Source organism: Mesorhizobium sp. IMUNJ 23232 (assembly GCF_044326205.1).
Taxonomy (GTDB): domain Bacteria; phylum Pseudomonadota; class Alphaproteobacteria; order Rhizobiales; family Rhizobiaceae; genus Kumtagia.
In genome coordinates, this window is sequence record NZ_JBIRCY010000061.1 from 1 (window position 1) to 44,477 (window position 44,477).

30 protein-coding genes and 2 pseudogenes are annotated in these 44,477 nt (G+C 65.5%); 6 read left to right on the forward strand and 26 right to left on the reverse strand.

Features of this window, described 5'->3' with window-relative positions; translation table 11 throughout:
* Positions 1–131: 131 nt before the first annotated feature.
* Genes ACH196_RS30425 through ACH196_RS30435 form a run of 3 tightly spaced genes read right to left on the reverse strand, consistent with a single transcriptional unit; the run spans position 132 to position 1,814 of the window.
* Entirely contained in the window at positions 132–698 is a 567-nt protein-coding gene (locus ACH196_RS30425; protein WP_396650598.1) for a hypothetical protein, read from the reverse strand.
* A 2-nt stretch (positions 699–700) separates the two neighbouring features.
* On the reverse strand, positions 701–1,180 hold the full coding sequence (locus ACH196_RS30430; RefSeq protein ID WP_396650599.1) for a hypothetical protein: 480 nt from the start codon (positions 1,178–1,180) through the stop codon (positions 701–703).
* Positions 1,089–1,814, reverse strand: a complete 726-nt coding sequence (locus tag ACH196_RS30435) for a deoxyribodipyrimidine photo-lyase (RefSeq protein WP_396650600.1) — start codon at positions 1,812–1,814, stop codon at positions 1,089–1,091. Before ACH196_RS30435 ends, ACH196_RS30430 begins: the two co-directional genes overlap by 92 nt.
* A 334-nt stretch (positions 1,815–2,148) precedes the next feature.
* On the opposite strand from ACH196_RS30435, the gene ACH196_RS30440 reads away from it, so the two are divergent.
* Positions 2,149–3,483 carry a sigma-54 interaction domain-containing protein gene (locus ACH196_RS30440; protein ID WP_396650601.1) on the forward strand — a complete coding sequence of 445 codons (1,335 nt, stop codon included), beginning with the start codon at positions 2,149–2,151 and terminating at the stop codon, positions 3,481–3,483.
* Between the two features lie 16 nt (positions 3,484–3,499).
* Here ACH196_RS30440 and ACH196_RS30445 read toward each other — a convergent pair whose 3' ends face one another.
* The 20 genes from ACH196_RS30445 to ACH196_RS30540 all read right to left on the reverse strand — a co-directional run bounded on the left by ACH196_RS30445 (position 3,500) and on the right by ACH196_RS30540 (position 32,907).
* Entirely contained in the window at positions 3,500–7,732 is a 4,233-nt protein-coding gene (locus ACH196_RS30445; protein WP_396650602.1) for a DUF4157 domain-containing protein, read from the reverse strand.
* A gap of 4 nt (positions 7,733–7,736) precedes the next feature.
* Positions 7,737–8,975 (reverse strand): PASTA domain-containing protein, encoded by a 1,239-nt coding sequence (locus tag ACH196_RS30450; protein ID WP_396650603.1) that lies wholly within the window; start codon positions 8,973–8,975, stop codon positions 7,737–7,739.
* On the reverse strand, positions 8,957–12,634 hold the full coding sequence (locus tag ACH196_RS30455; protein ID WP_396650604.1) for a DUF6519 domain-containing protein: 3,678 nt from the start codon (positions 12,632–12,634) through the stop codon (positions 8,957–8,959). Before ACH196_RS30455 ends, ACH196_RS30450 begins: the two co-directional genes overlap by 19 nt.
* A gap of 12 nt (positions 12,635–12,646) precedes the next feature.
* Positions 12,647–15,034, reverse strand: a complete 2,388-nt coding sequence (locus ACH196_RS30460) for a hypothetical protein (RefSeq protein ID WP_396650605.1) — start codon at positions 15,032–15,034, stop codon at positions 12,647–12,649.
* A gap of 3 nt (positions 15,035–15,037) precedes the next feature.
* A complete protein-coding gene (locus tag ACH196_RS30465) occupies positions 15,038–17,428 on the reverse strand; it encodes a hypothetical protein (protein ID WP_396650606.1) in 2,391 nt (796 codons plus the stop codon).
* On the reverse strand, positions 17,425–20,010 hold the full coding sequence (locus ACH196_RS30470) for a baseplate J/gp47 family protein (protein WP_396650607.1): 2,586 nt from the start codon (positions 20,008–20,010) through the stop codon (positions 17,425–17,427). The genes ACH196_RS30465 and ACH196_RS30470 overlap by 4 nt, the downstream gene beginning before the upstream one ends.
* The gene (locus ACH196_RS30475) at positions 20,010–20,381 is read right to left on the reverse strand and encodes a GPW/gp25 family protein (RefSeq protein ID WP_396650608.1); all 372 of its coding nucleotides are present in this window, start codon (positions 20,379–20,381) and stop codon (positions 20,010–20,012) included. Before ACH196_RS30475 ends, ACH196_RS30470 begins: the two co-directional genes overlap by 1 nt.
* A 10-nt stretch (positions 20,382–20,391) precedes the next feature.
* Complete coding sequence (locus ACH196_RS30480; protein WP_396650609.1) at positions 20,392–20,700, reverse strand: hypothetical protein; 309 nt, start codon at positions 20,698–20,700, stop codon at positions 20,392–20,394.
* Positions 20,700–21,236 (reverse strand): phage baseplate assembly protein V, encoded by a 537-nt coding sequence (locus ACH196_RS30485; RefSeq protein ID WP_396650610.1) that lies wholly within the window; start codon positions 21,234–21,236, stop codon positions 20,700–20,702. The genes ACH196_RS30480 and ACH196_RS30485 overlap by 1 nt, the downstream gene beginning before the upstream one ends.
* The gene (locus ACH196_RS30490; protein WP_396650611.1) at positions 21,229–22,401 is read right to left on the reverse strand and encodes a hypothetical protein; all 1,173 of its coding nucleotides are present in this window, start codon (positions 22,399–22,401) and stop codon (positions 21,229–21,231) included. Before ACH196_RS30490 ends, ACH196_RS30485 begins: the two co-directional genes overlap by 8 nt.
* On the reverse strand, positions 22,401–22,688 hold the full coding sequence (locus ACH196_RS30495) for a hypothetical protein (protein ID WP_396650612.1): 288 nt from the start codon (positions 22,686–22,688) through the stop codon (positions 22,401–22,403). The genes ACH196_RS30490 and ACH196_RS30495 overlap by 1 nt, the downstream gene beginning before the upstream one ends.
* Positions 22,689–22,692: 4 nt before the next feature.
* Positions 22,693–23,391 (reverse strand): hypothetical protein, encoded by a 699-nt coding sequence (locus tag ACH196_RS30500; RefSeq protein ID WP_396650613.1) that lies wholly within the window; start codon positions 23,389–23,391, stop codon positions 22,693–22,695.
* Positions 23,378–25,333, reverse strand: a complete 1,956-nt coding sequence (locus ACH196_RS30505) for an ATP-binding protein (RefSeq protein WP_396650614.1) — start codon at positions 25,331–25,333, stop codon at positions 23,378–23,380. The genes ACH196_RS30500 and ACH196_RS30505 overlap by 14 nt, the downstream gene beginning before the upstream one ends.
* A gap of 1 nt (position 25,334) precedes the next feature.
* Positions 25,335–26,801 (reverse strand): DUF4255 domain-containing protein, encoded by a 1,467-nt coding sequence (locus ACH196_RS30510; RefSeq protein WP_396650615.1) that lies wholly within the window; start codon positions 26,799–26,801, stop codon positions 25,335–25,337.
* A 4-nt stretch (positions 26,802–26,805) separates the two neighbouring features.
* Positions 26,806–27,768 carry a hypothetical protein gene (locus tag ACH196_RS30515; protein ID WP_396650616.1) on the reverse strand — a complete coding sequence of 321 codons (963 nt, stop codon included), beginning with the start codon at positions 27,766–27,768 and terminating at the stop codon, positions 26,806–26,808.
* Positions 27,765–28,532: a hypothetical protein gene (locus ACH196_RS30520; protein WP_396650617.1), complete on the reverse strand. Its 768-nt coding sequence runs from the start codon at positions 28,530–28,532 to the stop codon at positions 27,765–27,767. Before ACH196_RS30520 ends, ACH196_RS30515 begins: the two co-directional genes overlap by 4 nt.
* A 6-nt stretch (positions 28,533–28,538) precedes the next feature.
* Positions 28,539–29,051 carry a phage tail protein gene (locus ACH196_RS30525; RefSeq protein ID WP_396650618.1) on the reverse strand — a complete coding sequence of 171 codons (513 nt, stop codon included), beginning with the start codon at positions 29,049–29,051 and terminating at the stop codon, positions 28,539–28,541.
* A 29-nt stretch (positions 29,052–29,080) separates the two neighbouring features.
* The gene (locus ACH196_RS30530) at positions 29,081–31,537 is read right to left on the reverse strand and encodes a phage tail sheath family protein (RefSeq protein WP_396650619.1); all 2,457 of its coding nucleotides are present in this window, start codon (positions 31,535–31,537) and stop codon (positions 29,081–29,083) included.
* 5 nt (positions 31,538–31,542) lie between these two features.
* Positions 31,543–31,809: a hypothetical protein gene (locus ACH196_RS30535; protein ID WP_396650620.1), complete on the reverse strand. Its 267-nt coding sequence runs from the start codon at positions 31,807–31,809 to the stop codon at positions 31,543–31,545.
* A gap of 384 nt (positions 31,810–32,193) precedes the next feature.
* Positions 32,194–32,907 (reverse strand): hypothetical protein, encoded by a 714-nt coding sequence (locus ACH196_RS30540; protein ID WP_396650627.1) that lies wholly within the window; start codon positions 32,905–32,907, stop codon positions 32,194–32,196.
* A gap of 35 nt (positions 32,908–32,942) precedes the next feature.
* On the opposite strand from ACH196_RS30540, the pseudogene dnaE2 reads away from it, so the two are divergent.
* The 4 genes and pseudogenes from dnaE2 to ACH196_RS30560 all read left to right on the forward strand — a co-directional run.
* Positions 32,943–34,481, forward strand: a pseudogene (dnaE2, locus tag ACH196_RS30545) (error-prone DNA polymerase); the annotation flags it as partial.
* Between the two features lie 139 nt (positions 34,482–34,620).
* Entirely contained in the window at positions 34,621–35,322 is a 702-nt protein-coding gene (locus ACH196_RS30550) for an IS6 family transposase (RefSeq protein ID WP_396650621.1), read from the forward strand.
* Between the two features lie 643 nt (positions 35,323–35,965).
* Positions 35,966–39,427 (forward strand): beta strand repeat-containing protein, encoded by a 3,462-nt coding sequence (locus ACH196_RS30555; protein WP_396650622.1) that lies wholly within the window; start codon positions 35,966–35,968, stop codon positions 39,425–39,427.
* 25 nt (positions 39,428–39,452) lie between these two features.
* On the forward strand, positions 39,453–40,385 hold the full coding sequence (locus tag ACH196_RS30560) for a hypothetical protein (RefSeq protein ID WP_396650623.1): 933 nt from the start codon (positions 39,453–39,455) through the stop codon (positions 40,383–40,385).
* Between the two features lie 122 nt (positions 40,386–40,507).
* Here the strand turns inward: ACH196_RS30560 and ACH196_RS30565 are convergent, their stop codons facing one another.
* The 3 genes from ACH196_RS30565 to ACH196_RS30575 all read right to left on the reverse strand — a co-directional run bounded on the left by ACH196_RS30565 (position 40,508) and on the right by ACH196_RS30575 (position 43,784).
* Complete coding sequence (locus ACH196_RS30565) at positions 40,508–41,842, reverse strand: calcium-binding protein (protein ID WP_396650624.1); 1,335 nt, start codon at positions 41,840–41,842, stop codon at positions 40,508–40,510.
* A 75-nt stretch (positions 41,843–41,917) separates the two neighbouring features.
* Positions 41,918–43,075 carry a nucleotidyl transferase AbiEii/AbiGii toxin family protein gene (locus ACH196_RS30570; RefSeq protein ID WP_396650625.1) on the reverse strand — a complete coding sequence of 386 codons (1,158 nt, stop codon included), beginning with the start codon at positions 43,073–43,075 and terminating at the stop codon, positions 41,918–41,920.
* On the reverse strand, positions 43,056–43,784 hold the full coding sequence (locus ACH196_RS30575) for a DUF6088 family protein (RefSeq protein WP_396650626.1): 729 nt from the start codon (positions 43,782–43,784) through the stop codon (positions 43,056–43,058). The genes ACH196_RS30570 and ACH196_RS30575 overlap by 20 nt, the downstream gene beginning before the upstream one ends.
* 126 nt (positions 43,785–43,910) lie before the next feature.
* Between ACH196_RS30575 and ACH196_RS30580 the strand changes: the two are divergent.
* A pseudogene (locus ACH196_RS30580) lies at positions 43,911–44,324 on the forward strand (IS5 family transposase); the annotation flags it as partial.
* Between the last annotated feature and the right edge of the window lie 153 nt (positions 44,325–44,477).

A 44,477-nucleotide genomic window follows, 5' to 3' on the forward strand; every position in this document is an offset into this window, starting at 1 on the left:
GGCAGCAAAGGCCCGATCAGTTCCCATTCCTCGTCCGTCAGACCAACACGTTCGCCCAAGGCTGCCTCCAAAAAGAAGCCTTGAATCAAAACCGGATTCTCCAGTCAACCTTTGTCAACGGACGCTAGTGATCAAATATGCGCAGAGGTGGTAAGAAAGACTATGCCAAGCGGTCGCGGTTCCGAGGAGAGCGTCCGCCCGTCCGGCGACAAAGCCCGCCTCGTCGCGGCCCAGATCGCAATCTCAGGAACGAGATAGGGTCGCAGTTCGGCAAGGGGATTCACACGGCGACGAGCCAGCAGCCGAGCGCGACGCTGCTCGAACTCACGCTCGATCTCGTCGACCCGGGCCGGCGCGCTAAGCTCGTCGAGATTTTCGCCCTGGCTCCAGGTGAACGGCGAGCCATGAGCACGTGCTGTCTTCTCGTAGCCTTTGGCGTCATCAAACGCTTGGGGGTGCTCGCGCATCAGGCGTACCCACTCGATCTTCTGCTGGAAGAAGCAGAAGGTGCAGCCCGATCGTGTCCGCCAGCGATAATACTCCGGTTCGCCCTGGCCGGCGCTCTCGAGCGTCTCGATAACCCCGGCCCGATTGATGCCGTCGTCGCGCAGGGGGAAGTGAACCCGCATGTTGGCATGGGTTGCCTGATATCCCTCGCGACTCTGTTCGTCTGCGCGGATCGCCACGTAGGAATGCACGACTAGGCGTGCTCGGCCTTGGTGAGAGCGGTGACGACGCTCACCCCGGGATCAGGCTCACCCTCCAACGTCGACGCGAGGTCGGAAAACAGCAGCGCCTCCGGATCGCTTGCCTTGAGCACGATGTCCCGGACCTTACGGATTTTTTCGGGGAGCGTCTGCGTGCGCTGCGCCCAAAGCGGAAGAGCGTGAAAGCGCTGATAGAGCGCCGACGCGACCGGTAGGGCCTTCGCTTCCACCGGGTTCGTCTTGGTCGAAAGGAGGGCGGCAAGCTGCTGAACGAACGCTTCGTCGCGCTTGGAGCGCGAAATCCGGCGAAACTCGATTGCGGCAGGGTCCTGCAGGATGCGGTCGGCGACGACGTCATCGATGGCAGGCTGGAAGGCGCCATCAACATAGACCGCTACGGCGGGGGATGTCGCGTCCGGTCTCGTAGCCGTCGATCGCCTCGTCGAGGAAGGCGTCGAGCGCTTGGTGAGCACCATGCTCTCCCGGCGACCAGATTGGCTCGAAGGGCTGCCACCAGTTCGGCTTGCTGGGCATCAGGTTCCAGTCATCCAGCCGGTCGGAGGCGACCTTGCCGCCATAGGCGTTCAGGCTGGCTTGCGGGTCGGCCGGCGGGCGCGGCGGGTCTGCCTGCTGCACAACGCGCCAGAAGGCGGAAAACACCTGAAAGGGCTTGCCGGAAGCCGTGGCGACCATGGTCGGATCGTGGAGCAGCGCCCCGTCATGGCTGGACGCCTCGACACCGCCGGCGGCGAGCGCGGCGGCCATAGCGTCATCGGCCGCGGCCTCGCGCGGCTGATAGCGGCGGTTCCAGAACACCGCGCCGGCGCCGGTCTCCGCGACCAGTTGACGAACGACCTCGACCGTTTTGCCGCGCTTCCGGACGAGGCGTGTGCCAAGCGCTTGGAGCGTGTCGGCAAGTGCGGTGAGCGAGCGATGCAGCCACCATTTTTTCGCTGCGCCGAAAGGGCGCACGCCTTCGTTTTCCTCGTCAAGGATGAAGGCCGGCAGCATCGGCCTGCCGGTTTGAGCGGCTGCGGACAGTGCGAGATTGTCGGCGAGGCGGAGGTCGGCACGAAAGAGCAGCAGGACCGGATCGCTTCTCGCCATGCGCTGTGCTTACCCCTTGTTAACCGCGTTTGCATCTACGCGTGAGCGATGGAATTGGATCAGCACTGGCGGGTGAAGTTTTCGCCCACAAAAGGGGCCGAACGGGCCAATCGGGAGTTGCGCGTCAGGCGCGAATTAGGCAAACTCGATATATCTGGCGAACCGCATGAATTCATTCCCGACATGCCCACGCGCCGCTTGCTCGCGTAGCGAGGCCGGTTCGGGCATTTTCTGGGCCTGTGATGGGGCCACATCGCAGTGCATGCGGAGACGCCAGCGACGACAGCAACGGTAAGCATTTCCAGGGGCGCGGGGGACACATCTGGGAACTGCAATGGCGACCGCAGCGCACGCATTCGTCTATGTCCTGCCATCCGGCGCGGCTGACTTCGATCAGGAGGTCATCGCCCATCTTGTCGGCTGCGATCTGAGCGTCGCGGTCATCAGCCCTGAGCGTCTCGCGGCGCCGTCGCGCGAGAACGGCGTGATGGTGGTGCTCATGGACGGAGAGGTCACCGATCCGACGGCCGTCGCGCCACGCGGCTGGGCCGCCGAGCGGCTGATCGCGGTTCAGAGCGCCCGCACGCCGACGCGCGGCGGGCAGCCGCACGGACGGCTGACCTGGCCGAACGACATCCAGCGCCTGGTCACCCTGCTGAAGGCCGGCCAATCGCGCGATGCCGACCTGCCGCGCTGGATCGTCGGGCAGTCCGCCGAGTTCCTGGCCGTGCTGCGCTGTGCCCGCCGCTTCGCGCGCTACGATGTCGGCGTGCTGATCGAAGGCGAGACCGGCACCGGCAAGGATGTGGTCGCGCGCGCCATTCACTATTTCAGCCAGCGTGCGTCAAAACCGTTCCTGCCGATCAATTGCGGGGCGATGCCGGACCATCTGTTCGAGAGCGAGATGTTCGGGCATGCGGCCGGCGCCTTCACCGACGCGCGCACCGCCCAGCCAGGCCTCGCCGCGATGGCGCATGGCGGCACGCTGTTCCTCGACGAGGTCGATGCGCTGTCACCGCATGCGCAGATATCGCTGCTGAGGTTCCTGCAGGACGGCAGCTACCGCAATGTCGGCTCGTCCGAGGTCAAGACGTCGAACACGCGCATCGTCGCGGCGACCAACCGGCCCTTGCAGGAGGCAACCGCGCGCGGCGCCTTTCGCGAGGATCTGTTCTTTCGCCTGAGCCTGGCTACCGTCTCGCTGCCGGCGTTGCGTGAGCGGCCGGACGACATCCTGCCGCTGGCGCGGCATTTCCTGAAGGCGGTGTGCGAACGCTATGGCAGCACGCGCAAATCCTTCTCGCCCGGCATGCTGGCCTGGCTGGTCAGCCAGCGCTGGCCGGGCAACATCCGCCAGCTGCAGCACGCGGTGGAGCGCGGCTACATCTTTTCCGACGGCGACACGGTCGACACGCCGGAACTGACCGAACAGGGGCCCGCCGAGCCGGCGCATCGCGCTGGCGGCGGCGGGCTGGAACCCTTCGCCGCGGCGAAGGCGCGCGTCGTCGCGGCGTTCGAGAAGGATTACCTGACGCAACTGCTGGCCGACCAGCACGGCAACGTCACACGCGCCGCGCGGCTCGCCCACAAGGAGCGCAAGGCGTTCGACCGGCTGCTGCGCAAACACGGCATCGAACGCGCCGCCTTCACAAGCGACGCGCGCGATTGAAGCGGGGCAGCGACCCTCACACCAGCGACAGAAAAGTGTCTTTCATCACCGCGCCGAAATCGACGTCGGGCTTGGTGATCTGGATCTTCTCCGTGTCGAAGTCGAGACCCTTCATCTCCGACCAGGCGATCGGCACCTTGACGCCGACTTCGAGGCCGGGACCGAACGAACCCAACTGCTTTCGCCACGGACCCCATGTGTGCGAGATCTCGGTCAGCAGCAGATCGACCGAGGCGGTGACGCTGGCGTTGACGCCGATGTCGAATTGGGGGCGCGCCTTGGCTTCCGCCTCGGCCGCCAGCGACAGGCCTTCGGCCTGCGTCCAGTGTAGCTTGACGCCGGCCCGCGCCTCGGCCAGCAGGCCGAGCCGGGCGTCGAGGCCGACGCGACCCTCGACCGACGCGATTGCCACGCGTGCCCTGAGGCCGCCGCCGATGTCGAGGGTGAAGCCGGCGCCGGCAGGCACCACGAACTCCGCATTGCCGTCGACCACGGCCTCTTCCGGCTTGTCGAGGTCGAACTGCACCTTGACGGAGGTGTTCTGCAGCGTTCCCGGCCCGACAAAGGCGTCGAATTTCAGATAGGCGTCGATGAAGGCGAAGATGCCGACGCCATAGCCGGCGATCGAGATGCCCCAGATCGGGAATTCCGGCGGCGCGATGTGCAGCAGCGTCTTTTCGTACGCCTTCTTGGCGAACACCTCGTGGGTGGGCGGCAGCGCGATCTCACCGGACACGATCATGCGCGCGTCTGGCGTCAGCTCGATGCCGGCGGTGCCCTTGAGGATGCCGAACTGCACCGCCGCCGAACCCCGGCCGGTAACCGTGAAATTCTCGGCTGTCTGCCCCTCGACCGGCTTGCCGTCGGCGTCGGTCGCCTGGTTGGTCGCGGTGAAATTGATCGAGCCGGAGGCAGGACCCTTGGTGAAGGTCGCCGAGCCGGTGACGGTGAGCGCCGGGCCATTGATGGCGACGCTGAGCGAACCCTGAGCGGGCGGGATGTCGACCGTCGCCGAGCCGGCGCCGCTCAGCTTCCACTCGCCGGTCTCGGGATTGCGCTCGGCCAGCACGGAGGCGCGCGCATCCTTGACGCCGGGAATGCGCGTCAGCGGCAGCGGTATGTCCTGGGCGCCGATCTTCAGGCCGGCTTCGGGCGTGTAGCTCACCGTCAGCTGCGTGCCCTGCAGCGGCGCCATAAGGGTGAGCGAACCGGCCACGCCGACCGTGTCGCGGCTGATGGTGGCGGTGACGCTGCCCGACTCGACGCCGGGCAGCTTGCCCTTCTGCACACCGGCCGTCAGCGTCAGGGTCAAGGAATCGTCCGCCAGCTTGTAGACCATCTTGGCCTGCGCCGGATTGAGGAAATCGAGCGCGAAGTTGAACGTGCCGGTGATGACCGGGCCTTCCTCGTCGAGCCGGCCTTCGATGCGCCCCGAACCGACCTTGTCGATCATCACGTCGGCATAGCCCTCGGCGAAAACGCCGGCCTTGCCGAACCCCAGATTGAGCGCCGCCTCGGTGACGCTGAGCGGACCGAAATGCAGCTTCTCGGTCGGAATCGGGAAGCTGATGAAGATATCGTTGCCGCGGAAGAAGATCGGGATGCGCAGATTGGGGAATAGCGCCTTGGTGGCGATGATCTCGCCGCGCGCGAACAGCGAGCCGTCGGGCGAGACGCCCGCCTCCTGGATCTCGACCGGGCTGGCGCCGACGATCGACAGGCGGCCCATGCGCTCCTTGATGAAGCCGTTCTTGATGTAGCCGCCGAAGCCGAACTGCTTGCTCCAAAAGATCGGAATGTCGAAAGGATCGCCGGTGACCAGGCCCGTCGAGTTGAAGGGAGTGCCGTGAATCTTGCCGATCTCGGTGTCTTCCTCGGGCTTGAAATCCTTCGTCATTTTGTAGGTGATGCTGTCGTAGCTAAAGCCCTTGTAGAACTGCTTGCCCACCGGTCCGGCCGGTCCGCCGCCGCCCTGATCGAGCCCATCAACGGTTTTGGGCGCCGCCGGATTGGAGACATCCAGCCGCCGCCGGAAGCCACCGCCGTCCTTCTGCGGGAAGATGCTGATGGTCGCCGGAACGGCGCCGCCCTCGGTGTAGGCGAGACCTTCCTGCGCGATCTCGCCGGCGGTCAGCGCCTGGAGCTTGTCGAGATGCTTGCCCGTGGTGATGTCCGTGCGGGTCCAGTACTTCTTGGTGCCGGAGACCTCGATAAAGCGGAAGGTGCGGAACTTCAGGGTCCAGGTAGCTTCCGTCTTCTTCTTGAACGCCGAGAAGGAAGGCTTTTTCTCGCCGCCGCGATCCGGCACCCAGAAGCCGGCGGCCTCGGCCGCGACGACTAGATCGCGGACCGCGTTGGTGATCTGTGTGCTGATGTTCGAACCCGAACTGCGGTTCGAGCCCTGATCGAGCAGCCAGAAATTCGCCCAGCCGTCCAGGCCGCCGAGCTGCAGCTCGTGGATGTGGTCGACGTCGAAGAGCGCGTCGTTGCCCGCCGAATCCCAGATCGGAATGAGGATTTCGGCCGCCTTAGAGAGCTGCTCGGGGGTGCCGACCATCAGGAAATGCGCCCCCTTGGCGCTTGCCTGCTTACGTTTGAGATAGCCGACCGTCTGATCGCTCTTCGCGCCGACCTTGACGCCCGAATTGGCTATGCCGGGCATTTTTTCGATCACACCCTGCAGCTGCGACGCGGAGCTTGCCAGATAACCCAGCCATTGCTGGCGCGCCGTGGTGTTGCCGCGCGTGGTCTTGCCCGGATAAATGTACTCGGCGCCGGGGCTGGGGGTCGGCAGACCCGGGCTGCCCAATGTTTCCGCCGCACCGCCCGCGCCGATACCCTTCGGCAGGTTGGTGATCTTGGGGATCGGCAAAGCCGGCAGCTCGACGACGAGGGAACCGGGCGTGGACGCATCGATCTTGCCCAGCTTCTTGTCGTCGAACACCTTTGATGGCGGCTCGTCGGTCTTTGTCGTCGACGCCTTGTCGGCGTTGCCGGCGCGCTGGAGGCGATACGGCTGCGCCTGGCTCGAGCCGCCGCCCTGCTGCACCGTATGGGTGAGTTCGTGGGCCAGAAGCTGCCGGCCGCCATGGGTCTGCGGCTGGTACTGGCCCGATCCGAAAAAGATGTCCTGGCCGACCGTGAAGGCGCGCGCGCCGACATCGCGCGACGCTTGCGCGGCGGCGGAATCCGAATGGACGCGCACGCCCGAAAAATCGCGGCCGAAACGCGGCTCCATGTATTGCTGGACATCAGGCGAGAGCGCCGTGCCGCCGCCGCGCATGCTGTTGACGCTGGCCTCGACGCCCGACGGCGCGGGGAAAGCGCCGCCATGGCCGGCCGCGTCGCGCTGCGCCGGCTGGGTAATGTCTTCCTTGGGTTTTTCCTCCTCGGGCGGCTGGGTGGAGGTGAGCACCGCGTCGGCGGGTACCACGGCGCGCTGCAGCAGCTTGCCCTGCGCGACCGTGGTCTCATCAATGGTGTCGTCCGCGATATCGTCACGCTGCAGGAAAGACGCGCGCTTGGTCTGAGCGACCTCGTCCTGCTTCTCTTCGGGTATCGGCGCGTCCGCCTTGAACTCGCCCGCCGCAGCAGCGCGCTGCAAGCGCTTGCCTTGCGCCACCGTCGTCTCTTCGATGGTGTCGTCGGCGATATCGTCACGCTGCAGCAGGCCGGTGGCGAACTTGGCCTGCGCGGGCTTTTCCTCCTCGCGCTTGGTGATAGCAGGTGCCGGTTTGCGTTGCAGGGCGCGGGCGCCGCGCTTGGCCTGCGCAGGCTTTTCCTCCTCGCGCTCGGTGACGGTTGGCGTGGGAGCACTGCGTTGCACTCTGCCTGCACTTCGCTTTGCCTGGGCTGGCTTGTCCTCCTCGCGCTTCGTCGTGACAGGCGCGGGCTTGCGCTGCATCACGTCCGTCAGGACGTCAAGCTTTTCAGGCTTCTGCTCGCGCGCGGCCACCGGCGCCTGCTCGACCCGCTGCGCGCGCTTCGCAGCCGCCTGTCCCGGCGTGCCGAGCGCCGAGATGCCGGGCGCCGGGCCGCTGGGGCTGGCCGACGCCGACACGACATGCTGGGCGATGCGGTCGGCCTCCTGCTCGAAGCGGTCATTGGCCGGGCCGACCTCGAGCTTCGGCTGCAACGGCATGGCCGGCATGAATGCCTGCGTAGCCTCGCGCTGTGCGCGCGACGCGGCCGGCTTGACCGCCGTTTTGGCCTTTGCGGCGGGCGCCTTTGGCGTTGCGAAACTCGCCATCGGCTCAGCCCGGCTTCGGCGCCTTGCGCAGGATCGCCTGGACGCTCTTCAACCCGGCGCGCACCGCCTTCAGGCGGTCGGCATCCATGATGCCGATGCGGCCGCCGAGATCCTCGTCGTTGGCGCGCGCCAGCCTAGCGAAATCGTCGGTGGTCGTGATGCCGGAGCCGGTCAGGCGTCGTACCAGTTCGCCGCCCTTGATACCGGCCTTGGTCGCCTCGAGATCGAACAGATCGCCGACCAACTCGGCATCCAGCTTGGAGGCGTCGGGAACGCTGATAGTGACATTGACGGCCGTGCCCTCTTTCTGCCGGCTCTCGACCTTGAGGTCCTGGGCCTCGACGCGCGACGGAAATGCGCCCGCGACATAGGTGATCTCGCCGAGCTTCAGGCCTGCCAGTTCCAGCAGGTTGCGCGCCTCGCCGACCGAACGGCCAACCAGCGACGGAACACTGCCCACGGTGATGAACACGCGCATCTGGCTGACAGTCAGTGTCACGCGATCCCCCGGCATGACCTTCATACCAGGCTCGGGCCATTGCCTGAGCACCATGTTGGGGCGTTTGGCGTCAAACTCGATGATCTTGTCACCGACCTGCAGGCCGGCGTTCTTGATGACTTGTTCGGCGTCGCGCACCAATTTGTCGACAAGCGGAGGCATCTCGAATGCCCGATCCGACGGCTTCCTGTCGGGTGGGATGTCGACTGACTTGTCGCGCTTGCCGATTGCGATCTCGACGAAGGCGCGCTTGCCCGGCTCGAAGGCATAGACCTGGTTGTCGGTGTGGGCCTCCTTGCCATCGGGATCGAAGACGACCAGCCGCAAGGCGGTGCCTTCGCCGACCTCGAGGACGAAATGGCCGCGGTCGCCGACGACCGCGCGGCCGACAAGCTTTTCGCCAGCCTCATAGGCGGTGACGACGAACCCCCGCGCGGACTTGCCTTCGCTGGTAACTCGCCCGCTGAAGGTCATGATGCCGGGCTCGACATCGGGAATGGGCACGGATGCCCGCTTCACCTCCTCAAGCACCGCCTGCCGGCGGTTGTGCGCCAAGAACGTCGCGCTATCCAGCGCGTCGACCTGGTAGCTGGCGTTGCCATACTGCTCCGCCGCCCAGGCGGAGTGCTTTTCGTAGAACCGCACGCGCCCGAAGAGCGCGTTGCCGAGGCACAGAAGCGCGCTCTCGCGCAGCGCGAAAAAGTGCTTCAGATCGTCTGGTGAAATCAGGAATTCTTCTTCCATATCGCGGCACTCCTCAGGCCAAGCTGCAAACCGACTATCAGCAGTCCGACGACGGTTCGCTTGCCTTGGTCGCAAAGCTTGTCATCCATCGCGAGGGCGTATGAGCGGTTCGGGTCGACGATCGACATTTGTGCATTGCCCGCCATGGGCAGGATGCAATGTGTTCCGAAGTTCATGGTCGTGATGTTCGCGGTACCGAACGTGACCAGCGACAGGTACACCTTGCGCCGGCTGGCATCGAGAAACGGGCTGAACGGTTCGCTCAGGCGGTTGTGCTGGACATTGACCGTCGGACCGAGCACGGCAGCATGGGTGCACATAACGCCGCGTGCCAGATCGACATCACCCTGATTGTTGCACATCTGCACATCATCGAGACTGCCGAGGAAAATGCCGCTGAACACCATGCTCTCGATATCGATGGTGAGCGCCTCGTAGTGGGTCTGGTTGTCATTGAACATGACCTTGCCGTTGCTGAGATAGATGGCGCCGTCGCTGTCGCCGGAGCTATCGACATCGACGCCGAACGCGAGTCCGATGCCGGGAGGCGAATGGTCGCCCAAAGCGCACAGATTCATCACGAACACGACGGCGCCGCCGAACAGCGCGCCAAGCGGGTTGGATCGCATGATGTCGACCGCGCCAGCGGGCAACTGGGGCTGTAGCCGGCTGGCCAGCGCCAGACCTGCGGCCGCGACCCAGTTCATCGACACCGCGCCGAGACTTTCGAGCTGGTTGCCCGAGATCGACATGCCGCCGAGACCGGTGATGTCGAGCGCGCGACCCTCCGGCGCGGAGATGCGGTTGTTGGCGATCAGGACGGCGTCGGTGCCGCTGCGCATGTATTCGGTCTTGTAACGCTTGCCGTACGAATTCAGCATGTCGGCGATGGGCGTCGTTGGCGGCATGGCGTAGCGGATGACGATGCCGCCGCGCTGGCCGAGCTCGACCTGGTCCTTGGAGCTGTGGATGCGGCGACCGTTGCCGACGATCAGATTACCCTCGAAACGGACTCCCTCGGTCATGGCGCAGAAGAATCCGCAGATCGGTCCCCATCCATCGGCGCCGCAGTCGATGATCTGGTTGTCCTCGACCACCAGCTTCTCGGCATGCGCGAGCACGATGCCGCCGCGCGCCGACCAGGCATAAAGGCCGTCCTGGAGCTTCGGCGCCTCGCGCAGCGCGCAGCCGGTGATGCGATTACCGCGGATGACGGCATCGGAAATGGAGATGAACTGTGGGTCCTTGCAGATGTCGAAGAAGGCGAACACGCCGATGCCGTCACCCCCCATCGACGCGATATCGTTTTCGATGATGCGCAACCTGAGGATGGCCAGGTCCGCGTCGGGCTTGCGCGGATCGTTGGGATCGTCGTCACCCGGGTCGTGGGGATCGGGCGGAAACTTGATGCAACCGTCTTCTTCCACGATGATGCGCCGCATCCACATCATGTAACGGTCGCGCTCCTTACGCGCCTCGGCCGCGAGATAGCCGTCGAAGCGCGTGCTGAAGCCTTTGCCGAGGTCCCTCTTCACCAGGGATATGCTGCCGAGCTGAATGCCGGTTCCGCTGCCGCCGTTGATGGCGTTGCGGCGGATGTCGACATCCTCGCTGCCGCCAAGGACGTGAATGCCGCCCAGCGCCCGCAGCCTGTTCTCGATCTTGTCGCCCGCCGCGATTGCGTTGCGCTCGATCAGGATGTGCGCGCCGATGACGATGACCGCGCTGGCGAGGCCATTTTCCGAGGCGTTTTCGCCAAGGCGCTCCTGTAGCGCGTCGAGCCTCAGCCGGCAGCCTTCCAACGTGAGACCGTCTCCACCGTCGAAAATGACGCACGGCCGGTCGCGCCCGATGAAGCCCATGTCCTTGACCGAAATCGATCGCAGGGCCCGGCCGAAGCCCTTGCCGGAATGCGAGTCCGCCATGTGCAGGCCGATGGTCTCCGGCGCATCGATGACGAAATTGCGCAGGCGGATCGTGTCACAGTCGAAAATGCCGATCACCGCTCGCTTGCGTCCGGGAAGTCCGTGCAGGATCGACAGAGGTCCGCAGCCTTCGATCGTTACGTTGCGGAGTTCCTTGAGCACGACATGGCCGTCATGATGGCCGCGCAGCAGGCAGATCTTGCCGCCATTGGCCGGCAGAAGGTCGATCGCCGCCGCCAAGCTGTCGACGTCGCCATGGCTTTCCGTGCCGTCGCCCACCGTGATCTCGCAGCAGCCATCGGATTCGCACAGCTTGCGTACGGTGCGCCGGCAATCATGCACGCGCGACCGCACGGCCCCGTTGTCGTCCAGGAACCACTCGATCAGCGCGAGCGGCGCGACATACCGCTTGAGACCCGTCGGCGGGACGCCATTGGCGATGCGCATCTCCCACGGGACGATGATGTCGGGCGTATGCGGGCGCACCGAGAACGTCCAGAAATCGCCGACCGGCCCATCGCCCGTGAAGGTGACCGTGACGCCGGTGTTGCCGAGCGCGACCGCAGTGCCGTTGACGAAGGCGATGCCGTGGTCGGCGCTGGGCACCGCCTGACCGCGCCATACCCGGGCATAGTAGTACTCGGGCTGCAGCTGGAAATCGGCGGGCAGTTCAGGCGCCAAAAGCGCCGCCAGCGCCTGGGTGCGGGCATGATTGCTGAAGGCGGCGGGCACCTGAGTTCCCGGCTGCGACGGCGTGGCGATCTCGACACGCCGCGTCTGCGGATCGTAGGCGGTGGTCGCGACCGTCATCAGGCCGTGATGCTCGGCCGCCAGTTCGCCATTCGACAGCAGCGAGCCGCAGCGGATCAGCTCGATGATGTCGCCGGCGCGGGGCCTCAGCGACTGATCGCGCGGCGGCGGGAAAATCTCCACCGCGTCGCGGCCAGCCGCGACGTTGCGGATGAGCTTCACCTTGTAAACCGGCGACGCGTTGCCAAAACTCCAGACGAAGCGGCCGGGCGCGATGACGCGCACCTGGATCGTCTCGTTTTCGGCCCCGAGATAGCCGCTCTTGTTGCGCGGCGAACACGGATCGGGCGGAATGTTCAACGGCTGGAAGCCGACGCTTAGCCGGCGATTGGAGACGAGTTCGCATGACTGCCGATTGAACGTGCCGCCAAGGCTGGCAAGCACGGCGTCGAACGCATCCGGACAATTGTCTGGCGTGGCGGTCAAAACGCGGACCCGCCGCATGCGCCGCATGCGAGCCGACGGCTGCGGGCCGCCGAGCGCCGCCTCGACGATCTCGCCGTCCTCGGAGCCGCTGACCGGCTGCTCGTGGCCCTCGCCAAACACCGCATCGAAACGCGACCCCGCGGCAAGATCGGCATCGGTCGGCGCCGTCGGCAGCGGCGCGCCCTGCTGCAGCCAGTCGCTCTGCAGCAGGAAGGTCTCGTCGTGCTCCATGTCGAAGCGCATGCCGCCGAGATAGAGGGAGCCAGACTTGATCGTGAAGTCGTATGGGGCGTCGGTGACGGCGTCGATCTTGAAGCCGTCATCGGGCGAGGCGCGCGAGCAGACGAAGTCCGTCAGCAGGCGGCGCATGGCGTGATCCTGCAGCCGGTCGCGTTCGTTCAGCTCGGCGTCGAGGATGACGGAGCCCTGCAGCTGGACGAGCCCGGAATAGTGCTTGGCCGGCTGATGCAGATTGCGGGTAATGTCGATCGCGGACATCGTATCGCCTCCTCACGTCTCGAAAATGAACTGGCTGACGAGGTTCAGCGGGGCGTATTCCTCGAATTTCAGTCTAAGGTCGTCTGCAAGGATTGGCGCCAAGGTCCGGTTGAAAACGCCGATCTCCGACGTGTTTTCGCCGCCGCGCCTGAGAGCCCGCGGCGCGTCATCGCTGAGCTGGGCCAGGCCGGCGTCGCCAAAACGACGCGACACGAAGAAGCCGTTCGGTATGCCGCCGGGGTAAAGGTGCGACTCGAACTGTTTCGGCAGGCGGTACGGTCCGTCGCTGGCAGCCGCGCTGAAGCGGAAGCAGCCGCTTTGGTTGTCCGTCACCGTCACCCGGCCCTGGACCAGCGTCTCGTTGGCGTCGATGCGATTGACTTCGACGTCGCCGAACACGGTGGAGCGCTCGATCGCCAGGCGACCGATCGGCAAATCGATGGCCGGCGTGTTGGGCACCGCGTTCAGCACGATGGAGTCGCGGATGATCACCTTGCCGACCGAGCATGGGTCGGCGGCGGCGCGCTCCTCGATGATGGCGCCGACGATCGAACGGTCGATTACCAGCTGGTCGACCTGGCCCCGCACGATGATGGAAACGGCGGGGATCACCGACGCCATCAGGGGTGCGCCACGTGCCCGCTCGCCGCCGGGGTCGATGCTGACATTGCTGAGCTCGACGCGATGGAAATTGCCGTCCAGCACCAGGCTGCGGGGCACGGGCGCGACGGGATCGGGCGCGTTGACCAGCGCCTGGGTGTGCGGCGTCGCATTGTCGATGCCAAGCCAAAGCCCCTCTAGGATCAGTGTGCGGCGGTTGGCGGGATCGTCCGCGCCGAGCGCCGCGTTCTGGGGTTTTGCGGAGATGACGAACTCATCGTCGCCATCCGGCAGTACGAGGCGGACATAGGGGCGCTGGAAGTCGTTGGCCTGCAGGTTCAGAGTTTCGACATTGGCGATGCCGGTGGCTGCCATTGTGTAGGACCTGCTGTCTTGGAAGGTGAACACGCCGGTCGCGGCGAGCGGCGCGAGCACGATCGGGCCGCGGTCGGCCTGGGCCGATGCGATCGGTGTGCCGTTGGCCGACACCCGGCTGCGACGCTCATGGCCGCCCGCGCCGACATGGTCGAACTGTCCGTAATGCCAGGTCTGCGGCATCAGCGACTCGTTGGAGCGCAGGATGACACGACCGCGCGCGGGGTCCACGACCGCGTCGACGCCGACGGTGAGCGGCGAGCCAAGCGGCGGGGCATCCCATGCCGAGAGGTCGGCGGCGCTGATCTGCTCCGGGACAAGCGCCGTCGCGGTGGTGAGGTCCAGCCCCGTGCGCAGCAGGAGCGCATAGGTGAGGTAATCGAGCTTGGCCGACGTCGCCTCGACTGTCGCGGCCTGGAGGGCAAGGAAATTCGCAGCCGTGGGCGGCGCGCCGGTGACGCGCACCACCAGTTCGAGCAGCTTGCGCGCGCCATAGATTCGCGCATCGGCGAGCGGCGCCAGCGTCGCGCCGAACGCCAGCGGGATGGCGCCGGGCATCAGCCTGAACCACGCCTCGTTCAGCATGCGGCAGCTCATCGGCGCCGGCATCTTCGACGCGCGCGCCGGTTCCCAGCCGTCGGATTTGCCGCGCTCGCTGTGAGCCGGAAGCTGCACGCCGCGCTGGTTGTTGGCGAAGAGCTGGACATCCCGGCCGGAGGGATCGAGCGTCCAGCAATTGTCGCGGATGCGGACCGCCGTCGTGAAGCCGAGTTTTACGGGCTTCTGGCGGAACAGATGGATGTTGAGCTTGGGGATGTTGTAGCGGCCGCGAAAACCCTCAAGTCGCCGAAAATCCGGCACATGCGCGTAGGAATCGAACGGTCCGTCGAGCTTTTCCGCGATGTCGGCGAGATTGAGCTTCACGGTGCCGCCCTTCGGCGTGCCGAAAAAGCCGTTCGGCACCGCGTACGGGTCATCGTCCAGGCCGTGCCAGGTGCGCGCCAGGCGACGGAAGGCCTCGGACACCGTGCCGCCCCAGCCGGTGATGTCCTTGATCAGCATCTCCAGCACCACTGGAGTGCCGGCGCGGCGGCGATAGAACACGGTCCGCGCCACGTCGGTCCTGACGCCGCGACGATTCAGGCTGTTGAGCACGCGCGTTGCGACGAGATCGCCGATATAGGGCACGGCCCAGTCGTCGGCGTAATCGATCAGCGCATCGTCCCACAACCGGTCGATCGAGCGGCGCGCGGTCGCGGCGTCCTCGGCGATGATTTCGATCAGAGCGCGCAGCACGCCGGGCTTCGCGGCGCGGAAATCCTCGTTGCGGTAGACCTCCGGGATCCAGGACCACAGCTTCTCCGCATAGTAGCGCGGATAGTGGTCACGGGCGGTGCGAGCTTCGACTTCGACCGGGATCGCCATAGCTCAGCCCACCACCACGGTTTCGAAGGCAAGGTAGCAGCCAGGCTGCACGGCGATCGCCGTGTCGACAGGCTGCCCATTGACGGACAGCGAGCGTACAGCGGCGACGCCGTCGACGCCCATCACGGCGGCGACAATGACGCTGCGATAGAGCGGCACGCCGATAGCCGCATTGGCCGCTGCGAACAGGCCTGCTTTGGGATCGGTCAGACGCGCTTCCACGGCCGCCGCGACAAGCGGCCGATCATAGCCGGCGGCGACGTCGATCGACACGGCGAGCGTCGCGCCGACATCCGTCGCCTCGGTGACGCTGATCGCGACATTGGCGTCGCCGAGCTGCTGCAGGTAGCCCGCGAGTTCGACGGCAAGGCTGGCGCCGGCGGAAATGACCCAGATCTTGACCGTCGCCTGCTGGTAGACCCCATCCCAGGCCCATGCAGCCGCCGCGTTGACGATGCCGGTGAAGCCCCTGGCGAACACCGTATAGTCGGAGATCGAGACCGCGCGGCCCATGGTCATCATCTTGACCGGCGCGTTCACACGCACCGCATCGGCAGCCTCCGCGTCGGCGCCGCCGGCACATTCGAGCGGCTGGAGCACTTTTGAGAGGCCCGCCGTGCGCTTGGCGATCTGGCCGATCGAGCCTGGCGGCGGCGACGCCGCGCCGGCGCCAAAGCGATAGGTCGCGGTGATATTGGCATTGCCCGTGGTCGGGCGGCAGAGATCACCGAAGATGATGTCGGTTTCGCCCTCGTCGTCATGGCGAACGATGTAGACGTGGTCGTCCGGTCCGGCTGTGAGAAACGTCTCGATGCGGCGCCACAGGATGCCGCCCACCCTGACTTCGAGCTCGGGCGCTACACCTGTGTCCGCTGCGGGGGAGGGAAGGTAGGTCAGTGGCTTTTTGCGCAGGCGGAACGTCTGGTAGGCGGCCGCCGAATTGCCCGATCCCAACACCTCGTTGAACACCGTCTGCCCGCGCGTCGCCCGCAGCACATTGCCATGCCAGGCGATCGGCGTGGTCAGGCTGTCCGCGGCGGCATCGACGAGCGCGGTGGCCGTGGCGCTGGCCGCGCCGTGCTGTCCGGCCGCCACCGTGCCGTCATAGCGGGCGCCGCCATTGCCTTCGCCATTGGCGATGAGGGCAACCGGGGCAGGGGTGCCGGACGGCATGCGGACCGGTCCTTGCAGTGCGTGTGGGCCAATCAGCTCGGCGGGCGAGAAGCTCGTCCTGCCCGGATTGACCAGCGCCCCGGCCGGGGTGGCGCGGAAATGCACGCGCGCCACATCGCCCGAGTTTCCGATGGAGGCAAACCTGATCTGCGTGACCTTGGTGGTGACTTTGGTGCTGACTGGATCCGAAAGGATGACCGGGACGGCTTTCGCGTCGGTGACGATCACCGGTTTCAACACGCCGCCCGTCGTCTCGATGATCGCCGGGTCGTTCGGCCGGATGCTTGTGTAGAGCGAATCGAGGACGACGAAGGTCGAGCCGAAGGCGGGCGGCTCGCTTACCGCCGGCGCGATGACCGAGCCCGACCCCGACCCTGGCGACATGGTCGGGATCGCGATGATGATCGACATCTGGTCGGGGACGAACGCGGTCGGCGCGGCGCTCTGGCCGAACACGGAGATATCGATCGCCGAGAGGGCCGTGCCGGATAGCGATGGCGGGGCAGGCGTGAAGCTGGCGACCCGGTACTGCTCGGCGTCTTCCAGGCGCACGCTCTTCACCTGCGAGACGCGCGCCGCGTGCATGGTTGAGCTCGTCCTGATCAGGACGATCTGGCCGGCAGCGACACCGGCAGAGGTCTGCGGGAACGCAAAAATGCCGGCGAAGGCCGACGACCGTTCGGGCGCTTGCGTCCAGCTGTTGTGGGCCGGGTGGATGACGGTGTCGCGCTGCAGCTCGAACAGCTGCGGTGGATCTGCGCCGACCGCCTTGCTGCGGAAGCCGGTGCCGGCGGGCAGCGCGACCGGGTCGGCGCCGTCGGCAAAGGCCGCGAGGTAAACCGACGCGGCGACGGCTGGGCGCGGGCGGTAGCCGGTCAGCGCGACGAGATTGCGCAGCGAGCGGGGCTGCGTCGCCGTGCGGATATAGGTCTCTCCCGCGACGAAGGCGTCGTAGAAGCCGGTCACGTCGAGAACGTAGGACCAGCTGTCGAGCACCATAAGGCCGAGATCGTCATTGTCGCGCGCCCGCCAGGCGTCGAGCGCCGGTCGCGAGCGCACCAGTGACAGGAGATGGTCGCGATACTCGGCAAAGCCGGCCCATTGGCGCGGCAGACGCGAGAGGCCGGCGGCGATGCGGGCCGGCGGCGGGAACCGCTGATGATCGCACGCGCAGCCGCTGCCGAAGGCGGTGTCGTCACAACCGCAATTGCATCCGCTCATGGACACGCCCCCCCTTGGCAGGGAGCCGTCGTCGCGCGCACGGTGATCGCGCCGCGCTCCGGATACCGCGCATCGTTCTGGATGCGGACGAGCTCGTTGATGGCGACGCCGATCTCCGGCTGCTCGAAAGGCTGCCACGTCGCGAGGTTGCGCGGCCGGTAGCGGATGCCGGTGACACCGCGGACGCCCGGGACCGCCTGCACCGCCGCCTCAAGCGCCGAACGCCGGAGCGGTTCGCCGAAGGTGAAATTGTCGGGGTCGAAGAAGCGCCGGTCATTTCCCCTGGCGCCGCCCGCCAGCGCGGCAAGCACCGCCTCGCGCACCTGGCCGGCATAGAAGCCGTCCTCGACACAGATGGTGATGTCCAGATCGACGGAGAGGAAGCGCGGTTGCCGCACGACGACGTCGCGGCCGGCCTGCCGCACTGCGTCGACGAGATTGCCCAGCGCGGTCAATTGGTCCGCCGACATCTCGAACGCATCGTCCGGATCGGCGGTGACGAATTCGGTGAGCCAGCTGCCGGTCCAACGCGCCTCAGCGCCGCCCTTCGATACCCAGTCCAGCCGCTCGATGATCTCGCGATAATCCTCGTCGCGCACCGCCCGCAGCGGAAAAGCCCGATAATATTCGGGCGCCCGCCGGCGAATGTCGATCGGCGTTTCCGGATCGACGCCGTCGGCGGCCGGCAGCAGGTTGACGATTTCGGCGACCGCCGCGAGTGCCGGCTTGCGCGGACTTCCATCGGGCGGATCGAGCGCCCTAATGGTGCCGGCGGGCAGATTGGAACGGCTGCCGGCGAAGGTGCGGTAGCGCACCGCAAATAGGCTGTCCGGAGCGGGCGTGACCCCGAAGCCGCCGCCGCCGAAGCGGACCGACCAGCCGAAGTCGCCGGCATAGTCGGAATGGACGATGATCTCGCCGTCGCGATGGTAGCGCACAATATCGCGCCACATGCCGGGATCCAGCGTGTAGGCGGGGTCGTCCTCGTCGGCGTCGAGCAGGGTGTGAGCGAAATTCCACTGCGTCGGTGCGACGGGATTGCTCACATCCTTCACGTCGATCTCGGGAACGCGCTCGCTCAGGAGGTTGCGCTCGCCCGTGAACGCGACGCCTTCGGCCTCGCTGATCCGCAGGCCGAGGATGATCGCTGTTGCGCGCTCGCAGCTGTCCGGGTCCTGAAGCGACTCGCGCTCGACGGCGCCCGGCAGCCCGGCAATCAACGGATCGGTCGTCGTCTCGTGGCCAACGGCGAACCGTTCGGTGACCGTCATGCCGGCCGTCGCCTCGACCGTGTTGCCATAGAGCAGCGTTTCGGCGATGCGCAGGTCGAATGGCAGCGCCTGCGCCGCGTCCCATTCGACGCGGGTGATCTCAGACGGACCGCCACCGGTCAGCACGATCGGATCGACCAGCTGCTCGACCTTGGTGATCTGCACCGCCCACGCTCGAGCTTCGACCGACGGGTCGCTCGGCGCAGAGGACAACACCATCCACCGCTCCAACCAAGCCGTTGCGGGCGTCTGCCCCGGCGGGAGCTGAGTGGCGCGCGGCAACGCGACATTGCCTTGGCCGGGCGCCAGATACATCCAGTTCTGTCCTGCCTTCAGGCAGGGCTGGCTTGGGTCCGATAGGTGCAGCGGCATCCGGTTCCAGTGATGGTGGACGTCGATCGTGCGAGTGTCGTCAAGGTTGCGGCCGAGCTCGAAAGGCACCGGGCGTACGCCGGCCGCGGACGCCCAAACCGTCAGCCGCTCAGCGAAGGAGAGCCGGATCGCGACGCTGTTGACCGGCACCGGCTGCATGGACAGGCTGAGCAGCGCGCGGGCGTTGCGGCCGGGATCGGGAACGTAGTCGACCAGCCGCGCCAGCCGCTGCAGGCTGCGGCGTTGCGTTGCGAGCTCCAGGAACGGTTCGCGGGCAAAGCGGTCCTGCATATAGGCGAACTCGTCGCCCAGCGCGGCGAGGAGGTCGATCAGCATCGAGGCGGCGTCGGCGGTCAGGTGCTCTGACCAGCGCGGATAGTAGCGCCGGGTGAAATCGTGCAGCGCCGAATTAAAGCTGTCGAAATCCCGCGCCAGATAGTCGATCTCCGGCCGTTTGGTTTCGGCCGGCGGGCAGTCGCAATCGGGCGCGCAGTCGAAGCCGGTCTCACACCCCTGCTTGAACGAGAACTCGACTTCGTTGAAGAAGGGATCGACCTGCGGCAGGTTGACCGTCAGGGCGTAGATGTCGAAGCCACCCGGCGCGGCGAAGCGAAGCCGCAAGACCGTACGTGCAGCGCCTGCGACGATCACGCGGTCCCATTCGGCGCTGACCGGCTGCGGCACGGGAGCGCTCGGAGCGCCGACGGCGGCGATCGTCACCAGGCCGGGCGCCGCGGCCAGCGGCACGCCGCCCGACAGGTCGATCGCAAAGGTCGGCGGCGGCCCGGCCGCGGTCTGGACCAGGTCCGGGTCGACGATGAAGAAAACCAAGAGTTCGGTCTGCAGCTGCGGATCGACCACCTGCACGGAGTCGATGCCGGTGACGACCGGCACGGCCTGGTTGCAGATCAGACTCTTGCGGGACAGCGCGGCGGTCATCAGGGCGTGACCTCCATCGACAGATAGCGTCGATCACCGCGCGCGAGGATGACGTAGGTAACCTCGATACGCACCTCCTCCATGATAATGTCGACCTTGATCGCCTCGACGCGGATGACGTCGGACAGCCAGCGGTTGAGCGCCTGCAGGATCATCGCTTGAACGAACGTCGAGATGCCGGCGGCCAGCGGCGCGAACACCAGTCGGCGCACCGAGGCGCCGAAATCCGGCCGGTTGATGCGTTCGCCATGCGCGGTCATCAGCACCTGGATGATCAGCTGCTTGACGTAGCGCTCATAGTCGGGCTCGCGCTTGAGGCCACCGGCGCCGGGATCGATGGCAATGGGATAGGCGATGCGGTCATGCTCCATCCCACCCTCCTCACATTGCCTTGACTCTGGGATCGGCGGTCGTCACCACCGCGGGGCTCGGCACCGGCGGCGGACCGGGGACGATCGCCTGGCCGACCGAGCTTTGCGCGATGGTGGGAACGCCGTTGACCAGCGTGCGCTGGTTGGACGCCAGCCAGTTGCCGACGGTGCTCGGTCCGGGAAAGGTGAGCACGTCCGTCGCGATGCTGAGCGGGCCGGTCTGCGCCATGACGCGCGTATTGGCCGAAACTTTCGCGACGGCCGGAATGGCCGTGCCGTCCTGCACGCCTGCCGGGATGGTGTGAACGCCGCCCGCCATCACACCACGCTGAAGGCGCCGCTGAACACATCGAAGGTGGCGGGCGTCAGCGCCACTTTTCGCGAACCGCAGGTCTGGTTGATGCTGGGCGCCTCGATCGATATCTCGGTCGGGCTGATGGTGATCTTGCCGCCGGCCGCGCTTTCGATAGTGAGCTCGCCCTGGTCGTCGTCGATGCGGATGGTGAAACTGGTGGTCTTCCAGAATTTTACGCCGGGCATCGCGTCGGCGGTGTCGAGCGCATTCTCGGGCCAAAAGCAGCCGGTCCAGATCGGGTGGTTGCGGTCGCCGGCAATGAACTCGATCCAGACGTTGCAGCCGGTGTCCGGAATGGCGTGAAAGCCGAGGCCGCCCTTGCCGACATAGGGAACGCAGGGCAAAGCCCAGACGCGCTGGGCGCCGAGCACCGTCGGAATCTCCACCTCGACGCGGCCGCTCTTCAGCGGATCGACATTGTCTTTCACCACGCCGGGATACTTGCCGAAATGGCGCGAAGCCAACGCCTCGAACAACCGCTCCATCTGGTCGTCAAGCATTGAGCGCCTCCGGCAATGCGTTGCGCCTGAGCGTGGCATCCATCAGGTGGCCCCACGCATTGATGACGTGAACCACCTTGGCCACCTGGTACTTGCCGGCATGCAGAAAGCCGGAGCCTTCGACGCTGACGATCTGATGGCTGGACAGGATGCCGGGCAAAAGGTGCGAGCTGGTGCTGACCTTGGCGGTGATGAACCAGCCTTCCTCGGTGAGCACGGCTTCCTGCTCGGCGCGCCGGTCTTCGGCGGTGCCGGCGCCCGGCTCGCTGATCGTGCGCTTCACGCCAAACGCGTCGGCGACGCGCAGCGCGCCCGGGTCGGTCTCGGGCTGCTCATCGGCGGCTTCGGTTTCCTCGACGTCGCCGGTGCGCGTATTCACGGCGGCGATCAGGGCGGCCGTCGCGCGCTCCGCATCGACATCGATCTCGAACGAGGTCGTGTTGGGACATTTGTCGACGGGCGTGTGGATGCGGATCGTCGGCCCGGACGCGCCACCGACGAGGTCGTCGAGGGTGAAGGGCAGGGCGGCGGCAAGACCCGCCGGACGCGGCGGCGACGGCTCGAAATGCGCCGTCTCGATAATCTCGTAGCCCGTCTGGAACAGCGATGGAGCGCTCACCTCATAGGTGACCCAGAACTCGTAGTTGTTCTTCCGCGCCAGGTCCTCGATCAGCTTCAGGTCCGAGTTGCTCTGGTTGAGGGTGTTTTGCGCCTTGTCGAACGGCCGCGTGGTGGCCGCGGTCGTCGGCTCGAAGCCATGGTTGGTGAGCAGCGCGCCGACGATGTCAGACGCCAGGCCTTCCCAGGCGGCGTGGACAGTCTGACGGTCCATCTCCAGACGGCGATCCTCGCCGTGCACCTCGAGCCATGAGCCCGCGCCGCCGACCACCGCCGACGATTTGGTCTTGGTGATCGGGCCGCGCACCAGGCAGTGCGGCTGCTCCTCGCTGTTCCAGACGATGACGCCGAGCATCTGTCCCGGCTTCAGCGCGGTTGCCTGCAGCGTCTTCGGCTCGCCCTCGCACAAATCCTCGTCAAAGCGAACGGCGAAGCGCGTCGCCTTCGACAGTTCCTCCTCGACGCGCACCTCGGTGATCGAATCCATCAGGGCGGAGTCGATCGCCTCGTTGTCGTCGCCGGAAACCAGCTGGAAGCCGTAGCCCATCAGCGCGCCCCCCTCGCCGGGATGCGGATATGCAGGCGTTCGGCCAGCGCATCCGGTACGATAGCGTCGTTCAGCTCGCAGATGCGCCAGAAGGCGGACGGGTCGCGGAGATAGAAATTCGCAAGATGATCAAGGCGTTCGTTCTCCTTCTTCAGGTGAACACCGAGTTCCTGTTCGGGCGGCGGCGCCGCCGGCGTCAATGCGGTGACGGCGCGGCCGTTGCGATCGACGGCGTGCACCACCTTGGCGTGCTTCACATAGCGGCTTTTCTTGTCGAACAGTGCCATCAGCCTATCCCTGCAGCATGCCCATGATGTCGAACGCGCCATTGGCGAGGTTGGCGATCGCCAGCGCGTCCTCCTGGATCTGGTTCAGGTTGTAAGCGGCGATCGCCAGATCGGAGATCAGGTCCTCCTTGCACTTGAACATGTCCGGGCGGATCACCTGCATCTCGACAGACGCCTTGGCGTGGATCGGGTAGAGCGCCTCCGTGAACATCGTCTCCTCGATGGAGAGGCTGGTGAGGCGCACCGGCAGCATCAGGCCGGGCCCGAAGATCAGGAAGGTGATCGGGATCGACGGACGTTTGGCCTGCGCGGTGTCGGCGCCGGCGAGATTGGCGACGCTTTGCACCAGATCGCCCAGCATGCCCTGGCTGGCCTTGGTCAGCTTGCGGATCGCGGCGATGCGCGACGCTACCCCGGTCAGCCGGTTTATCGGATTCGACTGCTGCGCGAAGTCGGTGGCGTCGAGATGCAGTTCGAAGCTGATCTTTTCGTCGGGCGGCGTCGGCGCCACGTCCGGAGCGGCGGCGCCACGCGGACTGGACGATTGCTCGAACGGGTTCCACGGCGTCAGGCCGCGCGAGATCTTCTCGGGATTGTACTGGAACAGGATGATGTTGGGCGTGAACAGCACGATGTCCGGGATGAGCTGGACGAACGCCCCGCTGATCGCCTTGGCGCCGGGAGGCAGGTCAGAGCCGGCCATCGACGCCTCCAGCGGCCAGGTGACGGGCAAGCCGCGCACGCTCGCGCGGTTCCAGCGCCCTGCCGTCCTTCTCGAGTTCGCGTTCAACGCCGAACAGCGCATCGTCGGGCGCAAGCGCGCTCGCCTCGCGCCGCAGCATGGCAAATTGCGCAGTGACGGCGGCGTTGCGGATCTGGGCCGGACTGAAATCGATGGCTTCCGCCAGATCCGCCAGCAGGGCGTCGAGCCGCGCGTCCGCCTGCTCCTCGGGCCGGCGTCCGCCGAGATGCACCTGCCAGAGCCGCAGCCGTTCCGCCGGCCCGGGCGCGGGAAAATCAACGACGTGGCGCAGGCGGCGCATGAAGGCGGGGTCGATGTTGTCGCGCTTGTTGCTCGCAAGCAGAACCGCGCCGTCATAGCTTTCGATCAGCTGCAGCAGATAATTGGTATCGGCATTGGCGTGTCGGTCATGAGCATCCTTCACGTCGGTGCGGCGAGCAAACAGCGCGTCGGCCTCATCGAACATCAGGATCGCACCGCTGCCTGCGACCTGCTCGAAAATGCGCCGCAGGTTCTTCGCCGTCTCACCGATATATTTGCTGACGGTGCCGGCGAGGTCGGAACGGATCAGGTCGACGCCAAGGTCGCGCGCGAGCACCTGGGCGGCCATCGTCTTGCCGGTGCCGGACGCGCCGCAGAACAGCACCGAAATGCCAGTCGGGGCACCCGTCGGGTTGAAACCAAGCAGTTTTTCGCGGTTGCGGATCTCGAACGGGATCTGGCGCAGCAGCGTCGTGGTGCGCGGCGGCAGGACCAAATCGTTCCAGCCATGCGCCTGCGGCATCAAAGTGCCGGCGGCGCCGATGCGTCGAGCAAGACGACGGCTGACGAAGGCGCGCGCCTCGTCCGACGTCGTGACGCTTTCATTCTCCAGGGCGATGAAATCGTCGAGGTCGGAGGAGCCGCGGGCCAGGTTCGCGACCAGCTCGGGCGCCCAACGCTCGGCCGCCGGCGCCGCAAGCAGCAGCAGCCGGTGACGGTCTTCGCCGCCGAGTGCCGGCACGGCCGCATCGATGTCGCGCAACGACGGCGCCTGCTCGATCGCTTCGCCGGGGCGCGGAATGACAAATTGTAGCGGACTGCCTTGCACCCTGAGCGGCCACGGCGCGGGAGGCGCGCTCCAGAGCGGCACGTAGCCGGCGATCAAGGCGGCGCGCTGAATGCGCAGGAACGCGTCGGCGCGCTCACCCACCGGCATGTCCGCCGGGATCGCCGCGTTGAGCAGCCGGGCGCCGAGGACCGCCGCGATGCTCTGGGCGAAGTCGACGCAGCCGGCGGTCGATGCGCCATGCAACAGCAAACGGACGGGAACGCCGCGGCGCAGCCATTCACCCGTCTTCGCAGCCAGCGCCTCGGCATTCTGCCGCGCCGGAGCGGCGGACGCACCGGAGAGCGGCTCGACCATATCCGCGACCCGCGCATCGACCGAAATGTCGCCCAGCATCGTCGCGGCGACTGCCGGGTCAATCTCGACCCCGCCGTCGCGGCTAGGCAAAATCAGATTCCACGCAACCAGCGGCAAATTGCCAGCGAGAAGCAGGGGCCGGTCATGACCGAACAGCGCGGCCGCGGTTGCCGGCGCCCGTGGCCGTGTCGTCGCCCATGGCAGGCCGGCGAAGAGGTCGCCTTCCAGCCAGATGGCCAGCGTCAGGTCGAGCAGGTCAAGCTCACGCGGCGACAGACGGAACACATCCCTGATACGCCGGCGTATCCGCCCAGCCGGCAGCGTCTCCAGCGCTTCGTCTATCGCTGCCACCCGTTCAAGGCTGGCGGCATGACCATGACCGTGAACGAATTCCGCTGCCAGCCGAACTCGCTCGCAGACCAGGTCGCCGACCTCCGAGGGGGTGGCGTTCGCATGGCGCGCCCTTTGAAACGCAACATGATCGAGGTCGGCGTCCATCTCAGACCCCGATCCAGAACGGCTGCGCGTCGACACCTTCGACGACCAGGCGCACCACATGCAAAGCCGGCAGGGCGGCGTCGAAGAACGGCTGGAACGTCACGCTCGACGCGGCGACAGTGAAGCACCCGTCGTTCAGCGCCGGCACGATGTCGAAGGCGTCGCGCCGCTCATAGGCCGCGCCATCGACGATGAGCCTGATGTCGAGCTGGTCGATCTTTCCCGGCGTGCCGGCATCGAGCTGGATGTTCGGCGAGATGCGCAGCGTGATGCGCTGACGGCTCTCATTGGCGGGCGGCGGCTGGGCGGGCAAGCCCGGTATCACGACCGGCGGGTCGGCGCGATGCAGGCGCGGCGCGACCGTGAACATCACCTCATTGCTGCGCTGCGTCACAGCGCGCATGGCGCCACCGGACGGGCGGTAGTCGGTAACGAGTTCGACGGCGGCCGAATAATGCCCCGGCAGGACGTCGACCGTCGCCGGATTACCGGCGGCGTCGCGGTAGCCGAGTTTTGGACCGATTTCCACGTCGATGCCATCAGGTTCGAACGAAACCCCCCAGCGTGTCGCCTGCAGCGGACCCGGCGCCAGCGCGATCTCGCCGAACGGCACGCCGGCCGCGCGCCAGCGCTCGCTGCGCACCATCAACTGCCGTTGCACACCCGAAGCAAGGCCGCTGCCGAGCAGCCGGAACCGCGCATTGCCGGGGAAGAGGGGGTCGACGGCGGGCGTATCGAGAGCCGGCCGGGCAGGGGAGACGGTGATGGTCGGCGGCAGGCCGTTGGCGATGGCCGCGGGGCGCGCGAAATTCAGCTCGCTGGTGCTGCCGGTCAGCGCCAGTTCCGAACGCGGAATGACGCTCTGGCCGACCGAGTAGACGATGCCGGGCGAAGACCGCGATACCTCCGGGTCCATCAGAATGGTGCGGACCTCATAATGCGCCGACAGCCGCACCGGCTGCTCCTGTTCAGCCGCCCAATAGTTGATCGCGTCCTCCGGCGTCAGCGGCCTGAGGATGATGTCGACGATATTGCCGGTGTCGCGAAATGCCTCGAGAAACGCCGGAACCGGCGTTCCCTGCACCGTCAGCAAACTTGTGTCGTCATTGAGCGAAGGAAAATCGTGCAGCGTCTTCAGGGCATATCCCATGATCTGCTGCTCGGTCTGCCAGGCGAGCGCCTCGGCGGCGGAGTGATGGGCGGTGAGGATGTAGAACAGGCTCAGCGCCAACGGCGTCGTCGAAACGTTCTCCCGGTCGCTGCCCGGACCCGGCAGGTTGCGGCGGAATTGATCCTCGGCAATGTGGTAGAGATGCAGGTTCACCGTGCGGTTCGCCGCTGCCTGCGCCTCGGGATAGCCGCAGGTCACCTCGATCGGCAGCGCCGCCGCGCCGGCAAGGCGCGCGATGTTGATGGTCAGCAGGCGCCTGAGCGTGGCGGACACAAGGGCAAGGTCGCTGGTCGACATCGCCCTACCTCCGCCGCATGCCAAAAATTGACACAGTGCGCCGTCGCACCGGCAGCGGCCCGATCACGGACGCGGCTTCCGCCGTCAGCGGCCGCACGACTGGCGAGGGGCGTGGCGCTGATGCAGCAGGCAACGCCGACGTGTTCGCCTCGGCCGGTGGGGCCGATTTTGGCGGGCTAGTCGGTGACGCTTGCTGCGGGACGTCGCGCTGCCGCCGCTCGGCGAGCGCGTCGGGCAAGGGGCGAGACACCGGCTCGGCCCGCGGCCGGGCGAATGGCGTCACGACGGCCTCTGCCGGTTCGGCACGCGGTGGCGCGAAAGCCTCCCTAGTGATCGCCTTCGCGGCCGGCTGCGCCTCGGGCGCGGCTTGCGGCAATGCGCGGGCAGGCGCCGCAGGTTCGGCCGCAGGCACTGCGACCCGCGCGCGCGGCTGGGGATCTTCAGCCAACTCCTGAGGCGTCCGCGCCTCCGGCGCCGATGGGACGATGCTGAGGGCGCGCCGTGTTTGCCCGGGGGAGGCGGGCTCGATCGCTCTCAGGGAGACCGGTTCGGCGGGCGCCCGAGGGTGTGTAGCAGCGCCCGTCTCGTTGGCCAGCGCCGGGGCCGCCATCGGTTCGGCGATGCCCGCAGCCGGGCGCGGGTCGGCGCGCAACTCGGCTTCGACGCTCACGGGCGTCGCTGCCTCCGGGGAAGGCACAGCCGCGACCGGCAAAGGCCTCGGACTGTCGATCGAGGGTTGATGGCTGGTCGGGGGCGCCAAGAATGCATGCGGCACGATCGCTCCCGCTGGTTCGACCGCGACATCGGCCGTATCGACGGGCGCGACGAAGCCGGGTAGGTTCAGGCGCTGGTCCGCCTCCGCCAGCGGCGAGGCCAGGCGTGCGGCCGGCGCAATTGCGAGGCCCGGCATGGCAAGCGAGGGCGCCGGCGCGCCGCGGTTGAACAGGCGCTGCAGGTAAGAGCTCATGCCGCCCTCGCGCGCCGCGCCGTCGCCGCGCCGGCGATGCGCACGAAACCGTGCCTCAGCGCCCGCGGCATGGCGACGATATCGGCAAACGACCAGCCATAGGCGCGGGCGACGACATCGATTTCCCGCAGCAAGACGTCGCGTTCGCGCAGCAGGCTTTTCATGAAAAACGTCGTCAGATCGAATTCGACCGACTGGCCGCCGCCGCAGTTTGGACAGGTCGTGGCGACCGTGTCGGCGAGCAGTGGACAGAACAGCGCCAATGCGTTCTCGACAATATCGGGCGCATCGCCGCCGCGCTCGACGATGAACGTTTCGAGCGACAGCGGCGACACAGCCACCGATAGCAGATCGCGGACCTCGGGCAGCCTGAGCATGGTCCCCTCGGCGAGCCGCGCCACGCGGACACCGTCGCGGACGAAAATCCGCTCGTCGGCCTGGCGGCGGTCGGCGTTCACGGCCGCGACGGGCACGTCGAACTCGTAGGCCTTGCGGCAGCGGGCGCATTCGCAACGCGCCTCGGCCCGCTCGCCGTAGAGATCGCAAAACAGCGTGGCGATGATGGCGTCAAAGTCACCGACCGGCAGACGCCGCGTCTGGCCGGGCTGCAGGCATTCGTCTTCGTCGACGATCAACCGCTCGACCAGCAGCACCGCATCGCGGTAGCTGTCGCCATGGAGGCCGAGCTCGTCGGCCCCGGTCAACGGACGGAGGAAGGCGCGCGAGGCGCCATCGACACCGTTGGGGAGCGAGATGGCCAGCATCGGTCGTCAGGCCGGCGTGAAGATGCCGACAGGCTCGGCGGCGAAGGCGACGTCGCGTTCAAAGCCGTGGTTCTGCAGGACAATCGACTCGAAGGCGAAGGCGTTGCCGTTGGCGTCGAGTTCGGGCAGGGCGTTGTATTCCGACACCCAGCAGCCGTAGACCTGCCATTTGATCACCGGATTGCCTTGCAGGTTCAGCAGCTCGATCACGATGTTGCGGCGCATCTGCGCCAGGCTGTTGCCGCCATCGCCGAGCGGACTCAGCACCTGGTTCGCCCATTCCTCGAAGGCGTGATCGAGCGTGATGCCGCGCTCGAGCGTGATGGGCTCGAATTTGGACTGACCCGGCGAGTTGACCGGGGTGGCCGGCATGGCGCCGTCGCGGTGGCTGATCACCTCGGTGGTGCGTTTCAGGCCGGACACCTTGCTCACGCCCGCGACCAGCGCGGGGCCCATGTAAACGCGGAATTTGAAGTTCTTGTAGGGATCGATCTGTCGCGAGACGGCGGTTATCGGCATGGCAGGGAATCCTTTCCGGCAACGCGGCGCTAGACTTCGATCTGGCCGGCGAGCTGCTTGATGGTGACGACGATGAACTCGGCCGGTTTGAGCGGGGCGAAACCGACCTCGACATTGACGATGCCGAGATTGATGTCGTTCTGCCGCGTCGTGGTGGCGTCGCAGGCGACGTAGTAGGCGTCGGAGGACTTCAGGCCCTTGAAGGCGCCCTGGCGGAACAGGTTGTTCATGAACGCTCCGGCGGCGAGGCGGATCTGCGCCCAGAGCGGCTCCGCGTTGGGCTCGAAAACGGCGAATTTCAAGCCGCGATAGAGGCTTTCTTCGATGAACAGCGCGATGCGCCGCACCGGCACATACTTCCAGTCCTGATCGGCATTGTCGGAAAAGCCGACCATGTTGCGGGCGCCCCAGGACACCGCGCCGGTGGACATCGAACGCAGCGTGTTGACCGCTTCAGTGTTGGTGGAGCCGTTCTGCTCGTCGGTGATGAGGTATTCGAGGCCGCGGACGCCGATGAGGCTGGCCTCGAGCCCGGCCGGCGCCTTCCAGACGCCCCGCTTGACGTCGGTGGCGGCGTAAACGCCGGCCATGGTGCCGGAGGGATCGATGGTGATCACCTTGCCGCGCGGATCGGCGATCTTGACGCGGGGCCAATACACCGCCGCATGGTCGATCTCCATGCCGGAACGTAGCGCCTTCACGCCGGCGGCGGCAGTTTGAGCTTTCGACCACGTGCCGGCATCGGAGGGCGGATCGACGATCAGGAAGGCCCGGCGTTTCTTGCAGAACGCGCTCGCCGGTCCCCACAGATTGGCACGGTCGCCATCCACCTGCTGCTTCGTCTCACCCAGCGCGCGTGGCAGGATCAGCATGTTGAAAATGTCGGCGTCGCGCTCCAGCAGTTCATAGGCGTCGGTGTAGTCTTTCGGCAGTGGCGGCTCGCCATTGCTGCCGGGTTGATTGCCGACGCGAAAATTGGCCGCCGCCGGCGTGGTGAGGCCGGTCGCCGGCGGCGCCATGCCGATCGCGTAGGAGCGCACATTGGCGGGGCGGCCCCCATTCTGCGCCAGGGCGCCGTTGCCGCTGATCGAATCCGGCGCGGCGCCGCTGTTGAACAGCGTCATCGTCAGGTCACCGTCATGCGTGCCGAACAGCGGCTTGATGACCAGGCGATAGCCTTGCACGATGGCGGTATAATTGCCGGCGGCGCTGGCGTTGACGACACTCGCAAGGATGCCCAGGTTCTCGGCGACGTTCTTCAGCGACCCCGCGGTGTTCGGGGCAGCGAAGGCGGTGCCGGCAACGATGCGGCCAGCCGCGACGAATGTCGCGGCCGGACCATTGAACGTGCCGGGCGCGCCCGTGAGCGTCAGCTGCGCGAAGGCCGCCTTGTCGATCGCCGCAAGATGCCCCAGGCGGTTCAGCCGGGTGTTGGCGGTCTCCGTGCCGTGAATTTTGGTGACAAAGCCGGTCGGCGCGGGTCTCAGTGGCGTGTAGCCGTCGCATTCGACACCGCCATTGGCGATACCGAGCTGTAGATTACCGGTCACGTCGCGCTGCGGAGCCGCGCTGATCACCACTGGCCCGGTGGCGCAGCTGACGCGGATGCGTCTGCCGCTGCCGAACTGGGAGACGTCGGCCGTCACGGTCGCCGTCTGGCTGGCCAGCGCCAGCGCGTTGTTGATCGCGGTCTGGATGCCGGCGCCGATCTGCGCCGCGTTGGAACCGGCGGCAGGTGCGGTGAGCGTCGCGATCACCGGGGCGCCACCGGCGACGCTGATCATCAGCTGGTTGTGGGTGGCGTCGATCAGCAGGCTCAAAATAGTCACGTTGTCGGCGTCGCTGTCGGTCAGCACCAGCGCCGCCTGGGAGATGCCCTGCCGCTCGCCCGCGACCGGAGCCACCGCCAGGCTGGACACCGAAACGAACGGGCTCTCGGCGTTGACGATCGTCTCGACAAACCGGGGCGAGGTGGGGTCCATTGAAAGATTGCGGTGGACCAGCTCATTGGTGCGCTCGATCGAGCCGTCCGTCTTCACGGTGGCCGAGAACACCGTCATGTTGAAGGTACGCTCCGGGCTCGGCGTGCCGTAGTCCACTTCCACGCGAATCCTGTTGCCGTCCGCGCCGGCGCTCTTGGCGCGTACCAGGAGCACGCTCGCGGTGTCGAATTCGTTGCGCAGGGTCGAGGCGGCCATCAGCGCGGCGCCGGTACCGGCGTTCTCCGCCGTGCGGATGATCCAGGCGCGCGGGCCGCCGTTCAGGAAGAATTGCCGCACCTGATGCAGCATCTCGCCAACATCCGTGTCGCCGGCGAAAATCGCATCGAACTCGCGGGCGCTGAAGACGAGCGTCGGCGCGTTGACCGGGCCGGCCGGCGTCATGCCCACGAAGGCGCCGACAGAGGTCGCGACCGCCGATATCGTCGGCGCGCCGGACTTGGCTTCCTGGATGTAGACGCCGGGATAGGTCACCGAAACGGGCATGACGTTTATTCCTTGTCAGCGTTGGGTTGGCGGGTGGCGGGCATGGCGTAGACGATGGTGTCGGGCGGGATGCGACGCTTCTCCAGCGCACCGTCGCCGACGAGATCGGAAAGAGCGGCGAGCACAACCTCGCGGCCGATGCGCAGGCGCTGGTCGTAAAGCCACCAGTCGACGATTCCATCGACGGTGTCGCTCGCCTGCGGCATGCGCTCGATATAGGCGAGGATCTCCGACTTCACGTAAGCGCGGGCGCATTCGCCGGACCCATCCAAGGCGCTTCTCCAGAACTGCACGGGATCAGTGGAGCAAGCCGCGTGCCAGCTGCGCGGTGAATATATAAACTATTGAAATGACTATGTTTTCATGAGTCCCAGGCGGCTTTCGCCGGGGCATCTTTGCCCCAGCCAAGCTCACGCCGTTTGAGCGATGAACGGCGCGCAAACCCCTGAGTTCTCGGCAGTCGCTGAGCTGCCCCGGTTACGGCGGTGAATGGGGCACCGGTGCCCCACCGGGATGATCCGCGACGTGACATCGGCATGCAGTGCGAGGTGATCGAAAAACCTGTGGAGGAGCCGATGGCGGAGCATTGCATCGAAATGGAAGTGGCGGCACAACGCCGCCACTTGCCTCACCAGTCTTCGCCAAGCAGCGTGGCGTCAAAACATCTGGAAATCGAGATGGTCGAGCGCCAATCCGGCGGCGAGCTTGGCGAAACGCACCCCGGCCACGCCGCTGAGCCCGTCGACGTCGAAGAACAGGTCGCCAGTGACGGCGTTGTAAACGATGCGCTGGGTTGCGAGCGTCGCCTCGCCGTTGATGTTCGACACGAACTCGCCTGCATCCAGCACTGCGCCGATCGCCGTGAAGATGGCGTCGTCGAGCTGGATTATGTCGAGATTGACCTGGAAGTCGGTGATCGTGTCGACATTGGTCGCGCCGAGCACCGTGTTGAACACAAACAAGTCCGCGGTGTCCGTGCCTCCGGTCAGAATGTCGTTGCCCAGCCTGCCGTTCAGCGTGTCGACGCCGGCCCCGCCGTTCAAGGTGTTGATGCCGTCATTGCCAAACAGAGCGTTGACCTGGCTGTTGCCGGTGCCGTTGATCGCCGCCGATCCGGTCAGTTGCAACACCTCGATGAATTGCCCGGCGAGGCTGAACGACACCGAGGAAATGACGGTGTCGTTGCCAAGGCCGTTGGCTTCGAGCACGACGTCGCCGACCGTGTTGACGACATAGGTGTCGTCGCCGCCCTTGCCGTCGAGCACATTGACGCCCGCATTGCCCTCCAGCGTGTTTGCCTGTGAATTGCCGGTCGCATTGATGGCGGCCGAACCCGTCAGCAGCAGCTTCTCAATGAACTGGCCAGCCAGCGAGTAGCTGACGGAGCTGTTGACGGTATCGTTGCCATTCCGCCGTCTGCTTCGTCCTTGGCGTTACGTCTGTCGATCCCGACCGCAACGACCTTCTGTTCGAGCGCTTCGTCAGTGCCGATCGCCGCGAGCCGCCCGACATCGATGTCGATTGAACATGAAAGGCGCGAGGAAGTTATCCAGTGGGTCTATGAAACCTGTGGACGTGACCGCGCAGCACTTTGCTCGACCGTCATTCGCTATAGGGACAAGGGCGCGCTACGCGACGTCGGCAAGGCTCTTGGCCTGCCCGAGGATCTGACCAAGATCCTGTCATCACAGGTCTGGGGTTGGGGAGAGGGCGTCGAGCAAAGACACGCCGAAGGGCTCAATCTCAACATGAGTGACCGGCGTCTGCGCCTGGCGCTCGATCTAGCGCACCAGCTGGTCGGCACGCCGCGTCATCTGAGCCAGCATCCCGGCGGCTTCGTGCTCACCCGCGACCGGCTGGACGAACTGACGCCCATCGAACCGGCGGCCATGGAAGATCGTCAGGTGATCGAATGGGACAAGGACGACATCGATGTCCTGAAATTCATGAAGGTGGACGTCCTGGCGCTTGGCATGTTGTCCTGCATGCGCCGGAGTTTCGACCTGCTGGCGGAGCACAAGGACATCCGGCTCGACCTCGCCACCATCCCGGCCGAGGATCCGCGACCTACGCCATGATCCGCAAGGCCGACACGCTCGGCACCTTCCAGATCGAATCCCGCGCGCAGATGGCGATGCTGCCACGGATCAAGCCGCGCACGTTCTACGATCTGGTCATCGAGGTGGCAATCGTGCGCCCAGGTCCAATCCAGGGCGACATGGTGCATCCCTACCTGCGCCGCCGGGAGGGCAAGGAGGAAGTCACCTTTCCCAAGCCCGAGCTTGAGGCGGTCCTCGGCAAGACGCTCGGCGTGCCCTTGTTCCAAGAACAGGCGATGCGGGTGGCCATCGAGTGCGCCGGCTTTACCGCCGGCGAGGCCGATCAACTGCGCCGCGCGATGGCGACATTCAAGCATACAGGCGGGGTGAGCAAGTTCGGACAGAAGCTGATCCAGGGCATGGTCGACAACGGCTATGACCGCGACTTCGCCGAGCGCACTTTCAAGCAGCTGGAAGGCTTCGGAAGCTACGGCTTCCCGGAAAGCCATGCGGCCAGCTTCGCTCTGATCGCCTACGCGTCATCCTGGGTCAAATGCTGGCATCCGGATGTCTTCTGCTGCGCCCTGGTGAACGCGCAGCCCATGGGCTTCTATGCCGTCGCCCAGATCGTTCGCGACGCGCGCGATCATGGTGTCGAGGTCAGGCCTGTCTGCGTCAATGCCTCGCGCTGGGATTGCACGCTGGAGCCCACGGACGACGGTGGCAACCTCGCCGTCCGGCTCGGCCTGCGCCTCGTCAGGGGCTTGGGCAATGCCGAGGCGGCACGCCTGGTCGCATGCCGGGAAGACCGCCCCTTCGCCTCGGTCGACGACCTCTGGCGCCGCGCCGGCATTGCGGCCGCCTCCCTGGTAAAGCTCGCCGAGGCCGATGCCTTCCAGCCCGCCTCGTGCTCACCGCAGCGGCCGCCAGCGCGAGGCGTTGCCTCCAGGCGCCGGCTTGGCGACAAACGCGACAGGTCAATCGGCGACTTCGGTGATGTCACGGTAACAGCTTGTGAGGGGCTGGCAGGGTAGACGCACATGCATGAACACCGCGACCGCCAGCTACAAGCGTCATCGTTTCCCGCCGCAGATTATCGCCCATGCCGTCTGGCTCTACTACAGGTTCCCCTTGAGCCTGCGTCTGGTCGAGGAAATGCTGCTGGAGCGCGGGATCGTGGTTTCGTATGAGACAATCCGCCGGTGGGGCATCAAGTTCGGTCCGGATTACGCTCGCTGCTTGCGCCGCAAGCAGCCGAGCCGTGATGACATCTGGCATCTGGACGAGGTCGTCATCACCATCATCGGCAGGAAACACTGGTTGTGGCGCGCCGTCGACCAGGATGGCTACGTGCTCGATGAGATCGTCCAGAACCGCCGCAACACCAAGGCGGCCAAGCGATTGCTGACGCGCCTATTGAAGAAACAGGACGTCGCACCGAAGCGCATGATCACTGACAAGCTGCGCTCGTATGGAGCGGCCAAGCGTCAGGTGATGCCGGACGTCCAGCACCGGTCACAAAAAGGATTGAACAACCGCGCCGAGAATTCCCATGTGCCGCTGCGAAAACGAGAACGGGTGATGCAGGACTTCCGATCGCCAGGACGCCTGCAGCGTTTCGTCTCGATCTTCTCGGCTCCGCGCAACCTCTTAGTTCCACCTCGTTCAAAACGCTCCGCTCTCGCCACACATATTCACCGCCTGCAGGCCATTGCGGAATGGAAAGCCGTGACCGTGGTCAGATGACATCAGCGGCCGCAGGTCTCAACGCGTTTTTGTGCAGACAACGTGACATCGCCCAGACAACTGGAACGAGCAGTGCCGTGGTATGGTGAATTCACCTACAGCTACTAACCGAATGCCACCTGTTTACGGCACAATGTGAACGGCTTCTATGTGCGTTATCGCGCTGGCAAGGAGCCGAATGCCCGGAGCGGGCAGAGAAGCGTTCACCCCACATACCCTGCAGCGAGCATCAGGGCGATTTCAACTCGTATGGAGATCCGCGACCTCGCCCGCCGGCGCCACCGTACGATTAGAACAATGTCGATCTGGTCGGCGGCACGCACGGCAAGTCGCAGCTGGCCAAGGCGCCTGACATCAGGGCTTTCGAACGTCACCAGAAACGGTTCCGCCCTCTTGCGAGACCGGCGATTGACTGAACGAGATAGATTCTCCAAGCCGGAAATGATGAGATTTGACGGCCAAGAAACTTTCGGCGGTGATGCTTTCGAAGCACACCGAATATTATTTCGACGAGTTAACCGGAATTGTCGAATTTCTTGCCATTTCAAGGCCGTCAGCTTTCGTTTATTGAACGCATATAGGCAGTTTCGCTCGATTTGGCCTAGGGGTGGGCTGGTCGGGTTCGGGTAACGGGTGGGCATAAATGGCGACGATCTATACCTTCAACGGTACGGAGAACCGTACCGGCACGGCTGACGCCGACTATCTCTACGGCTACGAGCAGAACTCCTATCCGACCGACGATGTCGGCGACGATACGCTGGACGGGGCCGGCGGCAGCGACTCCATCTACGGCGGCGGCGGCAACGACACCCTGCTCGGTGGCGCCGGATACGACTACCTCTACGGCCAGGGCGGCAACGACACGATCGACGTCGGCCTCGACGGCGGCAACGCCTCGGGCGGCGAGGGAAACGACAAGATCTCCGGCAGTTCCGTGTCTGACACCCTCTATGGCGAGGCCGGCAACGACACGCTGAACGGTGGCGACGGCGACGACTATCTGACCGACGGCTACTACAACGACGTCAGCTCAACCGACATCCTGAACGGCGAGGCCGGCAACGATACGATCTCTTCCTACGGCGGCGTCGACACGATCGACGGCGGCATCGGTCTCGACCGGCTGTACCTCGACCGCTCCTCGGCGCTGGTATCGCTGAAATTCAACTTCGTTTCGGCCGCCGCCGTCACCACGCTCGTGGGCGACGGCACCACCGTCACGGGGGTCGAACGCTTCAATATCTGGACTGGCCTCGGCGCCGACGAGATCACCACAGGCGCGGGCGACGATTCGATCTACGGCGGGGCCGGCAACGACATTCTGAATGCCGGGCAGGGCTCGGATTCCATCAATGCCGGGGCCGACGACGACACGGTCGATGCCGGCGACGGCAACGACTATCTCTACGGCGAAGGCGGCAACGACACCCTCCAGGGCGGGCTGGGGGACGATTCGCTCTATGACGGCAGTTCTTCCGACGTCACCAGCAACGACACCCTGAACGGCGGCGGCGGCTACGACATACTGAGCTCCACCGGCGGCAAGGACACGATCGACGGCGGCGCCGATTTCGACGACCTCACTCTCGACCGCTCGAACGCGACCGCGTCCCTGATCTTCCTGATGAACTCCACCGCGAGCGTCACCACGCTCACCGGCGACGGCACGACCGTCGTCAATGTCGAGCGCTTCTACATCTATCTCGGCTCCGGCAACGACAAGGTCACCACCGGCTCCGGCAACGATAACATCAACGGCTATGACGGCGACGATACGCTGGACGGCGGCGCCGGCTCCGATTCGCTCTATGGCGGCAAGGGCAACGACACGCTGACGCTCGGCGCCGACGGCAGCTACGCCGATGGCGGCGACGGCAACGACACCATCACCGGCGGCGCGGCCTACGACAGCATCTATGGCGGCGCGGGCGACGATTCGATCTCGTCCGGCGGCGGCGACGACAGCGTACGTGCTGACGGCTTCAGCGATCCCGCGGGAGACGACATCATCGACACGGGGGCGGGCGCCGACTCGATCGAATCCTATGCCGGCACCGACCAGATCGATGGCGGGGCAGACAGCGATCATCTCTATCTCGAACGCATCAACGCGGTCGCCGGCCTGAAATTCATCTTCAAGTCCTCGGCCACGGTCACCACCCTGGTCGGTGACGGCACCACGGTGGTCAATGTCGAGCGCTTCAACATGCGCGGCGGCTCGGGCAACGACAGCTTCGCCACCGGTGACCTTGCCGACACGCTCTACGGCAACGGCGGCAATGATGCGCTGATCGGCGCCGGCGGCGGCGACACGCTCACCGGCGGCACCGGCAACGACGTACTGCGCGGCGGCGCCGGCAACGACTACCTCTATGGCGAGGACGGAAACGACACGCTTGATCTGGGCGACGACGGCGGCTCGGCGCGCGGCGCCGGCGGCAACGACATCTACATCCAGAGCAGCAAGGGCAACGACTATATCGACGAATACAACGGCGACGGCATCGACGAGGTGCAGTCCACCTATACCTACACCCTGCTCGCCTCGAAGGCCGGGCTTGGCGATTTCGAGAACCTGACGCTGCTCGGAACCGACGCCATCGACGGTACCGGCAACGAGTTCGACAATGTCATCAGGGGCAATACCGCCGCCAACAAGCTCACCGGCCTGGTCGGCGAGGATACGCTCGACGGCGGTGCCGGCGCGGACACGCTGGACGGCGGCGTCGATGACGACACCTATGTCGTCGACCAGGCCGGCGACGTGGTGATCGAGACCGCCGGCAACGGCGCCGCCGACCGGGTGATGGCGCGGTCGAACTATACGCTGGCCAAGGATGTGGACATCGAGCTGTTCACCACCGTCTCGGCCTCCGCCACGACGGCCATCAACCTGACCGGCAATGCGCTGGCGCAGGAGATCATCGGCAATGCCGGCGTGAACACGCTGAAGGACGGGGCAGGGGCCGGCGACGTACTGCGCGGCATGGCCGGCAACGACACCTATCTCGTCTACAGCGCCGGCACCTCCGTCATCGACGGTTCCACCCAGGGCGCGGCGGACAAGGTGCTGGCGGCGCTCAGCTATACGCTGGCGGCCGGCGTCTATGTCGAGCAGCTCACCACAACCGCGTCTTCCGGTACGTCGGCGATCAACCTGACGGGAAATTCGCTCGCCCAGGAGATCATCGGCAACGCGGGCGTCAACACGCTGAGGGACGGCGGCGGCGCGGGCGACGTCCTGCGCGGGCTCGGCGGCAACGACACCTATCTCGTCTACAGCGCCGACTCGACGATCGTCGAAAGCTCGGCCCAAGGCGCGGCCGACCGTGCCTTGGCGGCCGTGAGCTTCACGCTGACGGCCGGGGCGTATGTGGAGCAATTGACCACGACCAACGCCTCCGCCACGACCGCCATCAACCTGACCGGCAACGCGCTGGCGCAGGAGATCATCGGCAATGCCGGCATCAACACGCTGAAGGATGGCGGCGGCACGGGCGACGTGCTGCGCGGCATGGGCGGCAACGACACCTATCTCGTCTACAGCGCCGCCACCGACATCGTGGAAGGTTCGACCCAAGGTGCTGCCGACCGCGCGCTGGTCAATGTCGGCTACACGCTTGGGGCCGGCGTCTATGTCGAACAACTGGCGACGACAAGTGCTGCCGGCACATCGGCGATCGACCTCACCGGCAACGAGATTGCCCAATCGGTGACCGGCAATGCCGGCGCCAACCGCATCGACGGCAAGGGCGGGCTCGACGCGCTGACCGGGCTTGGCGGCAAGGACATCTTTGTGTTCTCCACCGCGCTCGGCGCGGGCAATGTCGACACGGTCGCCGACTTCAACACGGTGGACGACCGGATCGAGCTGGAGAATGCCGTCTTTACGGCGTTGACCACACCGGGCGTGCTGGCGGTGGCGGCGTTCCGCGCCAACGCCACCGGGCTGGCGGGCGATGCCGACGACCGGATCGTCTACGAGACCGATACCGGAAAGCTGTTCTACGACGCCGACGGCACGGGAGCGACGGCCGGCATCCATTTTGCCACCCTCGCGGCCGGGCTCAGCCTCAACAATGCGGATTTCGTCGTGGCATGAAACCACGGGATTGAAAGGATAAGCCATGCCGGTCGTCAGCGACTACACAGCACTCCTTTCCGGCGCTTCGTGGAGCGGGGTCGCAGACCCCGCCAACAAGCCGTCCTTCATCACCTTTTCCTTCGAGGACGTCGTCCAGCCCTATGTGACGACCGCGATCTACACCCAGGATTTCCTCGATTCGATGACGCCGTTCAGCGAGGCCGAGAAGACGGCGGCGTGGGCAGCACTTGCGCAATGGGCAGACGCCTCCGGCATCACCTTCCTCGAGGTCGGGGCCGGGCAGGGCGACATCCGTTTCGGTTCCTATGATTTTTCTCTCGATCCCAACACCAACGATTTTACCGGCAACGGCTTCCGGCCCTATTCCTATGTCGACGAATGGGGCGCCTATCGCGACGAGCTCGGCGGCGACGTTTTCATCGACCATGGCGAAGCCACGGACGCGCATATCCTGCTGCACGAGATCGGCCACGCGCTCGGCTTCAAGCATCCGTTCGAGGGCGACCCGACGCTGGATCCGGCCTTCGACAACCAGACCTATACGGTGATGAGTTACAACGGCAGCGAACCGGGCGTACTCGGCTCGTTCGATCTGCAGGCGATCGCGCATGTCTATGGCGATAGCACGCAGGACGGAAAACAGGTCGCCTCATGGTCCTGGGACGCTGTCCAACAGGTGCTGACGCAGACTGGATACGCCGCCGCCGACGTGATCTTCGGCGTGTCGGTGGCTGACATAATCGACGGCGCGGACGGCAACGACCGGATCGGCGGTTTTCAGGGTGCCGACCAATTGTCGGGAGGCGCGGGCGACGACCGGCTGTTCGGCGGCGACGGCGACGACATTCTGGATGGCGGGACGGGCTCCGACTATCTGTTCGGCGGCAAGGGCAACGACGTCTACATGCTGACGGATCGGCGTCTGCGCCATATGGATCGCCGACATGCTGTTTGAGGTCATCTCAAGCCGAAACCTGCCGCCTGACACTCCATCAATCAACGATTTTGGCCCCGTTGCCTCCGGCCGGCGGGGCTTTTGCTTTGCCGATGCTCACACCACGACGAAATCCGCAGCCGTCAGCACGGGCGATCCGGTGATCGTCGCGAAGCGGATGTTGCCGAACGCTGTTCCCGACCCGTCGGCGTCATAGCAGAGGGCGCCGGTGTCGGAATTGTGATGATGCGGTCGTCGGCATCTTTCGGCCCGACAGCCGTGTCCTTGAAGGCCGAGGCGTCCAAGGCGCCGAGCGCTGTCAGTGTGGTGAAGATCGCATCGTCGAGCTGGATCGTGTCGTCGGCGACGTTGAAATCGCCGATCCGGGCAATGTTGGTGCCGCCGAGTGCCGTCGAGAAGCGGAAATTGTCCGCCCCGCCCATGCCGAACAGCACGTCCTTGCCGCCGCCGCCGTCTAGACGGTTGGCGCCGGCATTGCCGGTGATCGACTGCGCGAATTCGTTGCCGCCAAGATCGATCCCGGACGTCCCGGTCGAACCGTTCGTCGTCATCGTCTCGACACGAACACCCGCACCGAGCGCGTAGTCCACGGCGGCCATGATCCGGTCGGCGCTTCCTTCCGACATGCCTTCGACGACCGTATCGCCCGAATTGTAGATGCGGTAGGTGTCGTTGCCGCCCAGACCGCGCAAAATGTCGGAAGCGCCCTTGCCGCCGTCGTGCAGGATATTGCTTCCCGCATTGCCGACGATTTCCTGCGACAGCGCATTCCCGGTCAGGTCGATCGTCGTGGTAGCGCCGGCCGAATTGGTCGACAGCCGCTCGACATAGACGCCCGAGCCGAGAGCATAGCTGACGGCGGCCAGCACCCGGTCCGTCCCTTGCGTCGCGGTTTCGGCGATCGTCGTTGCGGCGCTGTAGACGAGATAGGTGTCGTCGCCGCCCAATCCGCGAAGATGATCGGCGGCCCCGCCGCCGTCCTTGAGGGTGTTGACGCCGGCATTGCCGAGGATCTCCTGGGCGAACTTGTTGCCGGAGAGGTCGAGCGCACGCGTGTCGGTCGAACTGTTGGTGGTGAACAGTTCCACTTCTGCCGCGGAGCTCAGGACGTAACTCACGGCACTGGTGACCCGATCGCTCCCCTGCCCGGCCGCTTCCTCGACCACGTCCGCGGCATTGTAGACCCGGTAGGTGTCGTTGCCTCCGAGGCCGCGCAGCAGGTCCGCCGCACCCTTGCCGCCGTCGCTCAGAATATTGTTTCCCGCATTGCCGGTGGTCTGCTGCGACAGCGCGTTGCCGGTGAGGTCGATGGCGCCGGTGCCGAACATATCCGCCGTCGCCAGCAGTTCGATCTCGGCGAAGGCATCGAGCACCGCGCTGCACGAGAATCCAGGAAATTTCTTCGTCACCGCCGCCGCAAGGGCAGCCTCGTCAGCACCAGCCGGAAGAGCGGTCAAGACAGCCTCGACTGAGCTACGGTCGGGCAGCCTGGTGGGAGCATTTTCCGAAATATCGGCCATCGGACGATCCTATCAGTTCGAGCCCTTCTGGTCTTCGCCCGTCTCTGCCGCGCCGCCGCCAACACTTTGCGCGTTGGCCGGCGCCGCATTGAGATGGTGCTCAAGTGCCTCGATGCTCGTCATTACGTCGGCAAAGGCCGGCGCCGTGCCGAAGATCATCGCCGACATGCGTTCGTAGTCGGCCGCGAGCTTGGCGCGCACGTCGGCAGTCGGGACAAGGCGATAGCTGCCGGGGACTGCACGATCGTATCGGTGATCCGGCGCACGAAACATCAGCTGCTTGTGCTGCCGGCAGGCTTCGGCGAGATCGAGCATCGATGCGGTGGCCACTCCGTAGTCGGGGTGCGTCCAGATCTGATGGACATCGTAGTAATGGCGCGAATAGCGATTGAGATCCGGCACCGGCCGGTCGGCCCTCGCTTCCGCGCTTCGCTTCTCGGTCATTTCGGTCATTGCGTGCAGGATCAGCACCTTTTCCCAAAAGGTCCGTTCCGGCTTCACTGTCACTACGTTCGGGACTGCGAGGTCCGTGCCTCCTGGCATTTCCGCAGCGATATAGGGCACGATCTGGCGAGGTTCGGCCGGCTCGGGATCGGGACGAGCGCCGCCTTCGATACGGACCGCCGCCTGGACATATCCGTCACCGGAATCAAATGCGCTCTTGTAGCCGACCACGAGAATATCGAGCGCATCCCTGTTTCGAAAAGCATCGAAGCCGAATGAGAGGGAGAAATGTCCAGCCTGTCCGGCCGCTTCTTCGACGGCTGCGATCTCCTTGGCCAGCAGGTCTCTCAGCGGACCGCAGATGTATTGCCGCGCGGCCTCGTCCACTTGCTCCGCCAGTGCACGCTGCTGCTGGTTCACCGAGGGGAGGGCGGCGATGTCGGCTTCCAGGGGGACGTGCAGATCGGCCTTGTAGATTCCGATATCGATGTCCTCGGAGAACCGATGAATGAGCCCAAATGCCTTGCTGAGGCTGGTGCCACCCTTGAAATAAAGACCGACCGGATCGTTCGGGCGCCGGTTGAACAGGAAGTCGAGCACCCAGCAGACATAGAGGTCCTTCTCGATGTTCTCCGCCCGTGTCTCCAGATGGGCGGCGACCGTCGAAAAGAGCGCCCGGCGGTCATCGACGCTCGAGCGAAGGATCTCAATGAACGTCTGTTGCATGGTCCTCCTTCGCGCGCTCGGAGTTTGGCTCGCTTTCCGCGAGCTTGCGGGCGATCGTCTCGACCAGTGGGTACATCCATGCGGGCACGGCATGAATGTTATCGCGTAGATCCTGCACGATCTTTTCCCGGTTTGGATCGCGCGACAGATGCCGGACGATGCCGTTCACGGCCGCGTCGAGGCTCGGTCGCTCATCCCGAAACCAAGTCAGCGCCTGGATCACGCGCATAGCCGGGCGACCAGCCCAGAAGGCCGTCTTGGCTGAGATGCGCTTAAAGTCGAGCTTGTAGATGACCGGCTGCGTGGCGTTCGGATCACCGGTGTTCGCTTCGATCTCGATCGTCCGGGGATAGGTGTCGGCATAAATCGTTGATCGGGCCGGGACCGCAGTCGTCAAGCTGAGGTCGTTCGCGGCCGTCATGCCGTCGACCAGCACCCGCAGCTTGTCGCGCCGGGCAATCGCGTCGATGAAAGATGCCCGCGGCGGAAACACCATCTTGCGTGTCAGCTTGCTTATGCCCGGCTTGTCGTAGAGACCGCGATGGGGGCGGCGGATGTCTCCTCGCAGGGTCAGTCTTTGCAATGCTTTTTCGACGGCATTAGGCGTCCCGATGTCCAAAAAATCGGCGCGTGACCACACACCCGCGGGCGCTGCCTTGGCGATTCGGTCGTGGATGCGGTCGAGGGTGTCGGACGTGGGATCTGGCATCGAACTACCATTCTGTCCGAAGATTATATACAAAAATTGGTCAGTAGCAATCGGAAGCTCATGGCTGATGTCGGAAGCTCATGGCTGACCAAAAATTATATCTAAACATTGGTCAGTGATCTGTGCAAGATCAAGGGCCGCAAGCGTCATATCGTCGTCGACACGATCGGCCTGCTGGTCGGTCTGGTCGTCCACGCCGCCGACATCCAGGACCGCGACGGCGCGCCTCTCGTCCTGAAATCCATCCTCAAGCGTTGGCCTTGGCTGCGCCATGTCTTCGCCGATGGCGGTTACGCCGGGCCGAAGCTGAAGGGCGCGCTGCAAAAGATCGGGAAACTCGTGTTGGAGATCGTCAAGCGGCCGAAGAACGCCGACGGCTTCGAAGTCCTGCCGCGCCGCTGGGTGGTGGAGCGCACATTGGCATGGCTCGGCAGATGCAGAAGACTGGCCAAGGACTGGGAGAAATCAATCGCATCAGCCGAAGCATGGGTCTTCATCGCCCACATCCGCATGCTCACACGCAGACTCGCAAGAGCCTGATATCAGGACAGTCTTTTTGAGTCAGTCTCTAAGTGTCCGTCCGGGGACTTTGTGAGCGGGCAGAATCGGTTGTCGGATTTTGAGTTTCTGGTTTTGGATCGGTTGTGATTCCTTGTTCGGCATGATTCGAGAAGGAATGCGCCGATGTGGACC

What these genes read in the sequence shown, in the direction of transcription:
- ACH196_RS30435 (WP_396650600.1), bottom strand. Translation starts at nt 1,814, where the DNA reads ATGGCGAGAAGCGATCCGGTCCTGCTGCTCTTTCGTGCCGACCTCCGC.
- ACH196_RS30440 (WP_396650601.1), top strand. Translation starts at nt 2,149, where the DNA reads ATGGCGACCGCAGCGCACGCATTCGTCTATGTCCTGCCATCCGGCGCG.
- ACH196_RS30445 (WP_396650602.1), bottom strand. Translation starts at nt 7,732, where the DNA reads ATGGCGAGTTTCGCAACGCCAAAGGCGCCCGCCGCAAAGGCCAAAACG.
- ACH196_RS30450 (WP_396650603.1), bottom strand. Translation starts at nt 8,975, where the DNA reads ATGGAAGAAGAATTCCTGATTTCACCAGACGATCTGAAGCACTTTTTC.
- ACH196_RS30455 (WP_396650604.1), bottom strand. Translation starts at nt 12,634, where the DNA reads ATGTCCGCGATCGACATTACCCGCAATCTGCATCAGCCGGCCAAGCAC.
- ACH196_RS30460 (WP_396650605.1), bottom strand. Translation starts at nt 15,034, where the DNA reads ATGGCGATCCCGGTCGAAGTCGAAGCTCGCACCGCCCGTGACCACTAT.
- ACH196_RS30465 (WP_396650606.1), bottom strand. Translation starts at nt 17,428, where the DNA reads ATGAGCGGATGCAATTGCGGTTGTGACGACACCGCCTTCGGCAGCGGC.
- ACH196_RS30470 (WP_396650607.1), bottom strand. Translation starts at nt 20,010, where the DNA reads ATGACCGCCGCGCTGTCCCGCAAGAGTCTGATCTGCAACCAGGCCGTG.
- ACH196_RS30475 (WP_396650608.1), bottom strand. Translation starts at nt 20,381, where the DNA reads ATGGAGCATGACCGCATCGCCTATCCCATTGCCATCGATCCCGGCGCC.
- ACH196_RS30480 (WP_396650609.1), bottom strand. Translation starts at nt 20,700, where the DNA reads ATGGCGGGCGGCGTTCACACCATCCCGGCAGGCGTGCAGGACGGCACG.
- ACH196_RS30485 (WP_396650610.1), bottom strand. Translation starts at nt 21,236, where the DNA reads ATGCTTGACGACCAGATGGAGCGGTTGTTCGAGGCGTTGGCTTCGCGC.
- ACH196_RS30490 (WP_396650611.1), bottom strand. Translation starts at nt 22,401, where the DNA reads ATGGGCTACGGCTTCCAGCTGGTTTCCGGCGACGACAACGAGGCGATC.
- ACH196_RS30495 (WP_396650612.1), bottom strand. Translation starts at nt 22,688, where the DNA reads ATGGCACTGTTCGACAAGAAAAGCCGCTATGTGAAGCACGCCAAGGTG.
- ACH196_RS30500 (WP_396650613.1), bottom strand. Translation starts at nt 23,391, where the DNA reads ATGGCCGGCTCTGACCTGCCTCCCGGCGCCAAGGCGATCAGCGGGGCG.
- ACH196_RS30505 (WP_396650614.1), bottom strand. Translation starts at nt 25,333, where the DNA reads ATGGACGCCGACCTCGATCATGTTGCGTTTCAAAGGGCGCGCCATGCG.
- ACH196_RS30510 (WP_396650615.1), bottom strand. Translation starts at nt 26,801, where the DNA reads ATGTCGACCAGCGACCTTGCCCTTGTGTCCGCCACGCTCAGGCGCCTG.
- ACH196_RS30515 (WP_396650616.1), bottom strand. Translation starts at nt 27,768, where the DNA reads ATGAGCTCTTACCTGCAGCGCCTGTTCAACCGCGGCGCGCCGGCGCCC.
- ACH196_RS30520 (WP_396650617.1), bottom strand. Translation starts at nt 28,532, where the DNA reads ATGCTGGCCATCTCGCTCCCCAACGGTGTCGATGGCGCCTCGCGCGCC.
- ACH196_RS30525 (WP_396650618.1), bottom strand. Translation starts at nt 29,051, where the DNA reads ATGCCGATAACCGCCGTCTCGCGACAGATCGATCCCTACAAGAACTTC.
- ACH196_RS30530 (WP_396650619.1), bottom strand. Translation starts at nt 31,537, where the DNA reads ATGCCCGTTTCGGTGACCTATCCCGGCGTCTACATCCAGGAAGCCAAG.
- ACH196_RS30550 (WP_396650621.1), top strand. Translation starts at nt 34,621, where the DNA reads ATGAACACCGCGACCGCCAGCTACAAGCGTCATCGTTTCCCGCCGCAG.
- ACH196_RS30555 (WP_396650622.1), top strand. Translation starts at nt 35,966, where the DNA reads ATGGCGACGATCTATACCTTCAACGGTACGGAGAACCGTACCGGCACG.
- ACH196_RS30560 (WP_396650623.1), top strand. Translation starts at nt 39,453, where the DNA reads ATGCCGGTCGTCAGCGACTACACAGCACTCCTTTCCGGCGCTTCGTGG.
- ACH196_RS30570 (WP_396650625.1), bottom strand. Translation starts at nt 43,075, where the DNA reads ATGCAACAGACGTTCATTGAGATCCTTCGCTCGAGCGTCGATGACCGC.
- ACH196_RS30575 (WP_396650626.1), bottom strand. Translation starts at nt 43,784, where the DNA reads ATGCCAGATCCCACGTCCGACACCCTCGACCGCATCCACGACCGAATC.